Source organism: Stutzerimonas azotifigens (genome assembly GCF_013522725.1).
Lineage (GTDB): Bacteria > Pseudomonadota > Gammaproteobacteria > Pseudomonadales > Pseudomonadaceae > Stutzerimonas > Stutzerimonas azotifigens_A.
On record NZ_JAAMRF010000006.1, the window covers coordinates 226,020 to 283,690 of the forward strand.

The window sequence follows — 57,671 nt, forward strand, 5'->3', positions numbered from 1 at the left end:
AGCTGAGGAGGAACACGCCGCCACTCTAGGGTCGCGCCTGGGCCGCAACATCCTCCCGCCCGGTTATTTGTCAGGAGGACGGAGCCGGCGTAGGGTCTCCCGCTCGGGGGCGGATCACTCGCGCAAGCGGCCATCCGCAGCACGGTGGTGGATGAAAGGAGCGTCATCCACCCTACGGTGACCGCAGCCCGGGCTCGGTTCAGCGATAACCGCGCCGCGTGGCCTCACTCTCCCTGGATCTTGCTCAACAGGCTGCGCGCCAGCTGTACCGCTTCGTTGCGATGGGTGATGTTGAGCTTCTGGTACAGGCTGCGGATATGGGTCTTGATGGTGGTGGGGGCCACGTTCAGGTGCTCAGCGATCTGCTCGTTGGACTGTCCGGCATGGATCAGGCTCAGCACCTGCCATTCACGGCGCGTCAGCGGGGAATGGCGGATCAGCTCGGGCACATCGGGGCGGTTGATGATGTCCTGGATTACCGCCTCGTCTAGGGTGATGCGGATCGCGCGGCTGAAATCGCGCTGCTGCTGCGCCAGCTGAATCAGCCGGTCGGCGCGCTGGGCTTCGAGTTCGTCCAGGCGGCGCTCGTGCTGCAGCGTCTTGAGCATGGAAATGATCAGTTTGCCGATACGCAGGAAGCTGCCGATCGCCCCGGTACTCGACGCCAGACTCAGAGCCTCGTGCAGATGGTCCAGAGCCAGTTGGCGATCCTCGCGCAGCCAGTGCAGCTGCGCCTGGAGGATGTGGTTGCGATTGAGGTCCATCACCAGCCCGTGGTGCTCGGCATCGACCTGCAGCTGCTGCAGGATCGGCGCGGCCTTTTCCGGCTGCCTGAGCGCCAGGTAGGCCCGCGCGTGGTTGCGCCCGTTGTACTGGGCGAAATGATTGGAGCCGGGCGCCAGCGGTGGCGCGGTGCCCAACCATTGCTGGATGGCCTCCTTGTCCTGGGTTGAATCCCAGTAGGTCAGCATCACCGCATGGGCATTGGCCAGCCAGTCGATGTGGTAGCTGTCGTCGGCGAGCATGCTCTGCAGCTTGCCGACGTAATCGGCACAGACGCCCTGCTGGCCGCGGGCATGGGCGACGCCCGCCAGCAGCGCGTAACACTGCAGCAGCCAGCGATCGCCGAGGCCGTCGAGGATCTGGATACCCTGCAGCGCGCACTGCTCCGCCGCGTCCAGGTGGTGCCACTCCCAGAGCACCTGCCCGCGCACGCGCAGGATGAACTCCATCACCGGCATGGCCGTCAGCTGCTCCTGCTCGATGTAGCGCAGCGCTCGCTCCTGCACGCTGTAGGCCTTTTGCAGCAGCCCCTGGGCGATGGCGATTTCGGACAGCTGGCCCATGCTCCACAGCGCCGGTTGCGAGGCGTGAATCTCGCGCGCCCGGCGCTCGGTCTCTTCGTGCTGTCGCTGCGCCTGCACCAGGTCGCCCTGGACGAAATGCGCCTCGGCCAGCACCGACATCGCCACCACCCGGGAGGTGCGCATCACCAGCGGCTCGCAGGACAGCGACTCCTGCACCAGGGCGATCGCCTTGGGCCGGTCGCCCTGGGCGATGGCGATCTGGGCGCGCACCGCCTTGAAGTCGGCATCGATGCGCAGCCATTCCTGATCGGTGTAGCGATGACGCAGCTCGGTTTCGCCCGCCATGAGCCACTGCTCGGCTTCACCGAAGCGCAGCTGGTTCTGCAGTACCCAGGCCTGCAGCAGGGTGAACAACGGGTTTTCGGCAATGCTCGCCGGCGGCAGCAGCTCCAGGCAATGCTGCAACAGCGTCAGCCGCCCCTGCCGGTAGAACTGGCGGCCATGGCTCTGCAGGATCTGCCCGAGCCGCTGCGGATCGCGCGCCAGCACCGCATGGCGAGCGGCCTCCTCCGGCGCGCCCTCCTCCATCAACGCCTCGGCCGCACGCAAATGAAGCTCGGGCAGGCGCTGGGGCTGGCGCAACCGCAACTCGCTCTGAAGGAACCCGGCGAACAGGGGATGATAGGCGTACCACTGCCGCTGGCTGTCCACCGCCTGGATGAACAGGCCGCTACGCTCGAGCCGTTCGAGCATCTCGCGGGCGTTGCTGCCTTGGGTCAGGTGGTCGGCCAGCGGGGCGCTGAATCGCTCCAGCAGGCAGGTCGACTGGAGGAAGTCGAGCGTCGCGGACGGCAGGTTCTCCACCACCTGCTCGCGCATGTAGTCCCGGATACAGGGATGGCCGAGCTGCAAATTCTCCAGGAACAGGTCCATGCCGCGGCCGGTCTGGACCTCCTGCAGAGCCAGCTGCAATGCACACGGCCAGCCGCCTATCCGCCGATTGAGCCGCTCGATCTGCTCGCGGTTGATCGCCACCGGAAGGCCGAGATCGAGCAATGCCTGGACCTCGTCGGTCTCGAACGCCATCTGCTCGGCATCGAGCGCGAGCATCTGGTGCTTGACCCGCAGATCGGCGATACCGAGCTCGGGCAGGCTGCGGCTGCAAACCAGCAGGGTCAGCCACGAGGGCGTATTGCGCAGGAAGAAACGCAGCGCGCCGATCACGTCCCGGTCGTGCAGCGCCTCGAATTCGTCGAGCACCAGTAGCAGGGGCTCATGCTCGTTCGGCAGTTCGGCAAGCACGTGGGTAAGTAGCGCCTCGACCCCTTCGCAGCCCTGCTCGGCCAGCAGCAGGCTCAGCGGGCAGCCGTATTCCAACTGCCGATCGAGCGCATGGGTGAAATACCGACCGAATTGCCGTGGCTGATTGTCGCCGGCGTGCAGCTGCAACCAGGCGACCCGCCCGACGAACCCTCTGGCCCACTGGCAGGCCAGGGTCGTCTTGCCGAAACCGCTGGGTGCCTGCAGCACCGCCAGTCGAACCTCGGGCAGACGATGCAGCCACTCGTCCAGGCGTGGGCGCGCCAGCAGCCCGCGGGGCAGGCCTGGCATCGTCAGCTTGGCTGGTATCAGCGGCAGTGGTGAAGGCATTACGGCATTCATGGACGTCTCCCGTCTTCTTGTTGTGATGGAACGCCTGGACCGGGCTCAGCCCTTCACACCCCCGGCGGTAAGACCGCCGACGATCCACTTCTGGCAGTACAGGAACACCAGGGTGATCGGCAGCCCCGACAGCACCGCCGCCGCCGCGAAATCGCCCCACAGGTAGTTCTGGTCGTACAGGTACTGCTGCGCGCCGACCGACAGGGTGAGCTTGTCGACATCCATCAGCAGCACCGAGGCGATCGGGTACTCGGTGATGCTGGTGATGAAGGCGAGGATGAACACCACCGCCAGGATCGGCACGCTCATCGGCAGCAGGATGTGGAAGAACGCCTGCCAGGTGGTCGCGCCATCGACGATGGCCGCCTCTTCGAGCGAGGCGTCGATGCTTTCGAAGTAGCCCTTGATCGTCCAGATATGCAGCGCCATCCCGCCGAGCGAAGCGACGATGACCGCACCGTGGGTGTTCACCCCGAGCCAGCCGACGTGCTTGCCGAGCTGGTCGAACAGCGCGTAGATCGCCACCAGCGAGAGCACCGGCGGGAACATCTGGAAGATCAGCATGCCCTTTAGGATCGGCCCCTTGCCAGCGAAGCGCATGCGGGCGAAGGCATAGGCGCTGGTGGTCGAGAGCATCAGGATCAGCGCCGAGCTGACCAGCGCGATCTTCACCGAGTTCCACAACCAGGTGAGCACCGGAAACGGCGGGTTGCTGACATGGCCGTCGTCGTGCACGTAGGGAATGCCCAGCGCCAGGGACCAGTGCTCCAGCGTCGGGCTTTCCGGAAACAGGCTGCCGGTGGCGAAGTTGCCTTCCCGGAAGCTGATCGACACCACCATCAGCAGCGGGAAGACGATCAGAGCGATGAAGCCGAGCAGCGCGGCGTGGGTCAGCCAGAGGCGGTATCTGACGGATCGGGGTTGGACCATGGCCATGTGCGTTTTCCTCAGCGTATGCGGAACGTGCGAGCGCCGGCGCTTACACCTTCACCCTGGAAAGCTTCAGGTTCAGCCAGGCCATGGCGCCGACGACGATGAAGATCAGCGTGGCGATGGCGGCGGCCAGGGCGAAGTTCTGCCCCGAATCCTGGAAGGCGATGCGATAGGTGTAGCTGACCAGCAAGTCGGTGGTGCCCGCCGGCGTGGTGGTGCCCAAGATGTCCGGCCCGCCGCGGGTGAGCAGCGTGATCAGCACAAAGTTGTTGAAATTGAAGGCGAAGGTGGCGATCAACAGCGGCGCCAGCGGCTTGATCAGCAGCGGCAAGGTGATCTTCAGCAGGTTGTCCAGCGGCGTTGCGCCGTCCATGGCCGAGGCTTCGTAGAGGTCCCGGGGGATCGCCTGCAACAGGCCCATGCACAGCAGCAGCATGTAGGGGTAGCCCAGCCAGGTGTTGACGACCAGGATCATGCTGCGTGCCAGCGTCGGGTTGCTGAACCAGTCGGGCCGGATGCCGAACAGGGCGTCGAGCATCAGGTTGATCTCGCCGAAGTTCTGGTTGAACAGGCCCTTGAACACCAGGATGGAAATGAAGCCCGGCACGGCGTAGGGCAGGATCAGCATGACGCGATAGAAGGCCTTGCCCCGGACCATCTCCCACTGCAGCAGGCTGGCCAGCACCAGCCCGACCGTCAGGGTGAAGAGCACCGTCAACGCGGCGAAGCAGACCGTCCAGACGAATATCTGCAGGAAGGGGCTGCGAATCTGCGGATCGGTGAGTACCCGGGCGAAGTTGCTCCATCCGGCATAGACCGTGAAGCCCGGCGACACCCGCTGGCCCTGACCGTCGACGTAATAGCCGATGTCATGATCGGCGGTGAGGCGTTCGCCGGTCTGGCTGTTGAGCAGCGAGCCGTCCTCCTGCAAGCGATACAAGGGCTGGACGGCCGCGACTTCGCGCAGGCCGAACAGCCGTAGCAACTCGCCCTGGCGGCTGCGCATCACCCATTGTTCCAGCCCGCCACGAAGCTTAATCACCTCGCGCAGCGGCAATGCCTCCCCGATATCACCGGCCTCGGCGAGAGGGGCCATGCCCAGCGGTTCGGCTTCGAGCGGCTCGCCCTCCAGCGGGGCCGACACCCATACGCCTTGCGCGCCCTTGTCGACCCGCATGCGCAGCTGCCCGTCGCCATCCCGGTGCAGGCTGAAGCCGTAGCGCTCGCCGGCCAGATAGGTCTGGCGCAGGTGATAACGCTGGGCCTGCTCGAAGCTGAGCAGGTTGGTACCGCTGAAGTTAGTGAAGCCAATCCCCACGGTGTACAGCAGCGGAAAGATCACGAAGATCAGCATCCCCGCCACCGAGGGGAAGATGTAACGGTGCGCATAGGCGCGGCGGCTGACGAAGACGAAGCTGGCGATCGCGCAGACCACCAGCCCGAACAGGGCGAACGCGGTCTGGCCCTGAGCATAGAGCGCGATCACCAGATACAGGGCAAAGGCATTGCAGAGCGACCAGATCCCCCAGCGCAAGGCGGTGGGCATGCGGGGAAACGACAGCGTTTTCGACATGACGGGGGTCGGCAGCTCGGCTGGAGGGTTTGCGGCAGGCATCCTGTTCTCGGCCTCATGACGCGCGGCCGGTGACCCTGCGGTCCCGGCCGCCGGTTTCACTTGACGATGCGCTTGGCGGCGTCGTTCAGGGCAGCGTCGACGGTCTGCCGTCCGGAGGTGATGTTGGTCAGCGCCGGCTCCATGGCCGACCAGAACGAGCCCATCTCCGGAATGTTCGGCATCGGACGGCCCTGTTCGGCGCTTTCAAAGGTCGCCTTGATCAGCGGGTCGTCGGCCAGCTCGGCCATGAACGCCTTGTTCGGCACCGCACCGAGCGGCACGTCGGCATTGACCGTCTTCAACCCCTCGACCTGAAGCAGGTAGTTCTCCAAGAACTCCACCGCCAGCGCCTGATTGGGGCTGGCCGCGTTCAGCGTCGCCGCCATTACGCCGGAAAACGGCTTACTGCTGCCCTCGCCCACTGCTGGAATAGGCGCCACACCGAAGTCGATCCCGCTCTTTCTGATGTTCGACCAGGCCCAGGGGCCGCTGATGAACAAGGCCGAGTCACCCTTGTTGAACGCCGCCTCGGCTGCGCTGTAATCGGCGCCCTTGGGCATGACGCCCTGGTCGATCAGGCGCTTGAGCAGCTCCGCGCCCTGACACGCGCCCTCGTTGTTGACGCCGGTGTCGCTCACGTCGTAGCCCGAGCCGCTCTCGGCAAAGGCGTAGCCGCCGTTGGCCGCCAGCAGCGCCCAGGTGAAATAGGTGTTGTTGTAGTCCCAGAGAATCGCGCGCTTGCCCTGGCTGGCGAGCTTCTCGTTCAGGGCGAAGACTTCGTCGAAGGTTTTCGGCGGGGTTTGTACGAGCGCCTTGTTGTAGATCAGCGCGGGGGCTTCCACGGCCATGGGATAGCCCCACAGCTTGCCCTGGTAGGTGACGGCCTCCCAGGCGAAGTCGGCGATCTCGCCCTTGGTCGTCGCGCTCGGCGTGATCGGCGCCAGCAGGCCGCTCTGGGCCCACTCGCCCAGCCTGTCGTGCGCCCAGATGAAGATGTCGGGACCGTTACCGGTTGCCGCGGCCTGCTGGAACTTGTCGGTGGCGCTGTCGGGATGGGCGACCTCGACCGGGATACCGGTGTCGGCAGTGAACTTCTCGCCGACCTTGGCCAGGCCCCGGTAGCCCTTGTCGCCATTGATCCAGATGACCAGCTTGCCTTCCTCAATGGCGGCCTGAGCCGACAACGGCAAGCCCAGGGCTGCGGTGAGGCCGATGGCGGCTGCCGCGAACAGCGTCTTATTCATGGGTAACGTCCTCGTGGCTTCTTATTGTTGATCCACACGTGCTGCGTGCCGCAGCGCGGTCTTGCAGTCGACTCATACTCGGCCAGCCAGCGGGCCGAGACATCCTCCCTGAAACGCGCTCGAGGGGCGTAGAAGCGGGGCGTAGAAAACCCCTTCGAGCCCCTTAGTCCATCGATCCTGGCGCTTTGTTTCACGCTGACGGCAATGGCGGTCCCGGCCGATCCGAAGGTCACGGCGCGACTCGACGGTCAGCCGCTGCCCCTGGGCCGGCGATACCTTGAGCGTAGTGGTCGATGGCGTATTTGCAGAAGGCCAACGGCTGCGCGATGCCACAGCGGACAGACCGCCACGGTCGAAGGTGGCCGGGTCCCGGCAGCCATGGACTGTTGTTGCTGCTGGAAGCCGCCGGCGCACCGGCCGAGGTCGCGCACGACTGGCGCTGCGTGCCGGGCCCGAACGGACCCGGCACGTTTGATTCAGCGGTTACAGGCGACCCACGGTGGTTACGCCCGCCGCGCTGGTGAAGGCGGTGTTGCTACCCGGCTGCCAGCGCTTCACCTGGCCCGGGTCGGCTTCGCTGCGCACGATGCACTTCCATTCCACGGCCTGCCCGGCCGGCAGGTTGATGGTGCCCCGCCAGGTCGGGTAGGCGCTCACATCGGTCAGGCGCACCGCGTCCGCTGGGCTCCAGTTGCCAAGCTGGGCCAGATTGCCGACGGCGTAGACACTGTCGCCCAGCTGGGTGACGCCGTTATCGCAGCGGAAGTTGACGCTGACCTGCGTACTGGTCCCGCCGTCACCGCCGCCCGTACTGCCCGTGGTCCAGATGCGCAGCTGGCCGCTGTCCTGGTTCAGCGCCTGGTTGAAGCCGCCGCTGGCCACCTGGCCCGGATTGGACAGGTTGGAGTTCAGCGCGACGACCAGCGTCTGGCTGGCGCCGCTGACCGTCGCCACCAGGCCCGAATAGCTGGTATGGAACTGGATCACCGAGTCGGCGCGGATGCCGGCTGCGCGGCGAATCTGGATCAGCTGGCGGATCAGCGGAGCGTGCCCCCAGTCGTACATGTGCGACCAGTACACCACCGGCGTACCCGGGCTCGAGAGGATGTAGGCGTAGGCCTGGCGGACCAGGTTGTCGTTCAGCGGCCAGTGGTGCTGCCCGCCGTTCTGGCCGGGGGAGTAGCCGGTGTCATGGTTGTCGACGAAGGTCACCGCCACTTCGCGCCAGCGCGGGTTCGGGTTGCCGTTCAAGCCGTTGCGCCAGTCGGCGATGGAGCCGTTCTGCATGCGCTCTTTCAGGGCGAAGTCGAACACCGGACATTTGGCGCGATCGGACCAGTCCTTGATCACCTCCTGCCAGCTGGCGGTGTTGCGCCAGTCCCAGCTAGGGTACTCGGACGGCGCCTTCCACAGCTCGCCAACGCAAAACGCGTTGTCGTGGCTGTCGGCCATCCAGCTATCGACCCGCTCGGCGGCATAACCGCGCACGAAATCGAACCGAAAGCCACCGGCCGAGTACTGGCTCCGCAGGTTGGAAAACTCGTCGCGGAACATCGCATATATCTGCGGGTGGCCGGTGTTGAGGTCCGATTCGCCGCCGATGAAGCGGTCGCCGTCGTCGCAATCGTTGGCGTAATTGCCATAATCCGCGCAATCGTTGCGCCAGAACCCCTGGCCTGCCGGCAGGTTGATCTCCTTGTTCGGATAGCCGCGGTTCATGTGGTTGGGCACCGCATCGTAGAGCACCTTGACGCCAGCGCCGGCCAGCGCGCCGGACGCCTGCCTGAGCTGCGCATCGGTGCCATAGCGGCCGTTCTTGTTGAAGTCGTGCCAGAAGTACCCTTCGCCGCCGCCGGAATTTCCGCCGTCGCTCCAGCTTGAGAAATCACGCCAGGGCACCGGCATCCAGATCGCGCTGAAGCCGTCCGCGGCGATGGTCGGCGCCATCTCTCGCAGCCGGTTGTACCAGTCGTTCGGCGCCTCGCGGACCACGTTCCAGTGAAACCCCTGGAGGATGATCTCGTCGCCGCCGTGATAACGCACGCCCGCCGGGCTCTTGCCGGTGAGGTCCGCGGCATGGGCGATGGCCACGCTGAACAGCAGGGATGACGCCGCCAGGGCCAGGCGGCAGGGAAGCAGTGTTTTCATCGGGTGAGCTCCAACTTTTTGTATTTGTTGTCGAGCATCGGGCCGTGGACCGCTCCACAGCGACCGGGAGAGACGCCGGGTCGATTCACCCGGCGCACCGGCAGCCTGCGCCGCGAAAAAGCGTCGCCAAACCTCCCCGTGCGTTTTTTTGCAGGCGTAGTGGCCAGGCGTAATACGGCTCTGCGCCCATTCCTGGCGTAAGGCGCCACCGCTACGCCCCGGCGCTCCACCTTGAAAAAACTATCGGCAGGCCATCGACGCGGCCCTCGGCAGCAAGGACCTTGAGCGTGCCCTACACCTGGCCGACGAGGCCGCACGATAGGCGATGACGAAGCCAGGGCCCACGCTGCAGCGCGTCGAGATCAAATGGGGCCGGCGCGGCGGCCGGCTCAGCGCCGGTCGCCGCGCAGCAGGCTGACCTGCGCCTGCAAGTGCTGGCGGCTGGCGTCACTCGCGGCGATCGGGGCGCTGGCGATCAGGTCAATCCTCGACCACACCCGGCAAAAGAAGCCTTTCTCAGGGTCGCGGCTGAAGAAACTCCCCCAGAGGCCACGCAGTGCCATCGGCACTACCGGCACCGGATTCTCTTCCAGGATGCGCTCCACGCCGGCCTTGAATTCATTGATTTCGCCGTCGGCAGTGAGCTTGCCCTCGGGGAAGATGCATACCACCTCGCCGTCGCGCAGATAATGGCTGATACGCTCGAACGCCTGGGTATAGATCGCCTCGTCCTCGTGACGCGCGGCAATGGGCACGGCCCCCGCAGTGCGGAAGATGAAGTTCAGCACCGGGATGCGGAAGATCTTGTAGTACATGACGAACCGCACCGGCCGCCGTACGGCACCGGCGACCAGCAGCGCATCGACATAGGAAACGTGATTGCAGACCAGAACCGCCGGGCCTTCCTCGGGAATCGCCTCGAGCCCCTGCTGGCGCACCCGGTACATCGAGTGACCGAGCAGCCACACCAGAAAGCGCATGCTGAATTCCGGCACGATACTGAAGATGTAGGCGCTCACCGCCACGTTCATCAGCGACACCACCAGGAACAGCTGCGGGATCGACAGCTGCACGAGGCTCAGGAAGAAAATCGAGATCAGCGCCGACACCACCATGAACAGCGCATTGAGGATGTTGTTCGCCGCGATCACCCGCGCCCGCTCCTGTTCGGCGGTGCGCGACTGGATCAGGGCGTAGAGCGGCACGATGTAGAAGCCGCCGAACACGCCGATGCCGAGCACCGCGGCGAGAATCCACCAGGCCTGGCCGACGCCGAGCAGCGCCAGCCAGTCATGGGGCACAGCGCCCTGCGGAAAATCACCCGAGCTCCACCACAGCAGCAGGCCGAACAGGGTCAGACCAATGGAGCCGAACGGCACCAGGCCGATTTCCACTTTGTGTCCCGAGAGCCGTTCACACAGCAACGAGCCCAGCGCGATACCCACCGAGAAGACGGTCAGGATCAGCGTGACGACCGTTTCGTCGCCATGCAGCAGATCCCTGGAATAAGCCGGGATCTGCGTCAGATAGGTCGCCCCGACGAACCAGAACCAGGAGTTGCCCACCAGCGAGCGCGACACCGACGGTCGCTGGCCCAGCCCCATGCGCAAGATCACCCAGGTTTGGCGAAACAGGTTCCAGTCCAGCCGCAGGGCCGGCAACGAGGCGCCCGTGGCCGGCACACCCCGGCTGGCCAGATAGCCCAGCACCGCTACCAGTACCACGCTGCCGGCGATCAGCGCCGCGTAGGACTCGCTGGCCATCATCACCCCGGCGGTGATGGTTCCGGCGAGGATCGCCAGGAAAGTGCCCATCTCCACCAGCGCATTGCCGCCGACCAGCTCGTGCTCCTCCAGCAGCTTGGGCAGTACCGAATACTTGACCGGGCCGAACAGCGCCGACTGAGTCCCCATACAGAACAGCACGACCAGCAGCAGCGATAGATTGCCCAGCAGTATGCCGAGGCCACCGGCCAACATGATCAGGATCTCGCCGGCCTTGATCGCGCGGATCAGCCGCTCTTTGGCGAACTTCTCGCCCAACTGACCGCCAAGCGCGGAAAACAGAAAGAACGGCAGGATGAACAGCAACGCGCAGAGGTTGATCAGCAGGCTGGTATCGGCCTGGGAGCCGATCTTGTAGAGGATCGCCAGGATCAGCGCCTGCTTGAACAGGTTGTCGTTGAAGGCGCCCGACAGCTGGGTCAGAAAGAACGGCAGAAAACGACGCTTGCCGAACAGGGCGAACTGCGAATGCTCACGGGTCATTGATCCGGTTCCATGGAAAAGACGTATTGTTTGGAGCATGGCGGGCAGCGCCAGGACACATCCAGTCATCGCCGGCGCTGCGCGCTGCGCAGTCGATCACATCGGCAACTGGCCCAGGCACCAGCGCAACAGGAAGAACGCCAGCAGTCCCCCAGCGATGGTCGCCAACAGATTACGGGTCAGCGCGGCAATGGCAATCGCCAGCAGACCGGCGAGCAGGTAGGCGTTGCGCCAGTGCAGCTCGAGTTCGCCGGTGGGCATCAGCATGGCCGGCACCACAATCGCCGTGAGCACCGCCACCGGCACGTAGTGCAGCCCCTGTTCCACCACTTTTGGGAAGCGAAGGTTGGGCCAGGCGAAAAAGCTGTAGCGGATCGTGAAGGTGATGGCCAGCATGCCGAGGATCATCAGCCAGGTATTCATGGCGCCACCTGCGTCTGCAACTGAGCGTCGGCGCGGCGTTCCAGCCACACGCCCACGACGATGCCGGCCAGTGCCGCAGCCACCAGCCCCAGCTTGTAAGGCAGCTCCCAACAGAGCAGCGCCACCGCGCCAGCGACTACGGCCGAGGCGATCTGGGGACGGGTGCGCATCATCGGCACCGCGATGCCGACGAACGTCGCGATCATGGCAAAGTCCAGGCCCCAGGCAGCGATGTTCGGCACCGCCTGGCCGAAAGCAATGCCGGCCAGGGTCGATAGTTGCCAGTTCACATACATGGTCAGCGCTGCACCCAGGAAGTACCAATGCTTGTATGCAGCGTTGTCCGGCTCGGCATAGCGTTTCTGCACCACCGCATAGGCCTCGTCGGTGAGGACGAAGGCCAGCGGCAGTCGCCAGCGAACCGAAAGATGACGGACGAAGGGCTGCAGAGAGGCGCTATAGAGGGCGTGTCGCAGGTTGACGACGAAGGTGGTCAGCAGTACCACCAGCGCACCGGCGCCGCCGGTGATCAAGGTTACGGCGATGAACTGGGCCGAACCGGCAAAGACCAGTGCCGACATGCCGATTGCCTGCCAGCTGGAAAGCCCGGCGCCGATCGACAGGGTGCCGAAGATGATGCCGAACGGGATCGCGCCGAGAATCAGCGGCAGCATGTCGCGACAGCCGTGAAGAAATTCCTGTGAACGGGACATCGAGAGCTCGTAGGCAAGAAAAATGACGAATCGTTCGCCGCGACAGAACGCCGCGTCGGCGAGCCGACAACCTTAACCGCTCCAGCGTCGTTTTGCAGCCCGTCCCTCAGCCGGCGCTCGCCTCGAGCCGCGCCTTGACCGCCGGCCATTCACGGTCGGTGATGCTGTAGAGCACCGTGTCGTCCAGACGACCGTCGGCGAGGCGCCGATGGTTGCGTAACAGCCCCTCGCGCTGGGCACCGAGTTTTTCGATGGCGCGCTGCGAACGCAGGTTGCGCGCCGCCGTCTTGAGCTGCACCCGCACCAGTTGCCACTCTTCGAACGCATGGCGCAGCATCAGGTACTTGATCGAATTGTTCAGACCCATGCCGTGTTGCTCGCGGTCGATCCAGGTCCAGCCGATTTCCGCGGCCGGCAGCACCGGCATGAAATCGGCGAAGCGCGTCGTGCCCACAATGCGGTCGGCCAGGCGGATAGTGAATACCAAGGCCAGATCGTCGCGCTGATCGGCCAGCCCGTTGCGATACCAGTCCGGCCGCAAGGGGCCGTTGAGGTAGATGAGTTCGTCGCGATTATGCTCAGCCAGGCTCACCAGGTCGGGTATGTCCGCCTCGGCCAGCGGGTCCAGGCGCAGCGCGCCACGCTGCAGAGCGACCGGTTGTGGCTTGAACATGTCTACCTCCTGCCTTCATCCACGGCCCGGATCTTCCACCGGTGCCGATTGCCGACACCGCAGAGCATCGGCAACGACTGTCTTCAGAACACCAACACGCCGGTAAGTGCCCTGGCGCGAGCACAGGGTACCGGCCGGTATGGCCTGCGCTCAATCGTCACATGCGACCATGGTCGCAGCCCCGGGTTGCATGGAATATTTGCTGCGAAACTTTAACGACTTTTCGTGCTACAAGCCGCTGCGGGCCACCGCGCATTGCAGCGGCACCGCCTGACGTCTTTCCTGCTCTGGAGTCCGCATGTCGCTGTCCGGTGGGCTGATCGCTCTGGTCGCCCTCATCTATATGGCCATCCTGTTCGCCATCGCCTTCTATGGCGATCGCCGCCGCGAGCCCATGTCGCCGCGTACCCGCGCGCTGGTCTACAGCCTGTCGCTGGCCGTCTATTGCACCAGCTGGACCTTCTTCGGCGCGGTCGGTCAGGCCGCCGAGCAGCTCTGGACTTTCCTCCCCATCTACCTCGGCCCGTTGTTGCTGCTGATCTTCGCGCCGCAGGTCATCCAGAAGATGCTGGTAATCAGCAAGCAGGAAAACATCACCTCGATCGCCGACTTCATCGCTGCCCGCTACGGCAAGTCGCAGCCGCTGGCGGTGGTGGTGACGCTGATCTGCCTGGTCGGCGTGCTCCCCTACATCGCGCTGCAGCTCAAGGGCATCGTGCTCGGCGTGAACCTGCTCAGCGGCGGCAGCGCCGAACGCGTCGATACCCGCGCGCTGGACACGGCGCTTATCGTCTCCCTGGCCCTGGCGCTGTTCACCATCCTGTTCGGCACCCGCAACCTGGACGTCACCGAACACCACCGCGGCATGGTGCTGGCGATCGCCTTCGAGTCCCTGGTCAAGCTGCTGGCCTTCATGGCGGTCGGCGCGTTCGTCACCTTCGGGCTCTACGACGGCTTCGGCGATCTGCTCGACAAGGCGCGCGCCGCGCCGGAGCTCACCGGTTACTGGCAGGAAACGGTCAGCTGGCCCTCGATGCTGGTGCAGACGATGGTGGCCCTGATGGCCTTCATCTGCCTGCCGCGGCAGTTCCATGTCGCCGTGGTGGAAAACACCGATCCGGCGGATTTCCGCCTGGCGCGCTGGGTATTCCCTTGTTACCTCGCGCTGGCAGCCCTGTTCGTGGTGCCGATCGCCCTTGCCGGTCAGATGGGCCTGCCGCCCGGAATCGTGCCTGACTCCTTCGTCATCAGTCTGCCGCTGGCACACGAAAACGGCTGGTTGGCCGTGCTGGCTTTCATCGGCGGGGCCTCCGCGGCAACCGGCATGGTGATCGTGGCCAGCGTCGCGCTGTCGACCATGGTGTCCAACGACATCCTGCTGCCCTGGCTCTTGCGGCGGCAGAACACCGACCGGCCATTCGAGGCCTTCCGCTACTGGATGCTCACGGTGCGCCGCGTCAGCATCGTGGTGATGCTGCTGCTGGCCTACGTCGCCTATCGTCTGCTGGGTTCCACGGCGAGTCTGGCTACCATCGGCCAGATCGCCTTCGCCGCGATCGTCCAGCTGGCTCCGGCGATGTTCGGTGCGCTGTACTGGAAGCCGGCCAACCAGCGCGGCGTCTTCGCCGGGCTCGCAGCCGGCGCGCTGATCTGGGCTTACACCATGGTGCTGCCGTTGGTGGCGCTGCGCCTGGGCTGGTCCCTGCACCACTTCCCGGGCCTGGAGTGGCTGCAAAGCAACGCCCTGCGCCTGTCCATCAGCCCGCTGACGCAAGGCACGGTGCTGTCGCTGTCGGGTAACGTGGCGCTGTTCTTCTGGGTCTCGATCCTCAGCCGGACGCGGTTTTCCGAGCACTGGCAGGCAAGCCGCTTCATCGGCCAGGAGATCCACACCCAGCAGGGCGGCCGCAGGCTCCTCGCCGTGCAGGTGCAGGATCTGCTCGCCCTCGCCTCGCGTTTCGTCGGCGCCGAACGGGCGCAGCAGAGCTTCCACCGCTTCGCCTATCGCCAGGGGAATGACTTCGTACTCAAGCAACCCGCCGATGCCCAGTGGATAGCCCATACCGAACACCTGCTGGCCGGCGTGCTCGGCGCCTCTTCCACCCGCGCGGTGGTCAAGGCGGCTGTCGAGGGACGCGAAATGGAAGTCGAGGACGTGGTGCGCATCGTCGGCGAGGCGTCCGAGGTGCTGGAGTTCAACCGCGCGCTGCTGCAGGGCGCGATCGAGAACATCAGCCAGGGCATCAGCGTCGCCGACAAGGCGCTGCGGCTGGTGGCCTGGAATCATCGCTACCTGGAACTGTTCGATTACCCCGAAGGGCTGATCGTGGTGGGCCGGCCGATCGCCGACATCATCCGCTACAACGCCAGCCGTGGCCTGCTCGGTCAGGGCGACATCGAAGAGCACGTCAGCAAGCGTCTCTACTGGATGGAAAAAGGCGCGGCGCACACCTCCGAGCGGCTGTTCCCCAACGGCCGCGTGGTGGAGCTGATCGGTAGCCCCATGCCCGGCGGCGGTTTCGTCATGAGCTTTACCGACATCACTGCCTTCCGCGAAGCCGAACAGGCGCTCAAGGAAGCCAACGAAAGCCTCGAGCAGCGCGTACGCGAGCGCACCCATGAACTGTCGCAGCTGAACCAGGCGTTGAGCGAAGCCAAGAGCACCGCAGAGGCGGCCAACAAATCGAAGACGCGCTTTCTTGCCGCCGTCAGCCATGACCTGATGCAACCGCTCAACGCCGCCCGGCTGTTCTCCGCCGCTCTCTCCCACCAGCAAAACGCCCTCCCGGACGAGGCTCAGCAACTGGTGCGCCACCTCGACAGCTCGCTGCGCTCGGCCGAAGACCTGATCATCGACCTGCTGGACATTTCCCGCCTGGAAAGCGGGAGGATCACGCCGGAGCGCAACCCCTTCGCCCTCTCCAAGCTGTTCGACACGCTGGGCGCCGAGTTCACGGCGCTGGCCCACGAGCAGGGCGTCGACTTCCGCTATCACGGCAGCCGGCTGCGGGTGGAAAGCGACATCAAGCTGCTGCGCCGGGTGTTGCAGAACTTCCTCACCAACGCCTTCCGCTATGCCAACGGCCGCGTGGTGCTCGGTGTGCGCCGCACCGGCAATGCACTGCGCCTGGAAGTCTGGGATCGCGGCCCGGGCATCCCGGAAGACAAGCGCAGCGAGATCTTCGAGGAATTCAAACGCCTGGACAGCCACCAAACGCGCGCCGAGAAGGGCCTGGGACTGGGACTGGCGATCGCCGACGGTCTCTGCCGGGTGCTGGGCCACAGCCTGGAGGTCCGCTCCTGGCCGGGCAAGGGCAGCGTATTCAGCGTGACTGTGCCGATCGCACATCACTCGACGTTGGCCAAGCCGAACGCTGGCCTCGACCCGGTACACGAAGCGCTGACCGGCACCCAGGTGCTGTGCATCGATAACGAGGGCAGCATCCTCACGGGCATGCATAGCCTGCTGTCACGCTGGGGCTGTCAGGTCTGGACCGCACGCAACCGGCTCGAATGCGAGCATCTGCTGGACGACGACGTGCGACCGCAGCTGGCGCTGGTGGACTATCACCTGGACGAAGGGGAAACCGGCACGGAGCTGATGGCCTGGCTGCGTACGCGCCTGGGCGAGCCGGTGCCGGGCGTGGTGATCAGCGCCGACGGCCGGCCCGAGCTGATCGCAGCGGTGCATGCCGCGGGGCTGGAGTTCCTCGCCAAACCGGTCAAGCCGGCAGCGCTACGCGCGCTGATGAGCCGTCACCTGACGCTGTCCTGAGCCAAGGCTAGGGCTCGCTGGAATCCACAGGCGCTTCGGCCCCGGCGCGCTCCAGCCAGTCCGACGGCAGACGTTTGCTGGCGCGGGCGCCGAGCAGCTTGAGCTGTTCGGCCCGTCCGACCAGGTTGCCACGGCCATCGGTGAGCTTGTTGCGCGCGGCGAGGTAAGCCTTGTCGAGCTGCTGCAGACGCCCGCCGATCTCGTCCAGGTCCTGGATGAACGCCGCAAACTTGTCGTACAGCGCGCCGGCCTTTTCGGCGATCTCGCGGGCGTTCTGGCTTTGCCGCTCCTGCCGCCAGAGGCTGTCGATCACCCGCAGCGTGGCCAGCAGCGTCGTCGGACTGACGATCACCACATGGCGCGCATAAGCCTCCTGGAACAGCTGGGGATCGGCCTGCAGGGCCGCCGCGAAGGCCGCCTCGATGGGCACGAACATCAACACGAAGTCGAGGCTCTGCAGCCCTTCCAGGCGCTGGTAATCCTTCAACGAGAGCCCTTTGAGGTGGTTGCGCAGCGACAGCACGTGCTGCTTGAGCGCCAGCGTCCGGTCGCCATCCGACTCGGCACAGGTGGATGCCTGGTAGGCGGTGAGGCTGACCTTGGCGTCGACCACCACCTGCTTCTCGCCGGGAAGATGGATCAGGACGTCCGGCTGGAAGCGCTGGCCGTCGGGGCTCTGCAGGCTGACCTGGGTATGGTATTCGCGGCCCTTCTCGAGCCCGGCATGTTCGAGCACGCGCTCGAGGATCAGCTCGCCCCAGTTGCCTTGCGTCTTCTGACCCTGCAGCGCGCGGGTGAGATTGGTGGCCTCGTCACCGAGGCGCTGGTTGAGCTGCTGCAGGCGCTCCAGCTCTTTGGCCAGGGAGAAACGCTCGCGCGCCTCGCTCTGGTAGCTTTCGTCGACCCGTTTCTCGAACGCCTGGATGCGTTCCTTAAGAGGGTCCAGCAGCTGGCCGAGGCGCTCCTGGCTGGATTCGGCGAAACGCTGCTCGCGTTCGTCGAAGATACGCCCCGCCAGCTCGGCGAACTGCGCGCGCAGATCGTCGCGGGCCGCCTGGAGGTCCTGAAGGCGTTGCTGGTGAGCGTTCTGCTGTTCCTTCAGCTCGGCGGTCAGCGCTGCGTGAGCCGCGCCCAGGTCACGCAGCTCGGTCTGCTGCTGGCTACGTTCGGCCTGCAGTTCTTTGAAGTTTTCGCGCGCTTCCTGGCGTTGCAGCTGCAGCAGTTCGGCCTCGCGCCGCAGCGCGGCCAGTTCGGCCTGTTGGGCGGCCTTGATCTCGTTGAGTTCCTCCTGCTCGAGCCGGCTGGATTCGAGCTGCGCGCTGAGCCCTTCTTGGGCGAGTTGCGCCTGCGCCAGTCGTTCCTCGAACAACGCCTGCTCGCTGCGCACATTCGCGAGGCAGCGCGCCAGCACCCAGGCGAACCCGCCCAGCACTGCGCACAGGGCGCCGAGGCCGGCGGTTAGAATCAGCGGATCAAATGACATGGGCAACTCCCGCGCGATAGCCCGGCAGTATACCCAGCAGGCAGGATAGGGTCAGGCGCCGGGCTTGAGGCGGTTGAGCAGCAACCGGGCTTCGCTGGAGCCTTGTGCGGCAGCCAGCTCCAGCCAGTGGCGCGCCTGCGCCGGTTCATGGTGACGGGGCTGGGCATAGAGCTGGCCCAACTCGAACTGGGCCTGACGGTCGCCAGCACGCGCTGCCTGGCGCAGCAGCTCGAAACCTATACGCCGATCGCGCTTACTGTCGCAGTCCCGGCACAACAAACGGCCCAGCCGGCTCTGCGCCTCGACAACGCCTTCACGGGCAGGTTGTTTCAGCAGCCGGCCGGCGATGCGTTTGACACTGTCGGTCTGCCCAAGGCGCTGGCTATCGAGCAGCCACATCGCCATACGAATACGCGGCGAGGTGGATTCGGAAGCGGGATTGGACGAAGCGGCGGAGCTGAAGGAACGCGTTCTCATGGAGTCGAGTAGGCGGTTGGCTGAACAGGGGGACGCACTCTACTCCTTTTTTTCAGGAGTAAAAGACTTGTCAAACGGACTGAAACGCGATCTACGTCACACCCTTTTTTTAATCCACAGAACCTGTGGATAACTCAGTGGACAAACCGGTGGCAAGTGCCGCTATCCCCGATGCAACGGGGGCCGCAGACAATCTGGCGCTTTTTTCACCAGCCTTAAAAGTCCTTATTTTTCAATAATTTATATAAAATTCTAATAACGCCTGGTGCTTGCGTCAGTTTGTCATATGCACTTGACAGACCGTTTCGCAAATGTGCACAAGTTCAGGGCACCGCCTGTGAGCCCCGTCCTAGCAGGGCCGCAGCCTTTCCGACGAACGGCAATAAGGGAACTTTGCGGTCTTACAACTGTCTTCCGTGCCCGAATCTTGTGCATGTCGCCAAGCGGCAACTGCCTGCTTATGCTGTCGTCTTTGTCTCCACGGAGCTGCAATGACTCGGCGGCGTCGCATTCTGGTCTCCCTGCTCGGCCTGCTGATCGTGCTCACCCTGGCGGCCGGATGGTTCGGGTGGAGCCAGTGGCAGCTGTTCAAGCAGCGAAACGGCATCGAGCAGCTGGACTGGCGCGGTCTGTCTCCTTCCTTGAGCGGTCTGCGGCTAGACGAGCTGGACGTACGCCAGCACGGCGAAAACGGCGCGCTGCTCAAGGTTCATCTGCAGGGTATCGACCTGCGCATCGACCGTTGGCGCTCCCCGCTTCCGATTCGCTCACTGGTGGTATCCGAGCTATCCCTCGCCTGGCAGCCCGGCATCAAAGACGAACCCACCGCCAATGCCTCCCTGATGCTGCCGGACCGCGACCAGCTGCGATCGATTGCCGCATGGCTGCCCGAGCGTGGCCGGATCGACAGTTTGACGGTCACCCTGCCCTGCGCCGAACAGCAGCCCTGCTCCGAGGCCGGCGCCCTCAACTGGCATCGGCAAGATACGCAGCTCGTGGCCGACCTCAGTCTCGAACGCGATGCCCACCGGATCGCCCTGGCCGCACAGATGAGCGAGCAGCCAGACGGGTATGGGCTGGACCTGCAACTGGCGCTGAACGAACAGCCGCGACTCAATGCCACCAATAGGCTTGCCTGGCTCGACGAAGACCTGCGCTGGAGCGGCACCTTGGCAATGTCCGAATTGCCCGAGACCGCCTGGCTGCTGCCCTGGCTGGAGCGCTGGACGGCAAGCGCGGCGATCGATCTGCCTGCCACCCCGGGGGAGATGCGGCTCGGTGCCGGCTGGGCGCTGCATGCCAGATCGCAAGGGGAGCTTCCCACAGAGGGAAGCGCCTGGGGCGGCGACCTCAGCTTCGCCGCCACGCTGCCCAGTGCCTGGCCCCTCGTCGGTATTGGCCAGGTGCAGGGCCGGCTGGAGCTCGCCGCCAGCGGCGTTGATGGCCAGTGGGCACCCACCTCGCTCTCTGCCGACCTCAATCTGGCCCCCGAAGCTTCGCTCCTGGAGGCGCTACCGCCCGAGCTGCGCAGCGATCGCCTGAGGCTAACGGCCGAGCCGCTGTCCGCCGAAGTGGCTGACGACCGACTACCCGTCGCCGTCAGGCTCATCGCCGGGGGGCCGCTGGCAGGCGAACTCGAAGCCCAACTGCGCTTCTCGGCCCGGGCACCTTATCGCACGGATATCAGCCAGGGCAGGCTGCGACTAAAGGCCCAGGCCCTGACCCTACCGCCCACCACGCTCACGAGCCTCACCGCCGATTTGCGCTTGAGCGGGCAAGCCAGCAGCGAGCAGCTCACCCTGACCCTGAACAAGGCGTCCACCCTTGCGGCGCAACGGGTTCGCATCGCCGCAGACAGCCCGGTCAGCCTTTCCGGTGTGCTGGCGGACCTGTCCGGACTGGCGATTCAAGCCCGTCTCGCCCCGGAGGGCATCGTGCAAGCGCAGGCAAAAGGCCCGGCGCGTCTGCAGGTCAAGGAGCTGCAACAGGCGCAGCTACGCACCCAGGGCTGGCGCTGGCAAGCAAACCTCGATGCGGACCAGACGCGCCTGCTGCTGGACGGGCCGCTTTCCAATGACAGCGACCTCGTGCTCGTCACCAACCTGCGCAAGCCCTGGAGCGGACCGCTGACCCTCAAAGCCAGGCTTCAGGATCTGTTCTTTCGCGCCAGCAACCCGCTGGCGTCGACCTTCAACGACTGGCCTGCACTTCTGGAGCTGAACAGCGGACGCCTGCAGGGCGATCTCTCGCTGACCGTTCCCCCTGATGCCGCCCCGCTGCAGGCAAACGCCCGCCTAACCGCAGGAGGGCTGGCCGGTATTTACGACCGGACCGAACTGACCGGCCTAGACGCGCGCCTGGAACTGGCGCTGGCCGCCAATCGCCTGCGCCTGGACATGGCCCAGCTGCAGCTGGAACAGGCCAATCCGGGCATAGCCTTCGGCCCGCTGCAGGCGCAGGGCCGCTACGAGGCCAGCCTCGACGCCCTGTCAGCCGGTACGCTCAGCTGGCAGCAGGCCCAGAGCCGGGTCCTCGGCGGCACGGTATCCATCGAGCCCGGCAGTCTGGATCTGTCGGCGGCGCAGCAGAAGGTCGCCGTCGCCATCGAGGGGCTGCAGCTGTCGCAGCTGTTCATCGCCTACCCCGCCGAAGGGCTGCAGGGCAGCGGACTGGTGGATGGAGGATTCGAAGTGCACCGCAGCGGCGAGGGCCTGCGTATCGAAGGCGGCAAACTGGCAGCGCGTGAGCCTGGCGGCGTCCTGCAGTTCCGCTCGCCGCAGATTCAGGCGCTGGGCCGCTCCAACCCGGCCATGGGGCTGGTGACCGAGGCGCTGGATGACTTCCACTACTCAGTCCTGGACAGCGACGTTCGTTATGATGAGCGCGGCAAGCTGCAGCTGGGCTTGCGTCTGCAGGGGCGCAACCCGGCTCTGGAGGGCGGGCGGCCGATCAACTTCAACATCAATCTGGAAGAAGACATCCCTGCCCTGCTGACCAGCCTGCAACTGTCCGACCGAGTGAGCGAAACCATCCAGCAGCGTGTGCAGGAGCGTCTGCAACGCGACAATGCACCAACGACACCCTGATACAGGAGACACCGCATGCGGTTGCGCCAACCTCTGACCATTCTGCTGCTGGCCTTGCTGGCCAGCGCCTGTACCCCCAGGGTGGAACTGGCCGTGCCCAACGAGCCGATCAACATCAACCTGAACGTGAAGATCGAACACGAAATCTATATCCGTGTGGACAAGGCTCTGGACTCGATCATCAACGAAAACAGCGGACTATTCTGAGGCCCCCGATGAAAACCACCGTAAAACTGGGAACCCTGCTGCTAGCCCTGTGCCTGAGCTTGCCCGCGGCAGCCCTGAGTCTCAACGAAGCGATGTCGGCCCTGGGCGATGCCAAGGCCAGCGGCCAGCTTGGCGAAAAGCCCGACGGCTACCTGGGCGTGGTCAAGCCCGGCGGCCAGGCCGAAGAGATCGCCGCACAGATCAACCAGGCCCGCCGCGCCGAATATCACCGTGTCGCGCAAAAGAACGGCATCAGCCTGAAGGACGTAGAAGCCATCGCCGGCAAGAAAGCCATCGAAAAGACCCCTGCCGGCCAGATCATTCAGCTCAACGGAACCTGGATTCAGAAATAACTGCCTGTGCTTCAGGGCACAACCGAACGACAAGAAAGCCCCGCCCTTGAGCGGGGCTTTCTTGTTCAGGCCCCGGCAGCCGCGCCCTGCAGGGGTAAAGAGTCCAGAGCGTGACAGCGCAACGGAAACGAATGAAGTCTACACTCCCGATTCAGTGATCACGCCCAACTTCGACTACAACGATGGCGAGGGACTGTCATGGAAAACGTCACTATCAAGAACTGGCTACTCGATGCCTCCGCCAACCGCAGCGACGAGGCTGGCGCCATGCTGCATACCGCTTACGAAACCATCGAACGGCTCGAGCGGCAACTGGAGGAAGGCCGCCACGCCATTGCCGAGGCGCAGCAGCATCAGGCACGGATTCAGGAGCTCGAGCAAACACTCTGGGAGATCCTGATCACCGCCTCGGGCCTCGCTGGCGAAGACCCGACCAGCCGGGACGCCTTGAGCACCATACGCAACGACATCCACTCGATGCTCTCCGCGCCTGAATGACCGGCCGCTAGAGCGATACCTCACCGAACGCGCCGCTCTGGTAATCGTGAATCGCCTGGCTGATTTCTTCGCGGCTGTTCATGACGAAGGGGCCGTGGGCCACCACGGGCTCCCCGATCGGCTCGGCATGGCCGTAGAGCAACACCGCCTCGCCATCGGCCTGCACATGGACACCCTCGCCCTGGTCGTCCAGTTGGACTAGATGATGGGGCTCGCAGGCCACGCCTGCGACCCGAAGCGCCCCACGGACCCCATAGCAAAACACCGATCGCCCCGCCGGGGCCGGCAGGGTCACGCTACCGCCGGCCTGCATCTCCACCGTCATCATCGCGACACCGGTCAACGACGCGATCGGCCCGGTGCGCCCGCCGAACTCACCGGAGACCAAGTTGACCCGTACGCGACCTTCATCGAGGGCAATGACCGGGATCTCGTCACGGATCAGCCCGCGATAAGCCGGCTTGGTCATCTTCAGGCGGGACGGTAGATTCACCCACAGCTGCAGGATTTCCAGCGGCCCGCCGCTGCGCTTGAACGACTCCGGCGACACTTCGGCATGGACCAGCCCAGACCCGGCCGTCATCCACTGCACCCCGCCTGCACCGATGACACTCTCGTGCCCGCCGCTGTCCAGGTGCGCCAGCTCGCCGGCGAGCATGAAGGTCACCGTCTCGAACCCCCGGTGAGGATGCGGGCCGAAGGGCAAGCCGCGATTGCCCGGCGCATAACGCTGCGGGCCGTGATGGTTGAGAAACAGGAAGGGATCGAGCTGATCGATGCCCGGCCCCGGCAGCGGCCGGCGCGTCACCAGCTCGCCGATGTCGTCACGGTAGGCGGGGTATTGGCGTATAACGGAACGCGAGGTCATGGCTTTCCCCTGGTCGGTCGCAGGGCTCGAACCGGACACCGCAGTGAATCCATGCCCGGGATCCGTGCTCAAACGCTTCAGGCACACCGGTAAACGGAGACAGGCATGAGCGCCGATTTCGATCTGCAACGCTTCGTGGAGGCTCAAGAAGCGGACTATTCCCGCGCGCTGTCGGAACTGCGCAGCGGCCGCAAACAGAGCCATTGGATGTGGTACATCTTTCCACAACTCGCCGGCCTTGGGCGCAGCGAAATAGCTCGCCGCTATGCGCTGTCGGGCCGGGAAGAAGCCCTCTCCTACCTCCAGCACCCTCTGCTGGGCCCCAGGCTGGAGGAGTGCACCCTTGCCCTGCTGTCACACGACACTCTCACCGCGCACCAGATACTGGGCTCTCCCGACGACCTCAAGCTGCACTCCTGCATGACCCTGTTCGCCCGCGTCGCACCGGAAAAAACCTTGTTTCAGCGGGCACTGGAGCGCTACTTCGCGGGCAAACCGGACGAAGCTAGCCTCAGGCTGCTGGGTGGCGGAGCCCGGTAACGGCCCTGCGCCGAAGCAAACATAAGATCGACATACGGGGCCTTCCGCCCAGCCCGCTAGAACCGGATTGCACCAATGGCCATGGCGAAGACGAGCATCACCAGACTCACACCCCAGGCCCAGAAGAATGTGTAGGCGATGTGCTTGCGCAACTCGACGCCCGCGAGCGCCAGCGCGAGGTAGACACTGGGAACCACCGGGCTGATCGCGAAACCGGTGTTCTCACCGATCAGCATGGCGCGCGCCACGGCCTCCAACGGCACGCCCGCGGCGGTCGCGACGTCACGAATCACCGGCAGCAGGGCGAAATAGTAGGCATCTGGTGAGAAGATCATTCCCAGCGGTACGCCAAAGGCACCAATGACCAAATGAAGGTACTGAGCCGAACCGCCCGGCAGGATGTCTATCAGGGCCAGCGCCATGCCATCCGACATCTTCGAGCCGGACAGCACACCCAGTAGCACGCCGGCGGCCATCATGACCATGACCATCTGCAGGGCATCGGCGGCGTGCGCCTTGATGCGCTCGGTCTGTTCGTTCAGCGAAGGGAAGTTCAGCGGCAGCGCCAGGCCCAGACCGACCATGAAACAGGCATAGAGCGGAAAGATCCCGGTGAACAGGCACGCGAGGATCGCCCCCGTCAGCGCCACGTTTAACCAGTAGCGCAGGCCCTGCGGCGACAGCGCGTGCTCCCGCCGCTCCGGCGGTGCCAGGTCGGGATCGAAGCTCGACGCGGCGCCGAGGGACACCGGTATCGCCCGCTGCGCACGCAGACCGAGCCAGGCGGCGATGAGCAGCATGCAGCCGAACCCCACCAGTTGCACTGGAATCAGTCCCAGCCAGAGCTCCGTGGCATCGAGGCCGGTGGTCGCCGCCGCCCGGGCGGTGGTACCACCCCACGGCACCATGTTGCCCACCCCGGCGGTGGTGCCGACCAGCAGGAGGAGCATGGTCGGGCTCATGTTCAGGCGTTTGTACAGCGGCAGCAGGGCCGGAATGGTCAGCAGGAAAGTGGCCGCCCCCACACCGTCCAGGTGAACCACGGCGGTGATGACCACGGTGACGAGGGCAACGGCCAGAGGTTTGCCCCCTGTACGCCGGATGAGGAAGTTGACCAGCGGATCGAACAAGCCGCGGTCACGCATGATGCCGAAGTACAGGATGGCGAACAGGAAGAGCGCGGCGGTCGGCGCGACCGTGACCAATCCGTTCTTGATGAACTCGCCGATTTGCGGCGGCGAGAAGCCGGCCAGCAGGCAGATGGCGACCGGAATCGTGGTGAACGCCACCATCGGGCTTATCCTGCGCAGCAAAATCAGCCCGATGATGCTGAGCATCATGAAGAATCCCAGTGCGGTGAGCATGTTCGAAGCCTCTTGATTGTTTTTATTGTTCGGCCCGGCCTCTCGAGTCGGGTCCGGTGGGTTGGAACAGTTGCGCGCGCCGTCAACCCGGCGCCGGCAGGCGCATCGAGAGCAGCAGGTAGCTCAGGCTCTTGCCGTGCCGGTCGAGCCCAGGGCTGCGGTTGACGCCGCCTTCCAGCGCGTCGTCCAGCACGAAGTTGAGCGCCGCGAGCGAGGCGACCTCATAACGCTGCACGCGCGACGGGCGTCGGGTGGCGAACTGTGCGGCGACCCGTTCGGCGGTCAGTTCGCGACGAAGCCAGGCGTAGTGCGCCGGGTCCAGCGGAAACACGGCGATGCTGAGGATGTTGCCCTTGTCGCCGGCGCGGGCGTGGGCGTAGTCGGCGAGGATCACGGTTGTCATCAGAACCACTCCAGGCGCGTTTCGAGGACGTTGCGCGGAATCAGGAAACTGCGCGTGACGATGGATTCGCCGACGTGCCGGCGCACGCCTCCGCCGCCGGCCGGGCCGTTCGTGTAGAGCGCCTCCACCTCGGCCAGCAGTCTTTCCAGCAGGCCACGATCGCGCAGTACCAGGCCGACGCGCACGCGCACATCATCCACTTCTGGCGCCTGCGCCAGGCGCTGTGCGAGATAGTCGCCACGCCCGTCGTTGAAAAGGCTGGCGACTCCGCTGAGGTCGATCCAGGGCTGCACGCCCGGGGCCAACTGGTCGAAACGCCGCAGCAGGATCTCGCGCGCGAGGTTCGCCCGGGCCACGGCACCGGGGCCGGCATAGGAAATCTCCGCCTCGCCGAACCACAGGCCGCGGACGCCGGCCAGGCACTTGAGCGTGTCGGGGCGCGGATGGCCATGAATGCCGCTGACCGCGACGCGATCTGCCCCGAGGGTTACCACCCGGGCCTCGCCCAGGTCGAGGATGACGTCGGGCGTCAGGTATCGGCGCGGGTCGTGCACCTCGTAGAGCAACTGCTCCTTGACCGTGCGCTCGGTGACGCAGCCGCCCGAGCCTTGCACTTTGGTGATCACTAGCCCGCCGTCCTCGCTGATCTCGGCGATTGGGCAGCCCAGGCCCGCGGGATTAGGCACTTCCTTGAGGCCGGGATGGGCGAAGTAGCCACCGGTGATCTGGGTGCAGCACTCGAGCAGATGCCCGGCCACGGTGGCGATGGCCATTTTCTGCCAATCGTCGCAGGCCCAGCCCAGGCCGTGGCGAATCGCGCCGACCGCCAGCGACGGATCGGCGACCCGGCCGCAGAGCACCACGTCGGCGCCTTCGGCGAGCGCAGTGGCAATGCCGTCAGCGCCGCTGTAGACATTGACTGAGACCAGGTCGTCCTGTGGGTTGTCTAGTGCTAGCCAGTCACCAAGACGTCGACGATCCATCTGCAGGAGGTCATCACCGAGCACGCAGGCGATCCTTGCCTGGGCACGTCGGCCGGCCAGCTCAGCCCGCAATCGTTCGGCCGCAGCACGAGGATTTGCGGCGCCCCCGTTGGTGATGACCGGAACCTTAGCCTCAAGGCAGATATCCAGCACGGGCGTGAAAAAATCGAACAGGCGCGCCGCGTAGCCACTGGCGGGATCGGCCTGCTTGCGCAACTGCGCCTCGGCCAGCGTGCGCTCAGCCAGCAGCTCGAACATGAGATAGCGTTGCCCCGGTCGTCGTGCCAGGTCCCGCGCCAGATGCAATGCTGCGTCGGGCCGATCATTGGCGAAGCCCGCTCCGCATCCGATATGAATTGTTCTTGTCATCGCTCTCACGCCGTAAGCATGGGTTGGTGGCCATAGTGCGATGCAAGGATTGTTCTGTGAATTTTAAATGTAGGATGATTTGATCCATATTTTTTATTAAAGAGTCAGCATGGATATCAGCTTTCGCCAACTGCGGGCTTTCATCCTCATTGCCGAGACGTCGAGCTTCACCCGTACGGCCGAGCAGCTTCATCTCTCCCAGCCGGCGCTGAGCTACAACATTCGCAAGCTGGAGGAAGCGCTCGGCCTGCAACTGCTCGCCCGCAATACCCGCAGCGTCGAACTGACCCCGGCCGGAGCGCATTTCCTGCCACAGGCCAGACGGATGCTGCGTGACATGGACGATGCAGTACGCGATGCACGCGAAACACTGAACCTCAGCCGCGGCACGATTCGCCTGGCGGCATTGCCAACGGCAGCGGCCTCGTTTCTGCCCAAGGTCATAGCTGCCTTTGCGCAAAGCTACCCAGGCGTGAAGGTCTCGCTGCGAGACGGTCGAGCCGGCGAAATACTGGCATGGGTCAAGGAGGGCGAAGTCGACGCGGGCATCAGCTCGTTACCCGAGGACCTTTCAGGGCTTGAGTTCGAACGCCTGGTTGACGACAACCTCGCGCTGCTGGTTCGCAAGGAACACTCGCACGCGGATGATTGGAAGCGTCTGCCCTACATCGCGCTAACACGCGACACCAGCATCCGCCCCCTTGTCGATGCGGCCCTACGTTATCTGGAAATGCCGGTGACGCCAGCCTGGGAGGCGGCCCACATGAGCACTGCCGCCGCACTGGTGCGCGAGGGCCTGGGGTTCTCGCTGCTGCCCGCTAGCTGCACAACCTTCCTGCGAATCGACGAAGGGCTGGCGGTACTGCCAGTCGAGCAGCCGGCACGGCGTACGCTCGGATTGCTACAGCGAAAACCATTTCGCCAGACGCCTTCGATGAAGGCTTTTATCAGCTGCCTGATGCGAATCCTGGAACAAACCGAACGGTAATCGCATAGGGCATCACCCCGCCTCGCTGTCCTCGGAATCAGCATCCAAAGCCTTACTCGCGCTCAGCGCGAGGTACAGCGCCTGCGCCGGCTGTGCTCCTCGAGGCGCTGACCGACGGCCCTCCATCACCGCAATCAGACTCCAGGGTAAATTTCCCGACTCCAGCGCAGAACCTCGTAGTCCGGGGCAAGGCGGCGCGCCAGGCGAATGCAGAGAATCGGGGACATCGCCTCATGCACAAAAACAAGAGTTCACAAAATGAACATGCATCAGAGCACTGCCGAGGCCGCTACCGGCCATATCGGGCGTCGCCAGGCCCGCGTCGAGGACGCCGCCCTGCTGCGCGGGCTCGGCCGCTACGCCGACGACGTGGCCACGCCGCCCGGCACCCTGCATGCCGCCATCGTCCGCTCGCCCCATGCGCATGCTCGCGTGCTGTCCGTCGACGCGTCCGCCGCCCTGACCATGCCCGGGGTGCACGGCGTGCTCACCGGCGAGGACGTCAAGCGCTGGGCCAATCCCTTCCCGGTCGGCGTGCGCGCGCCGATGGAGCACTGGTGCCTGGCGGTGGACAAGGTCCGCTACGTCGGCGAGCCGGTCTGCGTGGTGATCGCCGACGACCGCTACCTGGCCGAGGACGCGCTGGACGCGGTGAAGGTGGAATACGAGCCGCTGCCGGTGATCGTCGATCCGGAAGCGGCCACCGCCGAGGACGCGCCGGTGCTGCACGAGGCGGTCGGCAGCAACGTGGTCAACGAGCGGCACTTCCGCTACGGCGAGCCCGAGGAGGCCTTCGCCAAGGCCGCGCGGCGGGTGGCGATCAAGGTCCACTACCCGCGCAACTCCTGCACCCCGATCGAGTGCTACGTGGTGCTCGGCCAGTACCAGCCGGCCACCGGCACCTACGAGGTGCTTTCCAACTTCCAGGGCCCCTACGCCCTGCATTCGGTCATGTCGCGGGCGCTGAACGTGCCTGGCAACCGCCTGCGCCTGCGCACCCCGCCGGATTCGGGTGGCAGCTTCGGCATCAAGCAGGGCGTGTTCCCCTACATCGTGCTCATGGGCCTGGCGGCGCGGAAGGTCGGCGCCCCGGTGAAGTGGGTCGAGGACCGCCTCGAGCATCTGCAGGCCTCTTCCAGCGCGACCAACCGGGTCTGCGAGATCGAGGCGGCGGTGGAAGCCGACGGCCGCGTGCTGGCGCTGAAATACGACCAGATCGACGACTGCGGCGGCTACCTTCGCGCTCCCGAGCCGGCCACCTTCTACCGCATGCACGGCAACCTCACCGGCGCCTACGCGATCCGCAACCTGCTGGTGCGCAACCGCGTGGTGCTGACCAACAAGGTGCCGAGCGGCCTGAACCGCGGCTTCGGCGGCGGCCAGGTGTACTTCGCCCTGGAGCGACTGATGCACCAGGTCGCCGTCGAGCTGGACCTGGATCCGCTCGAGGTGATCCGCCGCAACCTGGTCCCGGCCGGCGCCTTCCCCTACCGCGCCGCCGCCGGCGCGCTGCTCGATTCCGGCGACTACCCGGCGGCGATCGAACTGGCGGTGCGCGACGGCGGGCTCGACGAGCTGCTGCGCCGCCGCGAGCAGGCGCGCGCCGAGGGACGGATCTACGGCATCGGCTACACCGCGGCGGTAGAGCCGTCGATTTCCAACATGGGCTACATCACCACCGCGATGACGCCCGAGGAGCGGCGCAAGGCCGGACCGAAGAACGGCGCGGTGAGTACCGCCACCGTCAGCGTCGGCCCGCTCGGCGACGTCTCGGTGCATGTCTCCTCCACGCCGCAGGGCCAGGGCCACCAGACGGTGGTGGCGCAGATCGTCGCCGAGGTGCTCGGCGTGGCGCTCGACGGCATCAGCGCCAACGTCGAGCTGGACACCGGCAAGGACGCCTGGTCGATCGCCTCGGGCAACTATTCCAGTCGTTTTGCCGGCGCCGTCGCCGGCTCGGTCTACAACGCCGCGATGCGCATCCGCGAGCGCATGGCCGGCATCGCCGCCGCCATGTGGGAGGTCCCGGCCGAGGACGTGCGCTTCGCCGGCGGAAAGGTGTTCGTCGAGGGCGGGCCGAGCCAGCCGTTCCACCGCATCGCCGGCGCCACCCACTGGTCGCCCGGCCTGCTGCCCGAAGGAGAGCTCGGCGGTCTGCGCGAGACCGCCTTCTGGAGCCCACCGCAGCTGACCGCGCCGAGCGACGAGGACTGCATCAACAGCTCGCTGTGCTACGGCTTCATCTTCGATATCTGCGCCGTGGAGATCGACCGGGTCACCGGTGAGGTGCACATCGACCGCTACGTCACCTGCCACGACGCCGGACGCATCCTCAACCCGATGCTGGTCGACGGTCAGATCCGCGGCGGCTTCACCCAGGCCCTGGGCGTGGCGCTGATGGAGGAATTCGCCTACGCCAACGACGGCAGCTTCCTCTCCGGCACCTTCGCCGACTACCTGGTGCCGACCGCGCCGGAAGCGGTGGAGCCGGTGATCCTGCACATGGAGACCCCCTCCCCGTTCACCCCGCTGGGCGCCAAGGGCGTCGGCGAAGGCAACAACATGAGCACCCCGGTGTGCATCGCCAACGCCGTGGCCGACGCCCTCGGCCGCTCGGACATCCGCCTGCCGCTGACGCCGTCCCGGGTGCGCACGATGATCGGCATCGACGAGCCGCCGGCGCCCGAGGGCATGGTGCTCGACGCGCCCAGGGTGGCCGGCGGCTCCAGCCTGCAGGCCGAGGGCTCGGTGGAGATCCCCGCCTCGCCGCAACAGGTGTACGACGCCCTGCTCGATCCGGAAACGCTGAAGGCGATCATCCCCGGCTGCCATGCGCTGGAGCTGGAAAGCGAGAACCACTACCGCGCCGACGTCACCGTGGGGGTCGGCATGATCCGCGCGCGCTTCGCCGCCCGGGTCGGCCTGACCGACCTCGACCCGCCACATTCGCTGAAGCTGTCCGGCTCCGGCAACAGCCCGATGGGCTCGGCCACCGGCAGCGCGCGGGTGCGCTTCGTCGAGCTGGAAAACGGCCACACCCGCCTCGAATACGCCTACGACGCCGCTGTCAGCGGCAAGGTCGCCGCGGTCGGCGGGCGCATGCTGCAAAGCGCCTCGAAAGTGATCATCGGGCAGATTTTCACCCGCCTGGCGCAGCGCCTGACCGGCGCGCCGGTGCGCAGCGGTGTGTGGCAACGCCTGCTCGGCCTGTTTGGCAAGGGAGGTGCGCGATGAAACCGGCCGCATTCGATTACGTCCGCGTCGCCAGCAAGCGCGAGGCGCTGGAAATCCTCGCCGAGCACGGCGAGCAGGCCCGCATCATCGCCGGCGGCCAGTCGCTGATGGCGGTGCTGAACATGCGCCTGGCACAGCCGAAGGTGCTGGTCGACATCAACCATGCCGGGGACCTGCACGACCTCAACGTCGAGCGCGGCCATCTGCTCGTCGGCGCAGCCGTGCGCCAGGTCGAGCTGATGGACCGCGCCAGCCTGGCCGACGAGGTGCCGCTGCTGGCCCGCGCGCTGCCCTGGATCGGCCACTTCCAAACGCGCAACCGCGGCACCGTGTGCGGCTCGGTGGCGCACGCCGACCCCAGCGCCGAGATCCCCCTGTGCCTGGTCACCCTGGGTGGGCGCGTGGTGCTCGAGTCGCTCAAGGGTAAGCGCCGGGAAGTGCCGGCGGCGGAGTTCTTCCAGGGCGTGCTGACCACCGCCCGGCGCCCGGACGAGCTGGTCAGCGAGGTGCATTTCCCGCTGGCCGATCCGGCGGTGCGCTACCGCTTCCGCGAAGTGGCCATGCGCCACGGCGACTTCGCCCTGGTGGCGCTGGCCGCCTGCATCCGCGACGACGCGGTCGAGCTCGGCATCGGCGGCGTCTCCGACCGTCCGGTACTGCGCCGCCTGCCACGCGGTGCGGAACTGCCCGAGGCACTCAACGCTTTCGCCTGGTCGCTCGGCGCGCAGGACGACGTACACGCCAGCGCGGCGTACCGGCGTCACCTGGTGCGCGAGCTCGGCCGGCAACTGATCGAGGAACAGGACCATGCGCGCGCCAGCTGACCAACGTTTTCCCATCCGCCTGCAACTCAACGGACGCACGCGCCAGGGGCATGCCGAGCCGCGCATGCAGCTGTGCGACTTCCTTCGCTACGAGCTCGGCGCAACCGGCGTGCACGTCGGTTGCGAGCACGGCGTCTGCGGCGCCTGCACGGTGCTGGTGGACGGCGTCGCCTCGCGCTCGTGCCTGATGCTCGCGGTGCAAGCCCACGAACGGCGCATCGACACCGTCGAATCGCTGGCCCGCGACGATGTGATGAACGACCTGCAGCAGGCCTTCAGCCGCCATCACGCGCTGCAGTGCGGCTTCTGCACCAGCGGCATCCTGATGTCTTGCGTGGAATTCCTCGAGCGCGTGCCCGAGCCCGACGAGGCCCAGGTGCGCGACATGCTGTCCGGCCACCTGTGCCGCTGCACTGGATACACCGGCATGGTCCAGGCGGTGCTCGAAGTGGCGCGCCAGCGCGGCGCCCAACAGCAAGCCCCACAACAACAAGAAGCCTTGGAGAACACCCATGTTTGATTTAGGACGCAGCTTTCTCGCCGCGGTCGAACGCCGCCCCGGGGCGGTGGCGATCAGCGACGGTGCGCTGAAGAAGACCTACGAGCAATGGTTCGCCGACATCCAGCGCGCCGCCCACGGGCTCGAACGCCTCGGCCTCGGCAAGGGCGACCACCTGGTGGCGGTGATGCAGAACCGCTGGCAGATGGCGACGCTGCACTGGGCCTGCCAGTTCAGCGGCATCGTCATGACCCCGCTGAACTGGCGCTGCACCACCGACGACCTGAACTGGTGCCTGGCCGATGCCGACGCTCGCGCGCTGGTGCACGACGATTCCTCCGCCGAGGCGGTGAATGCCTGCGGCCGACTGCAGGTGCCCTGCGTCAGCGTCGGCGACTCGTCCGCCGAAGGCGCGCTGAGCTTCGAACAGCTGTGCGCTGAAGCACCGGGCGAAACCATCCTGCGCGCCGGCCCCGAGGACTGGTCGCTGATGCTCTACACCTCCGGCACCACCAGCCGGCCCAAGGGCGTGCCGCGCCGGCATCGCGCCGAGCGCGCGGCGGCGGTGGCGCACGTGGCGCAGAACCTCTACGGCCACGAGGAGTGCACCCTCGGCGTGATGCCGCTGTACCACACCATGGGCGTGCGCTCGCTGCTGTCGATGACGCTGATCGACGGGCACTTCGTCTGCGTGCCGAAGTTCGACGTCGAGGCCACGCTGGATGCCATCGAGCGCGAAAAGATCAGCAACCTCTACCTGGTGCCAACGCTCTACCACATGCTCATCGAGCACCCGGCGTTCAGCCCCGAGCGGGTCGCCAGCGTGCGCAAGATCGGCTTCGCCGGCGCGCCCATGAGCGACGGCCTGATGCGCCGGGTTGAAGCGGCCTTCCGCCCCGAGCTGTTCGTCAACCACTACGGCAGCTCGGAGATCTACACCTTCACCATCGACCAGAGCGCCGCCCGCAAGCCCGGCTCCTCCGGCCGCTGCGCGCTGAACCAGCGGATTCGCGTGGTCAGCCTCGACGCCCAGTCTCCGTCACAGATCGCCAAGCCCAACGAGGAAGGCCAGATCATCGCCGACCTGGCCAGCGACGAGGCCTTCGAGGGCTATTGGAAGCGCCCCGACGCCGACGCCAAGTCGCTGCGCGAAGGCTGGTACTTCACCTCCGACACCGGTTATTTCGATGAGGACGGCGACCTGTTCGTCACCGGACGGGTCGACGACCTGATCATCACCGGTGGCGAGAACGTCAGCCCGGCGGAGATCGAGAACGCCCTGTCGCTACATCCCGCGGTCGAGGAAATCGCCGTGGTCGGCCTGCCCGACGAACAATGGGGCAAGTTGATCGCCGCCTTCATCAAGCTGCGCTATCCGGTCAGCGAAGAGGAACTCGACGCCCACTGCGTCGCCTCGGGCCTCGCCCGCTTCAAGCGCCCGCGCCGCTACGAGTTCATCGAGCAGATTCCCAAATCCCCGGTCGGCAAGATCCTGCGCCGCGTGCTGGTGGCCCAGTACGGCGGCGAGCTCAAGGCCGCCAGCTGACCCCCGATCAACAAGAGGAAAGACCATGAACACCACTACGCCCGAGCAGTTTCTGGACAACGAATTCGACGGTTTCACCGTCGAGGTCGACACCGCCCGCGAGCGCGCCGACATCATTCTCGGCCGCCCGCCGTACAACGTCATCGCCATGAGCCAGCGCGAAACGCTGCGCCAGGTGTTCGAGGCGCTGGACGCACACCCCGGCGTGCGCGTGATCGTGCTGCGCGCCCAGGGCGAGCACTTCTCCAGCGGCGGCGACATCAAGGGCTTCCTTGAGGCTTCGCCGGAACACGTCTCCAAACTGGCCTGGAACGTGGCCGCGCCCGAGCGCTGCACCAAGCCGGTGATCTCCGCCAACCGCGGCTACACCTTCGGCGTCGGCTTCGAGCTGTCGCTGGCCTGCGATTTCCGCATCGCCTCGGAAACCACGCGCTACGCGCTGCCGGAGCAGAACCTCGGGCAGATCCCTGGCTCCGGCGGCTCGGCGCGCCTGCAGAAGATGATCGGCATAGCCCGCACCAAGCACATGGTCATGCGCGCCAAGCGCGTCACCGGCCAGCAGGCCTACGACTGGGGCTTCGTCACCGAATGCGTGCCGGATGCCGAGCTGGAAAGCACGGTGGACGCGCTGGTGGACGAACTGCGCCGCTTCTCGCCGCTGGCCCAGCGCACCGCGAAGAAGCTGATCAACGACAACGAGGACGCGCCGCTGAAAGTGGCCATCGAGATGGAAGGCCACTGCTACAGCCGCCTGCGCAGCTCGGCGGACTTCAAGGAAGGGGTCGAGGCGTTCCACGGCAAGCGACCCGCCGTCTTCCGTGGGGAGTGAGTTGCGCGGCACCTGAGAGCCTGTTCACGGTCTCGCGAGCTAGAGCGATGCAAGGCAAAACAAGCGAGGAACGGTCGGAGTCGCGGGCGACTTTACGAGTTGTAAATGAGCATTCCGACCGGGTCGCGCCAGACCGGGCTGGCGCACCAGCTTGTTTTTAACGCAGCAGCGCCGACGCGCAGCAGATCGTGAACAAGTTCTGAGCCACACCCTGCACGCGTGCCGCCCACCACGGGGCGGCACTCGGCGAACGACCGGACGCAAACAACAACAAGCGAAGGCGTTGCCATGACCCAGAACCTGTCCCATCCGGCAGTCGACATCCCGCCTGCCGCCGGCGAGCCCTCGCTGCGCCGTGCACTCAACTCCAAGTCCATCAGCGCCGGGGTGGTCGCCGCCCTGTTCGGCTGCACCGGCCCGGCGCTGGTGGTGATCAATGCCGCCGAGGCCGGCCGCCTGAGCAACGCCCAGACGGTGGCCTGGTTGTTCGCTATCTACGTCCTCGGCGGGCTCATCAGCCTGTTCCTGGCGTTGCGCTACCGACAGCCGATCTGCGGTGCCTATACCATTCCCGGCGCCGCGATCCTGTCGGCGTCGCTCACCGTCATCCCGTTCAGCGACGCGGTCGGCGCCTTCATCATGAGCGGCGTGCTGGTCTTCGTGCTCGGTATCACCGGGCTGATCGGCCGGCTGATGCGCTGGCTGCCGATGCCGATCGTGATGGCGATGATCGCCGGGGCGATGATCCGCTTCGCCACCGGTTCGGTGGACGCCATCGTCAGCGCGCCGCTGATCGCCGGTGCCGCCGCGCTGAGTTTCTTTCTGGTCACCCGCTTCTCGCGCTCGGTACCGCCGGTACTGGTCGCTGGCGTCGTCGGGCTGGCGATGGCCTTCGCCTTCGGACAGTTGCAGCCGGCCAACGTGAACATCGCCTGGGTGATGCCGACCCTCACGGCGCCCACCTTTTCCCTCGACGCCTTCCTGGCCATCACCATCCCGCTCACGGCGCTGGTGATCGGCGCCGAGAACGCCCAGGCCACCGGCGTGCTGATGGCCGAAGGGTATCGCCCGCCGATCAACGCGATGACCATCATCAGCGGCATCGGCGGTGCGCTGGCAGGTCTGCTGGGTGGCCACAACGCCAACATCGCCGGACCTATGACGGCCATCTGCTCGTCGGAGCAGGCCGGCGACGATCCGCGGCTGCGCTACGGCGCGGCGCTGGTCAACGGCGTGCTGTTCGCCCTGTTCGGCCTGTTCGCCGGGCTGGCGGTGCCCTTCATCCTGGCGTTTCCCAAGGCGCTGATCGTGGTGATCGCCGGGCTGGCGATGATCGGCGTGCTGCTCGGCTCGCTGCAGCAGGCGTTCCAGAAGGGCGGCGCCTGCCAGATCGGCGCCTTCGTGGCGCTGGCGGTCGCGATGAGCCAGTTCACCCTGCTGGGCATCAGCTCGCCGTTCTGGGCGCTGTTGTTCGGCGTCGCGGTGTCCTGGCTGCTCGGCGAGATCAAGCGCTAGCGCGTTTTCAGCTAGAGCTGCGCCTGATGGCGCGTATCAAAATTCGTTAATGGCCAGGTGCTCCGGCAGCCACATAAGATGAAGCCGAAGCACCCGGTCCGGAAACATCCACCGGACCGGCAAACTACCGACAAAAACAACAACGGTGAACCGCCATGCCTACCCATCTTCTTCGTGGGTTGCCCCCCCGTCCTGCAGCCATCGCTCCGCCGGTAAGACCTCCGCGCCCACATGCGCCATCCGCACGCGCGCGCACCCGCCCCGCCGAAGACGCCTGACAGCTACGACCTGCACGGTCCCCGTGCATTGCAGCTTCGCGCCTCCGGCCCCGGTCATCACCCGATACGGCAGACAATCATGAAAAATCTCGCCAACCCCGCCTCGATCGTCGCGCTCTGCTGGGCGGCCTTCCAGATCTACATGGTCTACGGCACGCCGCTGGACCTGATCGTCGCGGTGCCGATCCACATCATGTTCGGCGTCGTGCTGACCTTCATCACCCATCCGCTGCGCAAGGGCGACGTCGGTCGCTTCACCGTGGCGCGCCTTTCGGACTACCTGCTCGCCGCCGTGGCGGTCGCCATCGCGCTGCACTACCTGCGCAGCGGCGAGATGCTGAACATGCGCATCGCCATGGTCGACCCGCTCACCACCCTGGACATGGTGGTCGGTGTCGCGGTCATCCTGCTGGTGATCGAGTCCGTGCGCCGGGCGCTGGGCATGGGCCTGACGGTGGTGATCCTGGTGTTCCTCACCTACCAGTTCATCGGCCCGCAACTGCGCGACATTCCAATGCTGGGGCTTATTGGCCACGATGGCGAGCCGAGCCGGCTGTTCTTCGAGACCTTCCTGGACATGCAGACGATGCAGAACGAGGGCGTGTTCGGCATCCCCAGCATCGTGTCCTACAACCAGGTCTTCTACTTCCTGCTGTTCGGCGCCTTCCTCCAGCTGTTCGGCGGCGGCCAGCTGTTCATGGACCTGTCGGTGCTGCTGGTGGGCCGCTTTCGCGGCGGCATGGCCAAGGTCTCGATCGTCTCTTCCACGCTGTTCGGTTCGGTCAGCGGCAGCGCCACGGCCAACGCCGCGGTGATGGGCATGTTCACCATCCCGGCGATGAAGAAGTCCGGCATGAGCGCCGAGGAAGCAGCCGCGGTCGAGGCGACCTCCTCCACCGGCGGGCAGATCATGCCGCCGGTGATGGGCGCCGCGGCCTTCCTGATCGCGCAGTTCATGGGCATCCCCTATGCGGAGGTGGCGATCGCCGCGCTGATTCCGGCGCTGCTGTTCTACATCGCGCTGTACTTCGTGGTCGATCTGCTGGCGCGCCGCAAGGGCCTGGCCGGGCTGAAGCGCTCGGAACTGGGTACGAACTGGAACAGCGTGCTCAAGCGCCTGTACCTGCTGATCCCGGTGTTCGTGCTGGTGTACCAGATCATGGCCGGCCGCGCGCTGAGCTCGGCGACCCTGCAGGCGATCTGGATCACCCTGGTGTTCGGCCTCTGCACCCGCGCGTGGGAAGGCTTTCGCGCCGAAGGCGGCAACGGCGTATTGAAAGCCGCCGGCTCGGTCCTCAGCGATTCGCTGCAGGCGCTGGATTCCGGAGCGCGTGGCGCCATCGCCGTGGCGATCCCCTGCGCCGGTGCCGGCATCGTGGTCGGCATCGCCTCGGTCACCAACCTCGGCCTGACGTTCGGCACCTTCGTCGCCGCGCTGTCCGGCGGCATGCTGATCCCGGCGCTGCTGCTGGTGATGTTCATGGTCATCGTGATGGGCATGGGCATGCCCACCACCGCGGCCTACATCATGGGCGCCATCCTCGCCATCCCGGCGCTGGACAAGCTGGGCGTGCCGGCCCTGTCGGCGCACTTCTTCGTGCTCTATTTCGCCGCCCTGTCGATGGTCACGCCGCCGGTGGCGCTGGCCGCCTTCGTCGCCGGCGGCATCGCCAAGGCCAACGTGTGGAAAACCGGCTGGGTGGCGTTCCGCTACAGCCTGGCCGGCTTCCTTGTCGCCTTCGCGTTCGTCTTCAGCCCCGCGCTGCTGTTGCAGGGCGACTGGCAGGCAATCGTTCCGGCGGTGGTTACCGCAGTGATCGGTTGCTACGCACTGGCCGCTTGCGTGGCGGGCTACCTGCGTGCCCGCAACTCACTGCTCGAATCGGCGCTGCTGTTCGTCGCCGCGGCGCTGTTGATCGCGCCGGTCATCAAAGCCTCGATAGGCGGTCTGGTGCTGTTCTGCGCGGTCTGGGCCTGGCAGAACCGCAAGGCCAGGGCCACACAGGGCAACTGCGTGCTGGGAAGGTCGGGCGCCTGATGGCCGTCCGCCTGCCGAATTCAACCAAGGAGAACAAGAAGATGATCAAGGCACTTAAGAAACATGCAGCGATCGCGCTGCTGGGAGCCATCGGATTGTGTGGCAGCGCTCTCGCCGCCGACCCGGTGAAGGTCAAGTTCGCCGCCGGGCCGACCGGCACCACCTGGTACGCCTATGCCGGCGCCCTGCGTGGCGAGATGCTCGAACGTCTGCCGGCCGGTTCAACGGTGGACATCCAGGGGACGCCCATGGCCATCGCCAACACCCAGCTGCTGGCCGCCCGGCGCGCCGACATCGGCCTGATTTTTCCGCCGGTGGCCGCCTGGGCCCGGCAGCCGTTCGGCCCGTTCAAGAAAAAGATAGAGAACGTTCGCGGCCTGGTGGGCGGCCTAGACCAGTACTACCAGCGCATCACCGTGCAGAACGACAGTCCGATCCAGTCGCTCGCCGACATCCGTGAGAAGAAGCTGGCGGTGCGCATCGGCACTGGCCCGCAGGGCAGCCTCAACGAATACATCGCCAAGCTGATCCTCGAGGCCAACGGCCTAAGCTACGAGGCGATCGAATCCTTCGGCGGCAGCATCAGCAAGTCGAGCCTGAGCATCCTGCAGGACCAGTTCGGCGACCGCCAGATCGACATGATCATCGGCATCACCACCGCCGGCCACCCGAACACCGCGCAACTGTCGATCACCCCCGGACAACGCTTCCTCGACCTTAGCGACGAGGCCGTCGGCCACCTGGAGAAGTTCGGCTTCGTCCGCGCCACCATGCCGGCCGGCATGTTCGAGATGCAGGACAAGCCGGTCCAAGGCGTCGGCTTCGCCACCTCCCTGTATGCCAACGACCAGCTCGCCGAGGACGAGGCCTACGCCATCACCAAGGCGGTCATGGAAGGCCGCGAGTCGCTGCAGCGCTCGTTCGGCTCGATGAAGGGCTGGACCGCCGAGGGCTCGGTGGATCCGGCCAACCTCTCCGCTCCGCTGCACCCGGGCGCCGAGAAGTACTACCGTGAAGTGGGACTGATCAAGTAATGCCCCCTTGCCGCGCGGCCATACGGTGCCGCGCGGCTTTTTCGCCGAACTCAGCGAGGAACAGATGACAGCCGACAACCGACCCGATGGCGGACAGGCCATCGTCGAACTGCTCAGGCGCAACGGCGTGGACCGGGTCTTCACCGTCCCCGGCGAGAGCTTCCTGCCCGTGCTCGACGCGCTGCACGACGCCCCCGACATCGCCTTGGTGGTGTGCCGCCAGGAAGGCGGCGCATCGATGATGGCCGAGGCCTACGCCAAGACTACCGGACGCCCGGGCGTCTGCTTCGTCACCCGCGGCCCCGGCAGCGCCAACGCGCTGGCCGGTCTGCACGTGGCGGCGCAGGACTCGACGCCGCTGCTGGTGTTCGTCGGCCAGGTGCCGCGCGCCATGCGCGAGCGCGAGGCCTGGCAGGAAGTCGATGTCGGCGCGCTGTTCGGCTCGGTGGCCAAGTGGGCCACCGACATCCAGGACGCCACGCGCCTGCCCGAATACCTCTCCCGCGCCTTCACCACCGCCCGCTCCGGACGCCAGGGCCCGGTGGTGCTCGGGCTGCCGGAGGACATGCTGTACGAACGTGTCGAGCCGGTCGAACTGGGCCCGGCGGCGATCAACCAAGGCTATCCGGCACCGCCGGCGCTGGAGCGCCTGCATCAGTTGCTGGCCGAGGCCCAACGGCCGCTGGCGATCTTCGGCGGCTCCGACTGGAGCGCCGAGTGCCGCACCAAGCTGCAAGCCTTCGCCGAAGCCCAGTGCCTGCCGGTGGCTACCGCCTTCCGCCGGCAGGACCGCTTCGACAACGGCCACCCGAACTACGCCGGCGACGCCGGCCTAGGGATGAACCCCGGGCTCGCCGCGATGATCAAGGAAGCCGACCTGCTGATCGCGATCGGCACTCGCCTGGGAGACATCACTACCCGCCATTACGAATTGGTCGAGGCGCCGCAACCGCGCCAGCGGCTGGTGCACATCCATCCGGACCCGCAGGAGCCCGGTCGCGTGTACCTGCCGGACCTGGCCCTGTGCGCTTCGGTGGCGAACTTCGCCGAGGCTGCCGTCGCGCTGCCGAAGCCGTCGATCCTGCCCGGCGAACGCCAGGAATGGCTGGCGCGGGCCCGCGAAACCTGCCAGGCCTGGCAGCAGCCGACCGAACTGCCTGGCCCGCTGCAGCTTGGCGAGATCGTCGCCTGGCTCGGCCGCCGCCTGCCGGACGACGCGGTGATCAGCAACGGCGCCGGCAACTACACGCTCTGGGTCCACCGCTTCTACCCCTACCGCGGCTGGGGCAGCCAATTGGCACCGACCTCCGGCTCAATGGGCTACGGCCTGCCCGCGGCGATCGCCGCCAAGCTCGCCCAGCCCGGGCGGCCGGCGGTGTGCTTCGCCGGCGACGGCTGCTTCCAGATGACCTGCCAGGAACTGGCCACCGCCGTGCAGTACGGCGCCAACGTCATCGTCGTGGTGGTCAACAACGGCTCCTACGGCTCGATCCGCATGCACCAGGACAAGCACTACCCCGGCCGCCGCTACGGCACCGACCTGGTCAATCCGGACATGGTCGCCCTGGCCCATGCCTACGGCGCCGGCGCCGCACGGGTGGAACGCACCGAACAGTTCGCCGAGGCCTTCGAGCAGGCCCTGGCGGCTGACAGCCCGTTCCTCATCGAAGTGGTGATCGATCCGGCGATCCTGCGGCCCTGACCGACGCGGAAGGCGCCATGCGCACCATCAGGGTTCCCACCAAGCGGCATCGCCCCGCCCCCGTAGGCGCGCTCGTGCGATCAGGGTGGGCGTGACGGCGGTCTGAAGCAGAGAGCCGCCCTGCTTGGCTTCACTCCAGGCCGGTGTGGCTGCTCCGATCATGGAGCGGCACGCGAGCCAGGCGACCAAGATCACCCCGATACCCGAGGCCATCCCCACCCGATGGGACGGTCCGGAAGGCATGGACCCCTGCGGGCCGTACATGAGCCGCACAGGGTGCATCGTGCGCCAGTACCCCGGCGATCGCCACGATGACCGCACCTGCGACTCAATGCATCACCGACCCACCATCCACCACCACCGTCTCACCGGTCATGAAGGCGCTGTCGTCGGAGGCGAGGAACAACAGCGGGCCGACCAGGTCGTCCGGCACCTGGTCGCGCTTGATCGCCCGACTGGCGATCACCGGCGCGGTCAGGCGCTCGCGCATCTCGGCGTTGGCCACCACCCCCTCGCTCAGCACCAGCCCCGGCGCCAGGGTGTTCACCGCGATGCCGTGGTCACCCAGCTCACGGGCCAGCGCGCGGGTCAGCGCCAGGACCGCGCCCTTGGAGGTGACGTAGTGCAGCAGCCCCGGAGTGCCTTTGAACGGCGTACCGGACGAGATATTGATGATCCTCCCTGAGCCCTGCGCCTTCATGTAAGGCGCCACCGCCCGTGTGCAGACGAAGGGGCCACGCACGTTGACCGCCATGACCCTGTCCCACTCACCGAGGTCGATTTCCTCGAACGGTCTCATCTTCAGCGAGGCGTAGATGGCGGCGTTGTTCACCAGCACGTCGATCCGCCCGAAGTGCTCCATCGTTACCGCGGCCATGGTTGCCGCCGACGTCTCGTCGGAGACGTCGGTCTTCAGCGCGATCGCATGGCTGCCCATGCCTTTCAACTCTTCGAGCAGCGTCGCGCCGTCCAGTACGTCGGCGACCACTACGCAGGCACCTTCCGCCGCCATCGCTCGGGCGTAGGTCGCACCGATACCCTGGGCCGCGCCGGTGATGATCACCACCTTGTCTTTCATCCGATTCATAGAGAGTCTCCAGTCGAACCCGGCTGCGCGGCCGGGGGTAGGCGTTGCGACCTTGAGCAGGTCAGGAAATGAACGCGGTCACCAGCCCCGGTTGCCAGGCGATCAGCACCATCACCAGCAGGGTGACGAGCAGGAACGGCAACAGCGGTCGCATGATGTCGCCCGGCCGGCAGCCGGTGACGCGGGACGCGACGTAAAGCGCCGCGCCCACCGGCGGGGTGAGCAGGCCGAGCGTGAGGTTGATGCACATGATCACGCCGAGGTGATAAGGGTTGATGCCGTAGACCGACTGCGCCACCGGCAGCACGATGGGCACCAGCAGGATCAGCGCGGCGATGCCATCGATGACCATGCCGACCGCCAACAGCAGCGCGATCAGCAGCAGCATGTAGATGAAGGGGTCGGTGGTCATGCTCTGCATCAGGGCACCGAGCTGCTGCGGAACCTGCTCATAGACGATCACCCAGCCGAACACCGCGGCCGCCGCCACCAGGGCCAGCACCACGCCACTGTTGATGCCCACCCGCAGGAGCATGTCGCCCATCCGCTCGAACTTCATCTCGCCGTGGGCGAAGCGCCCCACCAGCACCGCCATGGCTGCGCCCACCGCGGCCGCCTCGGTCGGGGTGGCGATGCCGCCGACGATGCTGCCGATCATCACCGCCGGCACGCTCAGCGACGGCAAGCTGCCGATCACGTTGCGCAGCATCTGCGCGCGGCTCAGACGCTCGTTCGGCGGGTACTGGTAGAAGAACCCGAGCAGCGCGATGACCAGGATGAACCCTCCGGCCATCAGCAATCCCGGGACGATGCCGGCGATGAACAGGTCGCCGATGGATATCTGCGCCAGCACGCCGAAAATCACGAACAGCATCGACGGGGGGATCACCGGCGCCAGCAGCGCGCCGGCCGCGGTGGTGGCAGTGGCGAAGTTGCGGTCGTAACCCTTCTGCTGCATCTCCGGGACCATGACCTGCGCCATTACCGCCACCTGGGCGTTGGCCGAGCCGACGATCGAGGCCAGCATCATGTTGGCGAGGATGTTGATGTAGGCCAGGCCGCCGCGGACCGAACCGAGGAATACCGAGGCGAAGGCGACCAGGCGCCGTGTGATGCCGCCCTCGTTCATCAGCTCGCCGACCAGCATGAACAACGGAATGGCCAGCAGCCCGTAGTTGTCCAGCCCGCCGAAGAACTGCTGCGGGTAGGAAAGGAACAGCACGCCGTTGCCGCTGGCCTGGATGTAGACCATGGCACTGACCGCCAGCACCAGCGCGATCGGCACGCCGATGAACAGCATGACCACGAAGAGTCCGATGACCATGATTATTCTCCCGAACCGGACGTGGCCTGCGCCGCGCCTGCGGGCACCGCGCGCGGCGGCGCCCGCAGGCTGTCGAGCAGGTTGGCCAGGGCGTGAATGCTACTGGTCAGCGCCACCAGCGGCAGGATCAGCCAGAACCAGAACTTGGCGACGCCGAGCGTCGCGGTCGGCTCCTGGTAGACGTAATTGAACGACCCGGCGGCGAAGGCCTCGACGTCGAAGCCGCTGCGCCACAGCGCCAGTGGGTCGAACCACAGCCAGCAGAGCACCAGCAGCGCCACGGCGAAGCCGAGCACCACCAGGTCGGCGGCGCAGGTGAGCGCCTTGCGCGCGCCCTCCGGCACCACGTCGGTGAGCAGGGTCACCGCCACTGCCTCGCGGGTCTGCAGGGTCACCGAAAGGCCCAGCATCGCCAGCCAGACCATGGTCAGCACCGCCAGCTCGTCGAGCCAGAAGATCGGCATCTTCAGCGCCCGGCCGGCCACGTTGACCAGGATCATCAGCGGCAGGATCACCACCAGCGCGCGCAGGGCCACCCGCTCGCCGCGGCCGATGGCATTACTCAATGCCCGAATCATATGCACGTCCCCGAACTGAACGGATCTGAGCCCCGCGGGCGTCGCGCCGGCGGGACGCGCTTCATTGCCGCTGCAGGCCCGCCGCTTCGCGGCGCAATTCGGCGAGCGCCGGGGTCTTCTTCAGCCAGGTGTCCTCCCACTGCTGCAGCTTGTCGCCGAAGAACTCGGGGCCCACCGGCACCACCTGGACCCCGGCTTGCTCGATGCTCGCCTGGGTCTCGGCCTCGGCCTTCTCGTAGTGGGCGGTGAGGCTGTCGAGGTGCTTGCGGCTCAGCTCGCGGATCAGCGCGCGGTCCTCCTCGCTCAGCTGCGCCCAGACCCGCCCGGACATCAGGCCGATCACCGGGAACATCATGTGGTTGCTCTGCAGCACGGTCTTGCCGCGCTCGTACAGACGCAGCTTCCAGATCAGCTCGAGGTCGGCGTCGACGCCGTCGACCTGGCCGTTGGCCAACGCGTCGTAGACGTCGGTGACCGGCATTGGCGTGGAAGCGGCGCCAAGCAGACGGTAGAAATCCTGTACCGGCGGGAACGGAGTGATGCGAATCTTGCGGCCGTTGACGGCCTCGACCGAATCGGTGGCGAAGGCATTGAGCATCAGGCGCATGCCGGCCACGCCGTAGCCGAGCCCGACCACCCCGGCCTTGGCCGGCAGCTGTTCGAGCAGCCCCTGAGCGGCCGGCCCGTTGAGCAGCTGGCCGGCCTGCACCACGTCACGCACCAGGTAGGGGGCGAACAGCGCACCGAAATCCGGCACCCGGTTGGCCACCTCGGCGGTGGTCATGAAGGCCATGTCCAGCGCGCCGGTCTGCAGCTGTTGCAGCATGCGCGCCTCGCTGCCGAGCTGGCCGGCGGGAAAGACCACGACGCCGTACTTGCCGCCGGAGCGCTCCTTCAGCTCCTCGCCCATGGCCTGCGCCGCCTGCGACCAGGCGTGCGTGCCGGGGACGATCAGCCCCAGGCGCAGGTCCTTGGCCGAGGCCGCCGCGCCGAACAGCAGGGCTGCGGTTGAAACCAGCGCGCAGAGCAGTCTTGTAGTTTTCTTCATGGCTCACCTTTCTTGTTTTATCGAGCGGACGGCCGAACGCGGGTACCTCGACGGCCGTTGACACAGGGTGATTACCGGCATCGCCGACGAGCGATCCCTCCACCCGGCGAACGGGTGGTCAATCGATCCAGCGAAGGAGAATGCAAAGGGTGATGCGAGAACGTGCAGACGACGCCCATGGATAACCTCTTGTTTTTCTTATAGGCGGGCCGGCAACGGCTCTAGCACGCGCTCCGGCCCGTCAGGTGCGTGGTCACGAACCTAGCGCAGGCAGAGCATCCGAGCCATTAGGGAATAATGATGTCGGGGATCAGGGATCGTTATGGCCAGCGCGGGTACGAACGGCCTGTCGTGCAAATGGGGACAGGGCATCGCCGGCACTGATGGCGCGCATCAGAAAAGCTTAATAGGCAGCCTTTCGCGACGCTTCTAGCATGGCCAAAACAATAATCACGAGAGAGTATCGCCATGCTGTCCCAGCATTCGCCCTCGGCCGAATCCGCCTCCCCAATCCTGCCACTCGGCGCCAGCCTGCGTGGCTGGCTGGATCATCTGCAACAAACCCAGCGGCTGAGCATCGTGCATCCGGGGACCGACCTGCGCTTCGGCGTCGCGGCCATCGCCAACCGCCTGGATGGTCACAGCGCGTCCCTCTTCCTGAAACCGGGCGGCCACGAGATCCCGGTGATCTCCGGCCTGCTGTCGGACCGTCAGTGGATGGCCGAGGCCATGGGGGTCGAACCGAGCCAGGTGCTGGCGCGCTTCGAACACGCCAGCCTCAACCCGTTGCCCTCACAGGACGTCACCGACGCGCCCTGCCAGCAGGTCGTGCATCGCGACGTCGATCTGCTCGCCCAACTGCCCATCCCCACGCACAACGAGCACGACAGCGGCCCCTACATCACCGCCGGCCTGCTGATCACCCGCAACCCGCGCACCGGCGTGCAGAACGTATCCATCCACCGCTTGCAGGTCAGCGGCCGCAACCGCCTCGGCGCGCTGCTGCTGCCGCGCCACGCACTGGCGTTCTTCCAGGAAACCGAGCGCGAGAACGAGGACCTGGAGGTCGCCGTGGTGATCGGTTCCGACCCGCTGACGCTGATGGCCTCGCAGGCCATCGTGCCGATCGATCACGACGAACTGGAGATCGCCGGCGCACTGCACGGCCGCCCGCTGCCGGTGGCGCAATGCGTGACCAACCGCATCCGCGTGCCGGCCGACGCCGAGATCGTGGTCGAGGGCCGCCTGGTGGCGGGTGCGCGAGAGGAAGAAGGGCCGTTCGGCGAGTTCCCGCAGTACTACGGCGAGCGCGCCGAACGCCACGTGATTGAGGTGGACGCCGTCACCCACCGCCAGGCGCCGCTGTTCCACACCATCGTCGGCGGCGGTCTCGAGCACCTGCTGCTCGGCGGCATCCCGCGCGAGGCGACCATGCTCGCGCACCTGCGCCGCAGCTTCCCCAGCGTGCGCGATGTGCATCTGGCCCGCGGCGGCGTGTGCCGCTACCACCTGTACGTGCAGATCGACAAGCGCTCCGAGGGCGAGGCGAAGAACGTTATCCTCGGCGCGCTCGCCGGCCATTACGACATCAAGCACGTGGTGGTGGTGGACACCGACGTCGACATCCACAACCCCACCGAAGTTGAGTGGGCGGTGGCGACCCGCTTCCAGGCCGACCGCGACCTGGTGCTGATCCACGAGTCCCAGGGCTCCAAGCTCGATCCTTCCACCCGCGATGGGGTCGGCTCGAAGATGGGCTTCGACGCCACGGTGCCGCTGGCGGCCCCACCGATGCGCTTCAAGCGAATCCGTGTCCCGGGCGAGACCGAGGTCGACCTCGCCACGGTCTGCCAGCCGGCCGGCGCCGGCTGGCAGCAACTGTTCGGCCAGCCGCACGACGGCTGACCGGCGGCGGATGCGCGGCGTACTGCGACGCGCTCCGCGAACGGGCCCGACGGTCAACCGGAGGGACCCCGTCTTCTCTCGACGCCCAGGCGTTCAGGCGTCCCCGAGCTGGCCGCCCACAAGGCGCCAGGCCCGGGACGCCACCCGCTCAGGTCAAGACAGGCAAGGGCACGGCGCCCTCGCCCATAGCTGAAAAACAAGCACAAGCAGCTTTGCCGGACAGGAGAATCAGATGCAGCAGGCACGACATTTCATCGATGGGCAGTGGAGCGACGACAGCCAGTGGGCCGACAGCCTCGACCCGGCCAATGGCGAACTCATCGGCCGCTTCGCCGACGGCGGCGAAGCCCAGGCGCGCGCCGCGGTCGAGGCCGCTGCACGCGCCTTCGAAAATCCGCAGTGGTCGCAGAATCCGCGCCTGCGCCAGCAGGTGATGCTGGACTGGGCAGCCGCGCTGAAGAGCCGCCAGGAGGAACTGGCGAGCCTGCTCACCCGTGAGAACGGCAAGGCGCTGGCGCAGTCGCGCGGCGAGATCGGCGGCGCCATCTCGGAAATTCTCTATTACGCTGGCCTCGCGCGGCACAACCCCGGCCACGTGCTGGAGGTCGCGCCCGGCGAGTTCTCCACCATGTTGCGCGAACCGGCCGGCGTAGCCGCGCTGATCATCCCCTGGAACGCGCCGGCGGTGCTGCTGGTGCGCGCGCTGGCCCCGGCGCTGGCCGCCGGCTGCACCTGCGTGGTCAAGCCGGCGCCGCAGACCGCGCTGTTCAACGCCGCCTTCCTCGCGCCGCTGCTGGAGCTGCCGGGCCTGGCGCCGGGGGTGGTCAACCTGTTCGCCGAGACCAGCCACGCCGGCGCCGCCTACCTGGTCGCCACGCCGAAGGTCGACGTGCTCAGCTTCACCGGCTCCACCGCCACCGGCACGCGGATCATGCAGGACGCCGCGCCGACCATGAAGAAGCTGTCGCTGGAACTCGGCGGCAAGTCCTGCTGCCTGGTGCTGGAGGATGCCGACGTCGCCGCGGTGGCGCCGAAGCTGGCCGCCGCCGCGACCATCATCTCCGGCCAGCAGTGCACCGCCGCCCGCCGCGTACTGGTGCACGTCAGCCGCGCGGCGGAAATGAAGCAGGCGCTGGCCGCCGCGCTGGCGGATATCCGCCTCGGCCACGGCCTGGAGGCCGCCACGCAGATGGGTCCGCTGATCGACCGGCAATCGCGCGACCAGGTGGAGCAGCGCATCCGAGAGTCGCTGGACAGCTGCGATGAGGTGCTGCTGACCGGCGGCCGCCCGGGCGGCACGCTGGAACGGGGCGCCTTCCTCGCGCCGACGTTGATCGCCCACCAGGACAGCAGCGCCTTCTTCTGCCAGGAGGAAATCTTCGGCCCGCTGCTGGTGCTGGAAACCTTCGAGGACGAGGCCGAGGCCGTGCGCCGCGCCAACCACACCGAATTCGGCCTCTCGGCCAGCGTCTGGACCCGCGACGGCGCCCGCGCCATGCGTCTGGCCCGGGCCTTGCGCAACGGCACGGTGTGGATCAACGACCACAATAAACTGTTCGCCGAGGCGGAAACCGGCGGCTATCGCAGGAGCGGCCTCGGCCGCCTGCACGGCTACGACGCGCTGCTGGATTTTACAGAGCTCAAGCACGTCTACCAGAATGTCGGCTCCCTGTAGGCCGACATCGACGAGGTTGAGATGGAACTGCGCCAGCTGAAGTACTTCACCTGTCTGTACGAGGAAGGGTCGGTGACCAAGGCGGCGCAGCGGCTGAACATCGTCCAGCCCGCCCTGTCGATGCAGATCGCCAAACTGGAAGAGGAGCTCGGCCAGCCGCTGTTCGAGCGCACGCCCAAGGGCATGACGCCGACCGAGGCCGGCGTGCAGGCCTATCGCCTGTTCATGCCGATCCTCGGCGAGCTGCTGGAGGCGCGGCAGACGCTGATCGACCGCAGCGGCGAGATCGGCGGGCGGATCAACGCCGGGCTGATCGCCTCGGCGGCCAACCAGGCGCTGGCCAGCACCCTGGCCTACTTCGTCGAGCACCACCCGGACGTCGAGCTGCAGGTCAGCTACGGCTACAGCCAGGACCTGATCGACCGCGTACTGTCCGGCGCGCTGGACTTCGCGGTGATCAACCAGAGCTTCCAGCAGGAGCACCTGCACCGCATGGATATCCTCGACGAGGAGCTGCTGGTGGCCACCGGCGCCACCACCCGGCTGCGCATTCCGACCCCGGTATCGCTGGCCGCGCTGGGCGGGCTCAAGCTGGTGCTGCCGTCGCGCCGCCACGGCCTGCGCATGGTCATCGACCAGGCGCTCGCCGCCCAAGGCCTGGAGCTGGCACCGCACCTGGAGCTCGACGACCTCACGGTGATTGAAAGCTTCCTGCGCCGCAGCGACTGGATCAGCGTGCTGCCGGCCACCGTGCTGCAGCGCGGCCTCGAGGAAGGCGCGCTGCGCGCCTATCCGCTGGCCGCCCCAGGCATCACCCGGCGCATGGTCTGCGTGCACGACAGCCGCCGCCCGCTGACGCCGGCGGCGACCCTGTTCATCGACATCATCAGCAAGACACTGGCCACCGCGCTCAACGCCATCCACTTCTACAAGGAAGGCGCTCTCCAGGATGCAGACCATGAACTCAGCTAGTCCCCGCCCGCAGCGGCTCGTCATCGGCATTTCCGGCGCGTCCGGCGCGATCTACGGCGTGCGCCTGCTGGAGCTGCTGCGCGACACGCCGATCGAGACCCACCTGGTGGTGTCCAAATCGGCGCTGATCACGCTGTCCCACGAGACCGGGCTGTCCTGGTCGCAGCTCAAGCCGATGGCCACCGTGTGCTACTCCAACCAGGACATTGGCGCGGCCATCGCCAGCGGCTCGTTCAAGACGCTGGGCATGATCGTCGCGCCCTGCTCGGTGCGCTCGATGTCGGAGATCGCCAGCGGCGTGACCTCCACCCTGCTGACCCGTGCCGCCGACGTAATCCTCAAGGAACGCCGGCGCCTGGTGCTGATGGTGCGCGAGACGCCGCTGCACCGGAACCACCTGCGCACCATGACCGAACTGGCCGAGCTCGGCGCCATCATCGCCCCGCCGGTGCCGGCTTTCTATGCCAGGCCGGCGTCGCTGGCGGAGATGGTCGATCATACCCTCGGCCGCGTGCTCGATCTGTTCGACATCGAGCTCGGCGTGGTCAGGCGCTGGCGCGAGACGCCCGAAGACCTGCCGACCCTCGACGAGATCGAGGCGACGACCTGCGAGCGCTGACCCTCATGCACCCGCCCCCCGCCCGCCTTCGGAGGCCGCGCCGCCCCTCAGCGGGGCAGCGTCGCCAGGAACTGCGCGATCAACGCCAGCACGCGCGGGCGGGCCTGGTTCTGCGGGAAGTGCCGGCAGTGTTCGAGCAGCACCGTCCGACAGGGACCGACGACTTCGCGGGCGATGGTCTCGAGCTGCGCCGGGGTGGCGAACTCGTCCTCCCGTCCCTGGATCGCCAGCAGCGGCACCTGGATGCGCAGCAGTTCCGGGTAGAGGTTCCAGGCAGCGAAGGCCGGGTTCAACCAGGTCTCGCTCCAGCCGCGGAAAGCCCCGTCGAGGTTGTCGCCATGGTAGGCGTGCAGGCGTTCGCGCAGGTCGCCACGGGTGTATGCCTTGACCGTGCGGCGCACGCCTTCGACGCTGACCGGCTCGACATCGACGTGCGGCGCCAGTACCACCACGCCGTCTACTCGCGGATCCTGCCGAGCCGCATAGGCGAGCGCGATGGAGGCGCCGTCGCTGTGGCCGACCAGCACCACCTGCTCGAGCGCCAGGCCGTCGAGCACCCGGCCAAGCTCGTCCGGGCCGTCCACACTGAGGTAATCCAGCGGCCGTGGCAGCGGCACCGGGCTGGAGCGGCCGTAGCCCTGGCGGCTGTAGATCAGCACAGGCGCGGCGCAGGCTTCGGCCAACTGCGCCGGGAAGTCCTTCCACAGGTCGAGGCTGCCGAGCCCCTCGTGCAACAAGACGAGCGTCGGACCGGTCGAATTCGACGGGTGCAGGAACCGATATTCGAGCGTGGCGGCTTCGGTCTCGAGGTATTGGCGGTGCGTCATGGAGTACGGGCCCGTCTGACTGGGGGCTCGAAGGTTAACCGATTTGCGCGGCGCCACCGGCGACCGCATCCGTCATGGGGATTCTGACAATGCGCCAACTCGACCTTCAGGTGGTGCAAACCGCCTTGCAGTGGGTCCACGAAGGCCACGCCGTCTGGCTGTGCACTGTACTTTCCACCTACGGCTCGGCGCCGCGCGCACCCGGCGCGATGCTGGTGGCGCGAGCCGACGGCCAGTTCGTCGGCTCGCTCTCCGGCGGCTGCGTCGAGGAGGACTTCCTCGAAAGCCTGGCGCGCGGCGAGCTGCGCGCACCGACGCAGATTGTCCGCTACGGCGAGAGCGGCGATGAGCGCCAGCGGCTACGCCTGCCGTGTGGCGGCATCCTCCAGGTACTGGTGGAGTATCGCACCCCCGACGCGGCCTGGGCGGACCACCTGCAGGGCCTGTACGACGCCCTGCTTGGCCAGCGCCGGCAGGTGCGCGAACTGGAGCTGACCTCCGGCGCCTTCGCCCTGGCCGCCGACGATCGTGGCGGCGCGGTAGCGCAGGTGGAGAACGAGCGCGTGCGCCTGCGCATCGGCCCGGCACTGCGGCTGGTCCTCGCCGGGCTGTCGCCGGTGGCCGAATACTGCGCCAGCTTCGCCCGCGCCATCGGCTGCGAGGTGATCGCCTGCGATCCGCGCGAGGAGATGCACCAGCGCCCGCTCGAGGGCGTGCGCCTACATTCGGTGCTGCCGTCGGAATTCATCGTCGCTGGCAACTGCCACGAGGCCACCGCGGTGGTCGCCCTCACCCACGACCCGCGCATCGACGACCTGGCGCTGATGGAGGCGGTGCGCACGCCGGCCTTCTACATCGGCGCCATGGGTTCGCGGCAGACCTCCGCGCGGCGTGCCGAACGCCTGGCGCGGGTCGGCGGCCTGTCGGCGGAGCAGATCGCCCGCATCCACATGCCCATCGGCCTCGACCTCGGCAGCAAGACACCCGCCGAGATCGCCCTGTCGGTGGTCGCCGACGTGCTGCGCGTCTACCACGGCAAGGCCCGCGATGAACTCTGAAGCGAAGGTGGTGGGCCTGATGCTGGCCGCCGGACGCGCCAGCCGCTTCGGCGCCGACAAGCGCCGCGCGCGCCTGGCCGACGGTCGCACGCTGCTGGAGGCGAGCCTGGAAAACGCCGCGGCGGTCTTCGACGAACTGTTGCTGGTGCTGCGCGACGACGACCGGATCGACGACCTGCGCCTGCCGCCGCAGGTCCGGGTGCTGCACACGCCGCTGGCCGAACGCGGCCTCGGCGCCAGCCTGGCGGCCGGCGTCGCGGCGCTCGCCACGCATTCGGCCGAAGCGCTGGCGGTACTGCTCGGCGACATGCCCTGGGTCCGCCCCGAGACCTGCGCCCGACTGATCGCCGAGGCCGACGCCGCACGCATCTTGCAACCGTGCCATGATGACCGTCCCGGGCACCCGGTGCTGTTCGGCCGCGCCTTCTGGCCGGCATTGTGTGAACTCGACGGCGACGAGGGCGCGCGCGGCCTGATTCGTTGCCATGCCGACCATTACCGGTCGGTGCAGGTCGAGGATTCCGGCATCCTGCTGGACGTCGACCGGCCCACCGACCTCGACGGGCGCCCAGCGCCCGCCGCTCCTTCCATCCACCGACCCGCAAGGAGCTAGCGATGTCCACGGCACAACGCGTCTTTCACGGCAAATTCGGGCGGGTCGCCTTGCTCGACATGGACCGCCCCTTGGTCACCCACTCGCATCACGAGTGCCATGTACTGGTGAAGGCGTCCGGGGCGGACACCTTCTTCAACGTCAACGGCCGCCAGGTGCCGCTGACCGATCGCTGCGCGGTGCTCGTCAACGCCTGGCAGCCGCACTACTACGACTACCAGCCCGGCGCCGAGCAGACGCAGATCCTCGCGCTCTACATCGAGCCGGCCTGGCTGGCCGAGGCGCAGCAGTCGCTGGCCCTGAGCGCGCACCCGGGCTTCTTCTCGCAGCCGTGCATCGAGCTCAACAGCAAGAACCGGGCGATGGCCGACCAGCTGATCGCCGAGGCCTGCAGCGTCGGCCTGGTGCCGCGCGAGCGCATCGAATTCCTGCTGTTCGACTTTCTCATCGAGTTGATCGAGGACTACTCACAGTGGAAACACCTGCGCCGCCTCGGCGCCCAGGTCCGCCAGGGCTTTCGCGACGCGCGCATCCGACGTTCCTGCGATTACCTGCAGAACCACCTCGACGACCCCGACTGCCTCACCAACGCGGCGCAGGCCGCCGGGCTGTCGCGGGCGCACTTCTTCACCCTGTTCCGCCAGGACACCGGCATGACGCCTACCCTGATGGTCAACGACGCACGCATGCGCCGCGCCTTCCTCTGGCTGGAACGCGAACGAAACGGCACGCTCGGCCAGCTCGCCGAGAACCTCGGCTTCTCCGAGCAGGGTCATTTCACCCGCTTCTTCCGCCAGCACATCGGCGCCTCGCCGAGCCAGTACCGCCGGGTGGTGGACAGCTACCGCGCAAGCGACAGGGAGTGACCTGAGGGTACTGGTTAGCTCAACCACTTTAACCGCGATGCATCCAACGGATGACAGTCGCGGCGGCTAACCGGAACCCCGAAAACGAAAAGCCCTGCAGCGCGCTCAGCGCGGCGGGGCGTCATCGTTTTTTAACAGAGGCATTCTGCGGGTTCCAGCCTACTTGCCGGCTCGTTTCGGCGTAATACAGGAAGGTGATCTCGATACGCCTTGGACTCGATCATCGGCTAGAAATGCGCTGCTATCAACAGCCAGCGCATATGCACGGCTTCGACTCTTTACGGATCGCTCTACTGCTGAAGGATGCTGGCTAAGTTGCTGCTACCGCTCTGAACGATACCAGCTGAATTACCGCCGAGTGATTGCCCTTGCCTGAGGAAAGCCCGGTTAGCGTTACCCGTTTGGCTGACGAGTGATTCATGGGCATAAAGCTCTTGAGCGGCTTCTATTTGGTTGTAAGAGCCAACCTGAGCAATATCCAGCTTGTTGTTGTCCCCAAACTGGGACGATACCACCGTATTGTACTCGCCCTCCGAATATCCGGTTAGGCTGCTGTTTTGCCCGTTGATATAAGCATCAAGCTCGTTTCCTGTACCACGCTGTGCATAGTCCAATGTGCTGTAACTACTGCCAGCAATAATCGTGGCGATGTTCGCGTCTCCAACTTGATCCAGGAACACATCACCGGCAGGGTAGCGCCCCGAGTATTGATATATATCTGCCCGGTTGGCGGTGCCGGTCTGTTCAACCACAGCAAAACCACCTCCGATACCGGTGCTCACCTGCTCCAGCCGCACCAGATTCGCCGTGCCATTCTGCTGAATCTCCGCCGTGCTAAAACCGGACTGGTCCACTTGAACGACGTTACCTTGGCCAATCGAAACAACGTCGAGATCATTGCCTACCCAGGTTTGCCTGGCATCGAATTGGTTACCGTCCCCTTCCTGGTGGAGAGCCGCCGACACAGCGAGTTCGTCACGGTATTCGTGCTGCTCGAGCGTGGCGTTATTGGAAGTTCCAGCTTGATAGATATCGGCGCTGGCCATGCCGGGACGGCTTCCATTCACCTGATAGATCTCGGCCGAATTCGCCGTCCCTACTTGCGCGACGCCTGCCTGTCCACCCTCGCTGCTGGTACCGGATTGGCTTGTAAGCACGCGGTTCTCGATCCCGACCTGAAGAACCAAGGACCGCTGCATAACACCACTCTGCGTCTGCTCTGCAATGTTGCTGATGCCGTACTGCTCTACCTCAGCCACATGGTCGTTGGCCAGGACGCTGCCGTTTGCCACCAGCAAAAATGCAGCAGCTAAAGGAGTTATTTTTGACATTGGAATCTCCTGTTCGCGTTGATGAGCTCCGTACATCACAGGCGAAGCAAAGGAGAGTTTTGTCGGTCCGTTCGGGTTGCGGTATAGATCAAGAGAGCCAAATGAGGGCGGAAGGGGATTAGTCCCTAGCCCGTGCCTCGCAGCGCTTTACTGCTGCGATCTTGCCACTGCCCCATAGCCTGGAACAGCAGGTGCTCGGCCTTGCCGGCCTGGCTCTGGCTGAATATCGGCGAATGATGGAGGAGCCAGAGTTCGTCGGAAATCTCGGGCCCTCGGGTGTTGGCGACACCACTGTTTCGCCTAGGCATACAGTTGTTGGCTGCCGCGCATGCAGATTGGTATCGGCTGCGCATCCCAAATTTACCTTTGACCGGAAATCCATAAACGAAAAAGCCCCGCTGCATGCTTAGTGCGGCGGGGCTTTCGTCGTTCTTGATAATGGCGGAGAGATAGGGATTTGAACCCTAGGTACCCGCGAAGGTACAACGGATTTCGAATCCGTCCCGTTCGGCCACTCCGGCATCTCTCCAGCGGCGCGCATCATATCAGCTCGGATGCATTTGTCGAACCCCGAGCCGCTATTTTTTTACCCTTTTCAGCAGGTTGCGGCTGCTACGCAGTCACGCTGTATTGCGCGGGTATCAGCTAGTCAGCCGGGTCAGCGCTTCGCGGTACTTGTCGGCGGTCTTCTGGGCGACCTCCGCCGGTACGGCCGGTGCCGGTGGCTGCTTGTTCCAGCCGGTGCTTTCGAGCCAGTCGCGGACGAACTGCTTGTCGAAGCTCGGCGGGTTGCGCCCCTCTTCGTAGCTGTCGGCGGGCCAGAAGCGGCTGGAGTCGGGCGTGAGGACTTCATCCATCAGCGTCAGCGTGCCGTTCTCGTCCAGGCCGAATTCGAACTTGGTGTCGGCGATGATGATGCCTCGGGTCGCTGCATACTCCACCGCGGCGCTGTAGAGGGCGATCGAGGTGTCGCGGACCTTGGCAGCCAGCTCCTTGCCGATGATGGCCTCGCACTGCTCGAAGGAGATGTTCTCGTCGTGGTCGCCGACCGCCGCCTTGGTCGAAGGCGTGAAGATCGGCTGGGGCAGCTTGGCGGCCTCCTTGAGGCCGGTTGGCAGCTGGATGCCGCAGACGGTGCCGCTGCGCTGATATTCCTTCCAGCCCGAACCGACGATGTAGCCCCGCACGATGGCCTCGACCGCTACCGGCTTGAGTCGCTTGGCCACCACCGCCCTGCCCTGGACCAGCGGCAGCTCTGCGGCGGGCACCACGTCCTCGACGCGGTCGCCGGTGAAATGGTTCGGCACCATACCCGAGAGCTTGTCGAACCAGAAGTTCGAGATCGCCGTGAGGATTTTGCCTTTTTCGGGAATCGGCTCGGCAAGGATCACGTCGAATGCCGAGAGGCGATCAGTCGCCACCATGAGCATCCGGTTGGCGTCGATCTCGTAGAGGTCGCGTACCTTGCCGGAGTAGATCTTCTTGAGGCTGAGCTGAGTCGGTGCAGTCATGTCGGTGTCCCGGTAGCGTGCGAAGCTGCCAGGCGATCCTGGCCATGCCAGGCGTTCGGGCGAGCTGCGGCGCGTTGAAATGAAATAGGCGAAACCCAGGGGCTTCGCCTATCTGCTCGGTGGCCGTTGCGCTGGCTTAACCGAGGTTGTCCTGAAGCTGGGTAAGCACACGGCGCGCGATATCGCTCGGCGCAACGGTGTTGATGTTGCGCTCGACGGTCACCTGGGCGCTGCCGCTCACCGTGGTGATGCGCACCTGGTAGCGCTCGGCGCGCGCATCGATGTCCTCCTGCGACGGACCACGGCGGAACAGGCGCGAGAAGAAGCCACGCGTCTCTTCAGGGCGCTGGGCGCCTTCGGCCAGGTTCACGTAATAGAC

General features: G+C 66.2%; 46 protein-coding genes, 1 tRNA gene and 1 pseudogene (1 of these 48 only partly in view). 23 read left to right on the forward strand and 25 right to left on the reverse strand.

The annotated features are described in order from the left end of the window. Positions 1-224: 224 nt before the first annotated feature. The 9 genes from malT to G7026_RS13520 all read right to left on the reverse strand — a co-directional run bounded on the left by malT (position 225) and on the right by G7026_RS13520 (position 12,985). Positions 225-2,969 (reverse strand): HTH-type transcriptional regulator MalT, encoded by a 2,745-nt coding sequence (gene malT / locus G7026_RS13480; protein ID WP_181071425.1) that lies wholly within the window; start codon positions 2,967-2,969, stop codon positions 225-227. Between the two features lie 45 nt (positions 2,970-3,014). Then, positions 3,015-3,905 (reverse strand): maltose ABC transporter permease MalG, encoded by an 891-nt coding sequence (malG, locus tag G7026_RS13485; protein ID WP_181071426.1) that lies wholly within the window; start codon positions 3,903-3,905, stop codon positions 3,015-3,017. Positions 3,906-3,948: 43 nt separating this feature from the next. Continuing rightward, the gene (malF, locus tag G7026_RS13490; protein WP_181071427.1) at positions 3,949-5,517 is read right to left on the reverse strand and encodes a maltose ABC transporter permease MalF; all 1,569 of its coding nucleotides are present in this window, start codon (positions 5,515-5,517) and stop codon (positions 3,949-3,951) included. Between the two features lie 56 nt (positions 5,518-5,573). Further along, a complete protein-coding gene (gene malE, locus G7026_RS13495) occupies positions 5,574-6,761 on the reverse strand; it encodes a maltose/maltodextrin ABC transporter substrate-binding protein MalE (RefSeq protein ID WP_181071428.1) in 1,188 nt (395 codons plus the stop codon). A 483-nt stretch (positions 6,762-7,244) separates the two neighbouring features. Further along, a complete protein-coding gene (locus G7026_RS13500; RefSeq protein ID WP_181071429.1) occupies positions 7,245-8,909 on the reverse strand; it encodes a glucan 1,4-alpha-maltotetraohydrolase domain-containing protein in 1,665 nt (554 codons plus the stop codon). Between the two features lie 389 nt (positions 8,910-9,298). Beyond that, positions 9,299-11,176, reverse strand: a complete 1,878-nt coding sequence (locus G7026_RS13505) for an MFS transporter (protein WP_181071430.1) — start codon at positions 11,174-11,176, stop codon at positions 9,299-9,301. Positions 11,177-11,272: 96 nt separating this feature from the next. Continuing rightward, positions 11,273-11,599, reverse strand: coding sequence for an AzlD domain-containing protein (locus G7026_RS13510; protein ID WP_181071431.1), 327 nt, complete (start codon positions 11,597-11,599; stop codon positions 11,273-11,275). Further along, complete coding sequence (locus G7026_RS13515; protein ID WP_181071432.1) at positions 11,596-12,312, reverse strand: AzlC family ABC transporter permease; 717 nt, start codon at positions 12,310-12,312, stop codon at positions 11,596-11,598. Before G7026_RS13515 ends, G7026_RS13510 begins: the two co-directional genes overlap by 4 nt. Before the next feature lie 106 nt (positions 12,313-12,418). Continuing rightward, positions 12,419-12,985: a GNAT family N-acetyltransferase gene (locus tag G7026_RS13520; RefSeq protein ID WP_181071433.1), complete on the reverse strand. Its 567-nt coding sequence runs from the start codon at positions 12,983-12,985 to the stop codon at positions 12,419-12,421. A gap of 298 nt (positions 12,986-13,283) precedes the next feature. On the opposite strand from G7026_RS13520, the gene G7026_RS13525 reads away from it, so the two are divergent. Then, positions 13,284-16,760: a hybrid sensor histidine kinase/response regulator gene (locus G7026_RS13525; protein ID WP_181071434.1), complete on the forward strand. Its 3,477-nt coding sequence runs from the start codon at positions 13,284-13,286 to the stop codon at positions 16,758-16,760. Positions 16,761-16,767: 7 nt separating this feature from the next. On the opposite strand, the gene rmuC is transcribed toward G7026_RS13525, so the two are convergent. Together rmuC and G7026_RS13535 are read right to left on the reverse strand one after the other, a co-directional pair. Then, positions 16,768-18,243 (reverse strand): DNA recombination protein RmuC, encoded by a 1,476-nt coding sequence (gene rmuC / locus G7026_RS13530; protein ID WP_181071435.1) that lies wholly within the window; start codon positions 18,241-18,243, stop codon positions 16,768-16,770. A gap of 51 nt (positions 18,244-18,294) precedes the next feature. Beyond that, positions 18,295-18,648, reverse strand: a complete 354-nt coding sequence (locus tag G7026_RS13535; protein WP_181071525.1) for a tetratricopeptide repeat protein — start codon at positions 18,646-18,648, stop codon at positions 18,295-18,297. A 563-nt stretch (positions 18,649-19,211) separates the two neighbouring features. On the opposite strand from G7026_RS13535, the gene G7026_RS13540 reads away from it, so the two are divergent. The 4 genes from G7026_RS13540 (at position 19,212) to G7026_RS13555 (ending at position 22,864) form a co-directional block, all read left to right on the forward strand. Next, entirely contained in the window at positions 19,212-21,806 is a 2,595-nt protein-coding gene (locus G7026_RS13540; RefSeq protein WP_181071436.1) for a YdbH domain-containing protein, read from the forward strand. 15 nt (positions 21,807-21,821) lie between these two features. Further along, entirely contained in the window at positions 21,822-22,013 is a 192-nt protein-coding gene (locus tag G7026_RS13545) for a YnbE family lipoprotein (protein ID WP_138407643.1), read from the forward strand. Positions 22,014-22,021: 8 nt separating this feature from the next. Then, entirely contained in the window at positions 22,022-22,366 is a 345-nt protein-coding gene (locus tag G7026_RS13550; protein ID WP_181071437.1) for a YdbL family protein, read from the forward strand. Positions 22,367-22,564: 198 nt separating this feature from the next. After that, positions 22,565-22,864, forward strand: a complete 300-nt coding sequence (locus G7026_RS13555) for a hypothetical protein (protein ID WP_181071438.1) — start codon at positions 22,565-22,567, stop codon at positions 22,862-22,864. A 7-nt stretch (positions 22,865-22,871) separates the two neighbouring features. Here the strand turns inward: G7026_RS13555 and G7026_RS13560 are convergent, their stop codons facing one another. After that, positions 22,872-23,732: a pirin family protein gene (locus tag G7026_RS13560; RefSeq protein ID WP_181071439.1), complete on the reverse strand. Its 861-nt coding sequence runs from the start codon at positions 23,730-23,732 to the stop codon at positions 22,872-22,874. Between the two features lie 105 nt (positions 23,733-23,837). On the opposite strand from G7026_RS13560, the gene G7026_RS13565 reads away from it, so the two are divergent. After that, positions 23,838-24,272, forward strand: a complete 435-nt coding sequence (locus tag G7026_RS13565; protein WP_181071440.1) for a DUF1810 domain-containing protein — start codon at positions 23,838-23,840, stop codon at positions 24,270-24,272. Positions 24,273-24,328: 56 nt separating this feature from the next. On the opposite strand, the gene G7026_RS13570 is transcribed toward G7026_RS13565, so the two are convergent. The 3 genes from G7026_RS13570 to G7026_RS13580 form a co-directional block, all read right to left on the reverse strand. Then, positions 24,329-25,636, reverse strand: coding sequence for a CitMHS family transporter (locus G7026_RS13570; RefSeq protein ID WP_181071441.1), 1,308 nt, complete (start codon positions 25,634-25,636; stop codon positions 24,329-24,331). Between the two features lie 82 nt (positions 25,637-25,718). After that, positions 25,719-26,039 (reverse strand): AtuA-related protein, encoded by a 321-nt coding sequence (locus tag G7026_RS13575; protein WP_181071442.1) that lies wholly within the window; start codon positions 26,037-26,039, stop codon positions 25,719-25,721. Then, on the reverse strand, positions 26,039-27,391 hold the full coding sequence (locus tag G7026_RS13580; RefSeq protein WP_181071443.1) for an acyclic terpene utilization AtuA family protein: 1,353 nt from the start codon (positions 27,389-27,391) through the stop codon (positions 26,039-26,041). The genes G7026_RS13575 and G7026_RS13580 overlap by 1 nt, the downstream gene beginning before the upstream one ends. Positions 27,392-27,500: 109 nt before the next feature. On the opposite strand from G7026_RS13580, the gene G7026_RS13585 reads away from it, so the two are divergent. The 10 genes from G7026_RS13585 to G7026_RS13630 all read left to right on the forward strand — a co-directional run bounded on the left by G7026_RS13585 (position 27,501) and on the right by G7026_RS13630 (position 41,878). Beyond that, positions 27,501-28,379 (forward strand): LysR family transcriptional regulator, encoded by an 879-nt coding sequence (locus G7026_RS13585; protein ID WP_181071444.1) that lies wholly within the window; start codon positions 27,501-27,503, stop codon positions 28,377-28,379. Between the two features lie 258 nt (positions 28,380-28,637). Then, on the forward strand, positions 28,638-31,613 hold the full coding sequence (locus G7026_RS13590; protein WP_181071445.1) for a xanthine dehydrogenase family protein molybdopterin-binding subunit: 2,976 nt from the start codon (positions 28,638-28,640) through the stop codon (positions 31,611-31,613). Next, on the forward strand, positions 31,610-32,437 hold the full coding sequence (locus G7026_RS13595; RefSeq protein WP_181071446.1) for an FAD binding domain-containing protein: 828 nt from the start codon (positions 31,610-31,612) through the stop codon (positions 32,435-32,437). Before G7026_RS13590 ends, G7026_RS13595 begins: the two co-directional genes overlap by 4 nt. Continuing rightward, a complete protein-coding gene (locus G7026_RS13600; protein WP_181071447.1) occupies positions 32,421-32,957 on the forward strand; it encodes a (2Fe-2S)-binding protein in 537 nt (178 codons plus the stop codon). Before G7026_RS13595 ends, G7026_RS13600 begins: the two co-directional genes overlap by 17 nt. Beyond that, entirely contained in the window at positions 32,950-34,482 is a 1,533-nt protein-coding gene (locus G7026_RS13605; RefSeq protein WP_181071448.1) for an AMP-binding protein, read from the forward strand. Before G7026_RS13600 ends, G7026_RS13605 begins: the two co-directional genes overlap by 8 nt. 25 nt (positions 34,483-34,507) lie before the next feature. Beyond that, positions 34,508-35,311, forward strand: a complete 804-nt coding sequence (locus G7026_RS13610) for an enoyl-CoA hydratase/isomerase family protein (RefSeq protein WP_181071449.1) — start codon at positions 34,508-34,510, stop codon at positions 35,309-35,311. A gap of 288 nt (positions 35,312-35,599) precedes the next feature. After that, a complete protein-coding gene (locus G7026_RS13615) occupies positions 35,600-36,826 on the forward strand; it encodes a benzoate/H(+) symporter BenE family transporter (protein WP_181071450.1) in 1,227 nt (408 codons plus the stop codon). A gap of 357 nt (positions 36,827-37,183) precedes the next feature. Then, entirely contained in the window at positions 37,184-39,142 is a 1,959-nt protein-coding gene (locus G7026_RS13620; protein ID WP_181071451.1) for a TRAP transporter permease, read from the forward strand. Positions 39,143-39,183: 41 nt separating this feature from the next. Next, positions 39,184-40,176 carry a TAXI family TRAP transporter solute-binding subunit gene (locus G7026_RS13625; protein WP_181071452.1) on the forward strand — a complete coding sequence of 331 codons (993 nt, stop codon included), beginning with the start codon at positions 39,184-39,186 and terminating at the stop codon, positions 40,174-40,176. A 64-nt stretch (positions 40,177-40,240) separates the two neighbouring features. Further along, on the forward strand, positions 40,241-41,878 hold the full coding sequence (locus G7026_RS13630) for a thiamine pyrophosphate-binding protein (protein ID WP_181071453.1): 1,638 nt from the start codon (positions 40,241-40,243) through the stop codon (positions 41,876-41,878). A 328-nt stretch (positions 41,879-42,206) separates the two neighbouring features. Here the strand turns inward: G7026_RS13630 and G7026_RS13635 are convergent, their stop codons facing one another. The 4 genes from G7026_RS13635 to G7026_RS13650 all read right to left on the reverse strand — a co-directional run bounded on the left by G7026_RS13635 (position 42,207) and on the right by G7026_RS13650 (position 45,915). Beyond that, positions 42,207-42,965, reverse strand: coding sequence for an SDR family NAD(P)-dependent oxidoreductase (locus G7026_RS13635; protein ID WP_181071454.1), 759 nt, complete (start codon positions 42,963-42,965; stop codon positions 42,207-42,209). Positions 42,966-43,026: 61 nt separating this feature from the next. Then, complete coding sequence (locus tag G7026_RS13640; RefSeq protein WP_181071455.1) at positions 43,027-44,289, reverse strand: TRAP transporter large permease; 1,263 nt, start codon at positions 44,287-44,289, stop codon at positions 43,027-43,029. A gap of 2 nt (positions 44,290-44,291) precedes the next feature. Continuing rightward, positions 44,292-44,867, reverse strand: coding sequence for a TRAP transporter small permease (locus G7026_RS13645; protein ID WP_181071456.1), 576 nt, complete (start codon positions 44,865-44,867; stop codon positions 44,292-44,294). Between the two features lie 61 nt (positions 44,868-44,928). Then, entirely contained in the window at positions 44,929-45,915 is a 987-nt protein-coding gene (locus tag G7026_RS13650) for a TRAP transporter substrate-binding protein (protein ID WP_181071457.1), read from the reverse strand. 468 nt (positions 45,916-46,383) lie between these two features. Between G7026_RS13650 and G7026_RS13655 the strand changes: the two genes are divergently transcribed. From G7026_RS13655 to G7026_RS13670, 4 genes are all read left to right on the forward strand, one after another. Next, positions 46,384-47,820 carry a UbiD family decarboxylase gene (locus G7026_RS13655; protein WP_181071458.1) on the forward strand — a complete coding sequence of 479 codons (1,437 nt, stop codon included), beginning with the start codon at positions 46,384-46,386 and terminating at the stop codon, positions 47,818-47,820. Positions 47,821-48,052: 232 nt separating this feature from the next. Next, positions 48,053-49,495: an aldehyde dehydrogenase family protein gene (locus G7026_RS13660; RefSeq protein ID WP_181071459.1), complete on the forward strand. Its 1,443-nt coding sequence runs from the start codon at positions 48,053-48,055 to the stop codon at positions 49,493-49,495. A 21-nt stretch (positions 49,496-49,516) separates the two neighbouring features. Then, complete coding sequence (locus tag G7026_RS13665) at positions 49,517-50,467, forward strand: LysR family transcriptional regulator (protein WP_181071460.1); 951 nt, start codon at positions 49,517-49,519, stop codon at positions 50,465-50,467. Then, the gene (locus G7026_RS13670; RefSeq protein ID WP_181071461.1) at positions 50,454-51,086 is read left to right on the forward strand and encodes a UbiX family flavin prenyltransferase; all 633 of its coding nucleotides are present in this window, start codon (positions 50,454-50,456) and stop codon (positions 51,084-51,086) included. The genes G7026_RS13665 and G7026_RS13670 overlap by 14 nt, the downstream gene beginning before the upstream one ends. Before the next feature lie 47 nt (positions 51,087-51,133). Here the strand turns inward: G7026_RS13670 and G7026_RS13675 are convergent, their stop codons facing one another. Continuing rightward, the gene (locus G7026_RS13675) at positions 51,134-51,913 is read right to left on the reverse strand and encodes an alpha/beta fold hydrolase (RefSeq protein ID WP_181071462.1); all 780 of its coding nucleotides are present in this window, start codon (positions 51,911-51,913) and stop codon (positions 51,134-51,136) included. Positions 51,914-52,002: 89 nt separating this feature from the next. Between G7026_RS13675 and G7026_RS13680 the strand changes: the two genes are divergently transcribed. The 3 genes from G7026_RS13680 to G7026_RS13690 are packed head-to-tail and all read left to right on the forward strand — an operon-like array spanning position 52,003 to position 54,450. After that, positions 52,003-52,971: an XdhC family protein gene (locus G7026_RS13680; protein WP_181071463.1), complete on the forward strand. Its 969-nt coding sequence runs from the start codon at positions 52,003-52,005 to the stop codon at positions 52,969-52,971. Continuing rightward, positions 52,961-53,584 (forward strand): nucleotidyltransferase family protein, encoded by a 624-nt coding sequence (locus G7026_RS13685; RefSeq protein ID WP_181071464.1) that lies wholly within the window; start codon positions 52,961-52,963, stop codon positions 53,582-53,584. Before G7026_RS13680 ends, G7026_RS13685 begins: the two co-directional genes overlap by 11 nt. A 2-nt stretch (positions 53,585-53,586) precedes the next feature. Then, positions 53,587-54,450 carry a helix-turn-helix transcriptional regulator gene (locus G7026_RS13690; protein WP_181071465.1) on the forward strand — a complete coding sequence of 288 codons (864 nt, stop codon included), beginning with the start codon at positions 53,587-53,589 and terminating at the stop codon, positions 54,448-54,450. 290 nt (positions 54,451-54,740) lie between these two features. On the opposite strand, the gene G7026_RS13695 is transcribed toward G7026_RS13690, so the two are convergent. The 5 genes and pseudogenes from G7026_RS13695 to bamC form a co-directional block, all read right to left on the reverse strand. After that, entirely contained in the window at positions 54,741-55,781 is a 1,041-nt protein-coding gene (locus G7026_RS13695; RefSeq protein WP_181071466.1) for a hypothetical protein, read from the reverse strand. Positions 55,782-55,963: 182 nt separating this feature from the next. Beyond that, positions 55,964-56,062, reverse strand: a pseudogene (locus G7026_RS22635) (lipoyl(octanoyl) transferase LipB); the annotation flags it as partial. A gap of 158 nt (positions 56,063-56,220) precedes the next feature. Further along, a tRNA-Ser gene (locus G7026_RS13700) sits at positions 56,221-56,310 on the reverse strand. A gap of 112 nt (positions 56,311-56,422) precedes the next feature. Continuing rightward, on the reverse strand, positions 56,423-57,292 hold the full coding sequence (locus G7026_RS13705; RefSeq protein ID WP_181071467.1) for a phosphoribosylaminoimidazolesuccinocarboxamide synthase: 870 nt from the start codon (positions 57,290-57,292) through the stop codon (positions 56,423-56,425). Between the two features lie 136 nt (positions 57,293-57,428). Further along, positions 57,429-57,671 carry the 3' end of an outer membrane protein assembly factor BamC gene (gene bamC, locus G7026_RS13710; RefSeq protein ID WP_181071468.1) on the reverse strand. The gene runs 858 nt beyond the window's last position, so the window shows 243 of its 1,101 coding nt (coding positions 859-1,101); its start codon lies beyond the right edge, outside the window; it ends in the stop codon at positions 57,429-57,431.

Coding starts and splice junctions, on each gene's coding strand:
- malT (WP_181071425.1), bottom strand. CDS start 2,969: ATGAATGCCGTAATGCCTTCACCACTGCCGCTGATACCAGCCAAGCTG.
- malG (WP_181071426.1), bottom strand. CDS start 3,905: ATGGCCATGGTCCAACCCCGATCCGTCAGATACCGCCTCTGGCTGACC.
- malF (WP_181071427.1), bottom strand. CDS start 5,517: ATGCCTGCCGCAAACCCTCCAGCCGAGCTGCCGACCCCCGTCATGTCG.
- malE (WP_181071428.1), bottom strand. CDS start 6,761: ATGAATAAGACGCTGTTCGCGGCAGCCGCCATCGGCCTCACCGCAGCC.
- G7026_RS13500 (WP_181071429.1), bottom strand. CDS start 8,909: ATGAAAACACTGCTTCCCTGCCGCCTGGCCCTGGCGGCGTCATCCCTG.
- G7026_RS13505 (WP_181071430.1), bottom strand. CDS start 11,176: ATGACCCGTGAGCATTCGCAGTTCGCCCTGTTCGGCAAGCGTCGTTTT.
- G7026_RS13510 (WP_181071431.1), bottom strand. CDS start 11,599: ATGAATACCTGGCTGATGATCCTCGGCATGCTGGCCATCACCTTCACG.
- G7026_RS13515 (WP_181071432.1), bottom strand. CDS start 12,312: ATGTCCCGTTCACAGGAATTTCTTCACGGCTGTCGCGACATGCTGCCG.
- G7026_RS13520 (WP_181071433.1), bottom strand. CDS start 12,985: ATGTTCAAGCCACAACCGGTCGCTCTGCAGCGTGGCGCGCTGCGCCTG.
- G7026_RS13525 (WP_181071434.1), top strand. CDS start 13,284: ATGTCGCTGTCCGGTGGGCTGATCGCTCTGGTCGCCCTCATCTATATG.
- rmuC (WP_181071435.1), bottom strand. CDS start 18,243: ATGTCATTTGATCCGCTGATTCTAACCGCCGGCCTCGGCGCCCTGTGC.
- G7026_RS13535 (WP_181071525.1), bottom strand. CDS start 18,648: ATGGCGATGTGGCTGCTCGATAGCCAGCGCCTTGGGCAGACCGACAGT.
- G7026_RS13540 (WP_181071436.1), top strand. CDS start 19,212: ATGACTCGGCGGCGTCGCATTCTGGTCTCCCTGCTCGGCCTGCTGATC.
- G7026_RS13545 (WP_138407643.1), top strand. CDS start 21,822: ATGCGGTTGCGCCAACCTCTGACCATTCTGCTGCTGGCCTTGCTGGCC.
- G7026_RS13550 (WP_181071437.1), top strand. CDS start 22,022: ATGAAAACCACCGTAAAACTGGGAACCCTGCTGCTAGCCCTGTGCCTG.
- G7026_RS13555 (WP_181071438.1), top strand. CDS start 22,565: ATGGAAAACGTCACTATCAAGAACTGGCTACTCGATGCCTCCGCCAAC.
- G7026_RS13560 (WP_181071439.1), bottom strand. CDS start 23,732: ATGACCTCGCGTTCCGTTATACGCCAATACCCCGCCTACCGTGACGAC.
- G7026_RS13565 (WP_181071440.1), top strand. CDS start 23,838: ATGAGCGCCGATTTCGATCTGCAACGCTTCGTGGAGGCTCAAGAAGCG.
- G7026_RS13570 (WP_181071441.1), bottom strand. CDS start 25,636: ATGCTCACCGCACTGGGATTCTTCATGATGCTCAGCATCATCGGGCTG.
- G7026_RS13575 (WP_181071442.1), bottom strand. CDS start 26,039: ATGACAACCGTGATCCTCGCCGACTACGCCCACGCCCGCGCCGGCGAC.
- G7026_RS13580 (WP_181071443.1), bottom strand. CDS start 27,391: ATGACAAGAACAATTCATATCGGATGCGGAGCGGGCTTCGCCAATGAT.
- G7026_RS13585 (WP_181071444.1), top strand. CDS start 27,501: ATGGATATCAGCTTTCGCCAACTGCGGGCTTTCATCCTCATTGCCGAG.
- G7026_RS13590 (WP_181071445.1), top strand. CDS start 28,638: ATGAACATGCATCAGAGCACTGCCGAGGCCGCTACCGGCCATATCGGG.
- G7026_RS13595 (WP_181071446.1), top strand. CDS start 31,610: ATGAAACCGGCCGCATTCGATTACGTCCGCGTCGCCAGCAAGCGCGAG.
- G7026_RS13600 (WP_181071447.1), top strand. CDS start 32,421: ATGCGCGCGCCAGCTGACCAACGTTTTCCCATCCGCCTGCAACTCAAC.
- G7026_RS13605 (WP_181071448.1), top strand. CDS start 32,950: ATGTTTGATTTAGGACGCAGCTTTCTCGCCGCGGTCGAACGCCGCCCC.
- G7026_RS13610 (WP_181071449.1), top strand. CDS start 34,508: ATGAACACCACTACGCCCGAGCAGTTTCTGGACAACGAATTCGACGGT.
- G7026_RS13615 (WP_181071450.1), top strand. CDS start 35,600: ATGACCCAGAACCTGTCCCATCCGGCAGTCGACATCCCGCCTGCCGCC.
- G7026_RS13620 (WP_181071451.1), top strand. CDS start 37,184: ATGAAAAATCTCGCCAACCCCGCCTCGATCGTCGCGCTCTGCTGGGCG.
- G7026_RS13625 (WP_181071452.1), top strand. CDS start 39,184: ATGATCAAGGCACTTAAGAAACATGCAGCGATCGCGCTGCTGGGAGCC.
- G7026_RS13630 (WP_181071453.1), top strand. CDS start 40,241: ATGACAGCCGACAACCGACCCGATGGCGGACAGGCCATCGTCGAACTG.
- G7026_RS13635 (WP_181071454.1), bottom strand. CDS start 42,965: ATGAATCGGATGAAAGACAAGGTGGTGATCATCACCGGCGCGGCCCAG.
- G7026_RS13640 (WP_181071455.1), bottom strand. CDS start 44,289: ATGGTCATCGGACTCTTCGTGGTCATGCTGTTCATCGGCGTGCCGATC.
- G7026_RS13645 (WP_181071456.1), bottom strand. CDS start 44,867: ATGATTCGGGCATTGAGTAATGCCATCGGCCGCGGCGAGCGGGTGGCC.
- G7026_RS13650 (WP_181071457.1), bottom strand. CDS start 45,915: ATGAAGAAAACTACAAGACTGCTCTGCGCGCTGGTTTCAACCGCAGCC.
- G7026_RS13655 (WP_181071458.1), top strand. CDS start 46,384: ATGCTGTCCCAGCATTCGCCCTCGGCCGAATCCGCCTCCCCAATCCTG.
- G7026_RS13660 (WP_181071459.1), top strand. CDS start 48,053: ATGCAGCAGGCACGACATTTCATCGATGGGCAGTGGAGCGACGACAGC.
- G7026_RS13665 (WP_181071460.1), top strand. CDS start 49,517: ATGGAACTGCGCCAGCTGAAGTACTTCACCTGTCTGTACGAGGAAGGG.
- G7026_RS13670 (WP_181071461.1), top strand. CDS start 50,454: ATGAACTCAGCTAGTCCCCGCCCGCAGCGGCTCGTCATCGGCATTTCC.
- G7026_RS13675 (WP_181071462.1), bottom strand. CDS start 51,913: ATGACGCACCGCCAATACCTCGAGACCGAAGCCGCCACGCTCGAATAT.
- G7026_RS13680 (WP_181071463.1), top strand. CDS start 52,003: ATGCGCCAACTCGACCTTCAGGTGGTGCAAACCGCCTTGCAGTGGGTC.
- G7026_RS13685 (WP_181071464.1), top strand. CDS start 52,961: ATGAACTCTGAAGCGAAGGTGGTGGGCCTGATGCTGGCCGCCGGACGC.
- G7026_RS13690 (WP_181071465.1), top strand. CDS start 53,587: ATGTCCACGGCACAACGCGTCTTTCACGGCAAATTCGGGCGGGTCGCC.
- G7026_RS13695 (WP_181071466.1), bottom strand. CDS start 55,781: ATGTCAAAAATAACTCCTTTAGCTGCTGCATTTTTGCTGGTGGCAAAC.
- G7026_RS13705 (WP_181071467.1), bottom strand. CDS start 57,292: ATGACTGCACCGACTCAGCTCAGCCTCAAGAAGATCTACTCCGGCAAG.